This is a genomic window from Vibrio sp. 10N.261.54.E10 (assembly GCF_002877735.2).
Lineage (GTDB): Bacteria > Pseudomonadota > Gammaproteobacteria > Enterobacterales > Vibrionaceae > Vibrio > Vibrio crassostreae_C.
The window spans coordinates 864,505-922,175 of the sequence record NZ_MCXE02000001.1; the positions used below are offsets into that span (position 1 = coordinate 864,505).

The window sequence follows — 57,671 nt, forward strand, 5'->3', positions numbered from 1 at the left end:
CTAATTCACCGACAGGGAATAGGCTGCGTGCCACTTGATCTGAGCTTAGCGTGTATAGGAAATAACTTTGGTCTTTGTTGCTGTCTAGACCGCGTAGCATTTCTGGTTTTACGCCAGCATCAAGCTCTTCTTGAGTTGGGAAAGTACGACGAACGTAGTGACCCATCGCAATGTAGTCTGCGTCTAGCACTTCATCCGCAAACTCTAAGAATGCTTTAAATTTGATTTCTTTGTTACAAAGGATATCTGGGTTAGGTGTACGACCTGCCTTGTACTCTTCAAGGAAGTATTCGAATACGTTGTCCCAGTATTCTGCAGCAAAGTTGATAGTGTGAAGGTGGATACCTAGTTTGTCACATACCGCTTGAGCATCAGCAAGATCTTCAGCTGCCGTGCAGTATTCTTCGTTATCGTCTTCTTCCCAGTTTTTCATGAAAAGGCCTTCTACCTGATAGCCTTGTTGCTGAAGAAGATACGCCGATACTGACGAATCTACACCGCCGGACATACCGACAATTACTTTCTTTTCGCTGTTTCCAGAGCTGATATCTGACATGTCTAAACACCGTTACTATTACTTGGTCGCAGATTCTAACAGAAAGAGAAACGCCGTGACAGATCCGAGACCGGAATCACAGTTTCATTTGCACAAATAGTGCGCTGACTTTGTTAGAGAATCGCATGAGAGCGAGGTGAGTCGCTATGATGTCAGAAGTATATGTGGCATAGTCGCTCGAAATCCAAGACCTGAGATAAAAAAATGTCTGAACAAAATGAATTTATGCAAGAAGAAGAGCTGATTGAGATCATCGAGAACCAGCTTGAAGATGGCGAACCAGTGAAAGTGAAAGAGACGTTGATGCGTTTAATGATGACAGGCACTCCACGTGAAGAAGCAATTGCGGCTATGGCATGTGCACTGGCAATTGAAGTATTTGACGTTATGAAAAACGGCGCGGAGTTTAATCAAAAACGTTACGCAGAGCATTTGGGCATGCTGCCTGATTTAAGCTTTATGGAAGGCGAATAAAAAAAACCTTCAGCAAACGTTTGCTATAGTTTGAAAGATTGCCGCGTTAAATATAGCGCGGTAGAATCCGCCACCTATTTCCCCTTGACTTAGACTAGCCCTATGAAATTCCCTGGACAACGTAAATCAAAGCACTACTTTCCGGTTCACGCTCGTGATCCTCTAGTGAGCCAAGCTCAAAGCAGTAAAAGAATGTCACGCACTCATATTATCGGTATTGACCAAACATTGGTGGATATTGAAGCAAAGGTGAGTTCTGAACTTATTGAGAAGTATGGTTTGAGCAAGGGACATTCACTGGTTATTGGCGACGCAGCCGCTGAATCTTTGTATCAAGAATTAAAAGAGCAGTGCCTGATTACCAATGAATACGCTGGTGGCACAATTGGTAACACATTACACAACTATTCAGTGCTAGCGGATGACCGTTCTACACTGTTAGGTGTAATGAGCCAAGATATTAAGATTGGTAGTTACGGTTATCGCTATTTATGTAATACATCAAGCAGAATGGATCTGAACCATTTACAAGGGGTAGATGGCGCAATTGGTCGCTGCTTTGCATTAATTACAGAAGACGGTGAACGTACTTTCGCAATTAGCGAAGGACAAATGAACCAATTAAAACCAGAAAGCATTCCTGAAAAAATCTTCAAAAGTGCTTCTGCTTTAGTTTTAACGGCTTATTTAGTTCGCTGTAAGCCAGGCGACCCGATGCCTGAAGCAACAATGAAAGCGATCGAATACGCGAAGAAATACGATGTGCCAGTCGTTCTTACACTAGGTACTAAGTTCGTTATTCAAGATGATCCAGAATTCTGGAAAGATTTCCTTGAGCAACACGTAACGGTTGTTGCAATGAATGAAGACGAAGCTGAAGCGTTAACGGGTGAAAGCGATCCACTGGCTGCATCAGATAAAGCGCTAGACTGGGTAGACCTTGTTCTATGTACTGCGGGACCTGTTGGCCTATTTATGGCTGGTTATACAGAAGATGCAGCTAAGCGTGAAACGTCACTGCCTTTACTTCCAGGTTCAATTGCGGAATTCAACCGTTTTGAATTTAGCCGTCCTGCGCATAAAGATTTATGTGAAAACCCAACTAAAGTGTATTCGCACATTGCGCCATACATGGGTGGACCAGAAAAGATCAAAAATACCAATGGTGCAGGTGATGCTGCGTTATCAGCTTTATTACATGATATGGCTGCTAATAAGTACCACAAAGAAAACGTGCCAAACTCAAGTAAACACCAACATTCATTCTTGACGTACTCTTCGTTCTCACAAGTTTGTAAATATTCTAACCGTGCTAGCTATGAAGTGTTGGTTCAACACTCTCCACGTTTATCTCGTGGCCTTCCTGAAAGAGAAGATAGCCTAGAAGAAGCGTACTGGGAAAGATAAGTTACTTTCTTTAATCAGTAGTACTATCAGTATCAGTTGGTTTCTAATACTGATAGTACAAATATAAAAAAGGCTCCGAAAGGAGCCTTTTTTGTTTCTGAATATATTGAAGTCGTAAATAATACTTTGGTCGACTTAAATATTAATTCTATCGCTTAGCGTGTAATTGATTACTCACTAAGTAAACTAAATGTTTAGATAGCAAACTCTTCTAGAGATTTACCAGCATCTAGCTGTTCTTGGATAGCTGAAGGCGTACGGCCTTGACCTGTCCAAGTCTTCTCGTCGCCGTTTGCGTCTACGTATTTGTATTTCGCTGGGCGAGGAGCGCGTTTAGCTTTTGTTGTTTTAGATTTTGCTTCACCAGAAAGTGCAGCAATAAGATCGGCAACATCAATTCCGTCTTTTGCAATTTGTTCAGCAATAGCAGAAAGCTTAGCTTCTTGCTCTGCTTTAGCAGCACGCTCTTCAGCTTCAGACTCTTGACGCTCTTGTACAACAATAGTCAGCTTGTCTAGCGCTTCTTCAAGTTGCTCAAGAGTTAATTCACGTGAGAACGCACGAAGGCTGCGGATATTTAATAGAGTTTTTGTTAATTCAGACATGATATTTTCCATCAAGGTAAACTAAATAATCTTCCTAATAATAAACAGAGCCTAGGAATAAAACAAATAGTATTTCTTCTATTACATATTTAAATATAAAAGTGAGATGAATAGTTGAAAATTCAGAGCAGTATTTCTATTGAATTTATAATAATTATTAAGAATATCTTAAAAAATGATATGTGACAGGTGGAGTAGTCAACTTATGTAGACTATTCTTCTATTGATTAGTTCATTAACAAAAAGCTATTTTTCTCGGAATGATATGTTGCATTGTTGCTCTTGATGAGTACAATTGCGGCTACCTGATGCGAGGTGTTGGTTAATTTGTTGTTAAACTCTGGTTTACACGGTTAATAATGTTATCGCACGTAGAGGTGCAATTATAAAAAGTAACTTCCGTTGGGGTGATGCCAATGAACGGGAATGAAAGGTGTAATTGCCGAAGTAAATTGTATATCTAAGCAATTTGCTGGGGTTGTGCTCAATAGGTACAACACTGCCATAGTCTTAATTTTAAACTATGGAGCGCTACTGTAGGGTTGGGTGAAGTGTTCACTTCCCTTTCGCTTAGTTCAACATGAGCTTGGTCAGCCGTATCAAGTTTGTCTGCAGTAGATCTCTAGCCAAATAAAAAACTGGTTTTTGAAGATCATGAATTTAATAGATTTTGCAACATCACCTTTATCTTTGCTTCCGCCCCTTGTGGCTTTGAGCCTTGCTATTGTTACCCGCCGTGTATTGGTTTCTTTGGGTGTCGGTATCATCATGGGTGCGATTCTACTTGCTGATTACTCAGTAGGTAACGCAGCTAGCTACGTGTTTACTAAAGCATCTGGTGTTTTCATCGAAGATGGTGGCATCAACACTTGGAACATGAGCATCATTGCATTCCTAATTATTCTTGGAATGACAACGGCATTATTAACACTGTCTGGCGGTACTCGCGCATTCGCGGAGTGGGCACAGTCTCGCGTTAAGAGCAAACGTGGTTCAAAACTACTTGCTGCTTTCTTAGGTGTATTCATCTTTGTTGATGACTACTTTAACAGCCTAGCGGTTGGTGCTATCTCTCGTCCTGTAACAGACCGCTTCTATGTATCTCGCGCTAAGCTTGCTTATATCCTAGATTCAACTGCTGCTCCTATGTGTGTGATCATGCCTGCTTCTAGCTGGGGTGCTTACATCATCACGATCATTGGTGGCATCTTAGTGACACACGGTGTGACAGAGTATTCTGCACTGGGTGCTTACGTTCGTCTTATCCCAATGAACTTCTACGCTGTATTCGCACTACTAATGGTGTTCGCAGTAGCATGGTTCGGTCTAGACGTTGGTAAGATGCGTGAGCATGAGATCGAAGCATCTCAAGGCCGTGGCTTTGAAGGTGACAACGATCAAAAGCAAGCTCACGATCTAAACGAAGAGTTAGATATCGAAGAGAGCGAAAACGGTTCAGTTTCTGATCTTGTTATGCCAATCGTATCGCTAATTGTAGCGACAGTGGCTGCAATGCTTTACACAGGCGGCCAAGCGCTGGCTGCTGATGGCCAAGCATTCAACCTTCTAGGCGCATTCGAAAACACGGATGTAGGTAAGTCTCTTGTTTACGGTGGTGTTATTGGCTTACTAGTAGCACTAGCGACAGTATTCAAGCAAAAGCTATCTATGACTGATATCGCAAGAACAATGTGGATCGGTGCTAGCTCTATGTTTGGCGCGATTCTGATTCTTGTGTTTGCATGGACTATCGGTTCTGTTATCGGCGACATGAAAACGGGTTCTTACCTATCGTCTCTAGTAACAGGCAGCATTGATTACCACTGGTTACCGGTTATGTTGTTCCTTCTAGCGGGCGTTATGGCGTTCTCTACAGGTACATCTTGGGGTACGTTCGGTATCATGCTACCAATCGCGGGTGATATGGCTGCAGCATCGGATATCGCACTGATTCTTCCAATGCTAAGTGCGGTTCTAGCGGGTGCAGTATTTGGTGACCACTGTTCTCCAATCTCAGATACGACGATTCTGTCTTCTACTGGTGCTCGTTGTAACCACATCGACCACGTCTCGACTCAGCTTCCATACGCGTTGTCTGTAGCGTTCGTATCGTGCATTGGTTTCATCACTCTAGGTATGACATCTTCAATTGGCATCGCATTTGGCGCAGCGTCTCTAACGTTTGTTGCTGTATGTTTTGCATTGGCTTACTTCTCTCGCTGCAAAATGGCGACGTGCAAAAGCTAAAATTGAAAGTTAATCAGTAAACTATCAGGGAGGCGTTTGCCTCCCTTTTTTGTGCCTGTTAATTTAATTTTAAGTTTCGTGAAAAAAGTTCGAATAAATGGTTGAAAAAGGATGTCAGCTTAGTTAGTGTGGAGACAAGACAGCAAACAACCTAAGAGCTGATAAGTATGCGTAAATTAGTAATGAACATTCATCACCATCATCACCCTATCTAGTCTTTCGGGGAGATTTACGTATACCCGGGAGCAAGATTACTCCCGGAGGTTAAGTCAAAAGAATTTAGATTTAAACCCTCGGGATGACAAAGTCCCCGAGGGTTTTTTAGTTTTAGCGCTTTTAAATAATCAATAAATTCAAATATTTGCACAGGGATACAGCAATGCAGACACAACGCCTAAGAATCGCAATTCAAAAGAAAGGTCGCTTAAGTAAAGAGTGCCAAGACCTACTTAAAAAATGTGGTGTTAAATTTAATATCATGGGTGAGCGCCTAGTGGTTCACTCACTAAATATGCCAATCGACTTGTTACTCGTTCGTGATGACGACATCCCAGGTCTTATCATGGATGGTGTAGTTGACCTTGGTTTCATCGGTGAAAATGAACTAGAAGAAGTTCGTCTAGATCGTGTTGCTCTTAAAGAGCCTTCAGAGTTCCGCACACTACGTCGTTTAGACTTCGGTGGTTGCCGCCTTTCAATCGCTATTAATAAAGACGAAGAATACAACGGCCCACAAGACTTAGCGGGCAAACGTATTGCGACAACCTACCCACAACTACTTAAAGCCTACATGGACGAGCAGGGTGTTGAGTTCAGCACTTGTATGCTAACAGGTTCGGTTGAAGTCGCGCCTCGCGCTGGCCTTGCAGACGCTATCGCTGATTTAGTTTCTACAGGTGCAACGCTTGAAGCGAACGGCCTAAAAGAAGCAGAAGCTATCTTCCAATCGAAAGCAACACTGATTCAACGTGTTGGCGACTTCGACGCAGACAAGACCGCACTGATTGAAAAACTACTGACTCGTATGCAGGGTGTTCAACAAGCGAAAGAGTCGAAGTACATCATGCTTCACGCGCCAACCTCTCAACTAGAGCAAATCAAAGCACTACTGCCTGGTGCTGAAGATCCAACGGTTCTTCCTCTATCTACAGACAAAGACAAAGTTGCCGTGCACCTAGTAAGTACAGAGAACTTGTTCTGGGAAACAATGGAACAGCTGAAAGAGTTGGGTGCAAGCTCGATTCTAGTATTACCAATCGAAAAAATGATGGGGTAGTGACGATGAGAACCGTTGTTTGGCAATCTTTAAGTGAATCACAGCAAGACTCGGTATTAGAGCGTCCAGCTATTACTGAAGGTGCAAACATCACAGCGACTGTTTCTGATGTTATTGCAAAAGTACGAAATGAAGGCGATGCCGCGCTTAAAAAGCTGACTGCAAAGTTTGATGGTGTAACTCCAGAATCTATCCGAGTCAGTTCGGGTGAGATTGAAGAGGCGTGTGCTCGTCTAACACCAGAGATGAAGCAAGCGTTAGAGCAAGCTTATAGCAACATTGCTAAGTTTCACGAAGCTCAAAAGCCGCAGCCAATTAAGGTTGAGACACAGCCTGGTGTTGTGTGTGAGCAAGTGACGCGCGCGATTAATACTGTTGGCCTTTATATTCCCGGTGGCAGTGCGCCACTACCGTCAACGGTTCTTATGTTAGGTGTTCCTGCTCAAATCGCAGGTTGTCGTAAGGTTGTGCTTTGTTCACCTCCGCCAATCGCTGATGAAATCTTGTATGTCGCTAAGCTTTGTAAGATCGACGAAGTTTACAACGTTGGTGGTGGTCAAGCGGTTGCAGCAATGGCTTACGGTACCGAGAGTGTGGCTAAAGTCGATAAGATCTTCGGCCCAGGTAATGCCTACGTTACGGAAGCAAAGCGCCAAGTGAGTAATGACTTCCGCGGAGCAGCTATTGATATGCCAGCTGGCCCATCTGAAGTGTTAGTGATTGCTGATGAAACGGCTGATGCAGACTTCATTGCAGCGGATTTGTTGAGCCAAGCGGAACACGGGCCTGACTCTCAAGTAGTATTGGTAACTCCATCTCCAGTGGTTGCAGACCAAGTAACAGAAGCGGTTCAAAAGCAACTGAAAGAACTGTCTCGTGCGAACATCGCTCAGCAAGCATTGGCTTCAAGCTTAATCATCATTGCTGAATCGATCACTCAAGCGATTGCGATTTCGAATTTCTACGGTCCTGAGCACTTGATCGTTCAAACCAAGAACCCACGTGAATTGCTGCCATTGCTAGATAATGCAGGCTCAATTTTCCTTGGTGACTGGTCTCCAGAATCTGCAGGTGACTACGCATCCGGCACAAACCACGTTCTTCCGACTTACGGTTATACCAAGACGTATTCAAGCCTAGGTTTGGCTGATTTCTCTAAGCGAATGACGGTGCAGGAGCTAACAGCCGATGGGTTGAAAGGCCTAGCGCCAACGGTAGTCACAATGGCGGAAGCCGAAGGTTTGGATGCGCACAAACGTGCGGTGACCATCCGAGTTGAAAAATTAAATCGATTTGAACAGCTAAATAAAGCGAAATAAGGGTAGGGCATGGAAAAGTTAGCAAGAAAACAAGTTCAGGCTCTAACACCTTACTTGTCTGCAAGACGCATAGGCGGTACTGGTGATGTATGGCTAAACGCCAACGAATCTCCGTTTGATAACGAGTACAACCTGAACTTGTCTCGTCTTAACCGTTACAGCGAATGTCAGCCAAAAGAGCTGATTGATGCTTACGCTCAATACGCAGGCGTGAAATCAGAGCAAACTCTGACAACGCGTGGTGCTGACGAAGGTATTGAATTACTGATTCGTGCTTTCTGTGAGCCGAACGAAGACGCTATTCTTTACTGCCCACCCACTTACGGTATGTACGCAATCAGTGCAGAGACGATTGGTGTTGAGCGTAAGGTTGTGCCTCTGACTTCTGAATGGCAATTGGATCTTCCAGCTATCGAAGCTCAGCTCGACAACGTAAAAGTGGTGTTTGTTTGTAGCCCAAATAACCCAACCGGTAATTTGGTTGATCGCAAAGACATCATCAAGTTGCTTGAAATGACACAAGACAAAGCGATTGTGGTGATGGATGAAGCGTATATCGATTTTTGTCCAGAAGCGTCAACCGTTGATTTGCTTGAGCAATATCCAAACCTAGCGATTCTGCGCACCTTGTCGAAGGCCTTTGCTTTGGCGGGCTTACGTTGTGGCTTTACGCTAGCGAACAAAGAGCTTATCGATGTACTGTTGAAAGTGATTGCTCCTTATCCAGTGCCAATCCCTGTTGCTGACATTGCCGTTCAAGCACTTTCAGAGCAAGGACTCGCGCGAGCTAAGTTCCAAGTTCTGGATTTAAGTGCTAACCGAGCGTATTTGCAGGCGGGTCTATTAGGTATGCCTCAAGTGACGGTTTTTGATGGCTGGGGTAACTACTTACTGGTGAAATTCCCGAACGGCGATGAGTTATTTAAAGCGGCTTGGGATACGGGCATTATTTTGCGTAATTCACCTATTGAAGACTGTGTTCGTATTAGTATTGGTAACCGCGAAGAGTGCGAAAAGACACTTGGATTCATTCGTAACTTTTATCAGTAACGAAAGGCTTACCAGTAATAACATTTGCCAGTTTGAGTTGATTAATCGCAGATTGGCAAGTGAAACCAATATTTTGGGTTAGCGTTTGATTTTAGCTAGGCCACCAGATTTAAAATTAAAAGGAAGTTCAAGTGAGTAAACAACAGAAAATACTTTTTATAGACCGTGACGGCACCTTAATTGTAGAGCCGCCAGTTGACTTTCAAGTAGATCGTTTAGACAAGCTAAAATTCGAACCGCGAGTAATTCCTAGCCTACTTGCACTGCAAGACGCTGGTTACCGTCTAGTGATGGTGACTAACCAAGATGGTCTAGGTACCGATAGCTACCCACAAGAAGATTTCGATGCACCACACAATATGATGATGGAGTTCTTCGAATCTCAAGGCGTTAAGTTTGACGACGTGCTTATTTGCCCTCACTTTGACGAAGACAACTGCTCTTGCCGTAAGCCTAAACTGGGTATGGTTAAAGAGTACCTACAAGGCGGTAAAGTCGATTTCCAACACTCTGTTGTGATTGGCGACCGAATGACGGATCTTCAACTGGCAGAGAACATGGCTATCCGCGGTATTCAATATGGCCCGGATGCGGAAACTGAAGGCACGCTTAACTGGCCACAAATCGTTAAAGATCTGACGGTTAATGCGCGTATTGCTGAAGTAGTTCGTACTACTAAAGAAACCGATATCAAGGTTGCAGTAAACCTTGATGAAACCGGTGGCAACAAGATCGATACCGGCATGGGTTTCTTCGACCACATGCTTGATCAAATCGCGACACACGGTGGTTTCCAAATGAACCTGACTGTGAAGGGCGACCTGCACATTGATGATCACCACACAGTCGAAGATACCGCTCTGGCTTTAGGCCAAGCATTGAAAGATGCACTAGGCGACAAACGTGGTATTGGCCGTTTTGGTTTAAGCCTACCAATGGATGAGTGTTTGGCTCAGTGTGCGTTAGACCTTTCTGGTCGTCCATACCTGAAGTTCGATGCTAAGTTCAGCCGTGAGCAAGTGGGTGATCTTTCAACCGAGATGGTGGTTCACTTCTTCCGTTCTCTAACTGATACATTGGCTTGTACGCTACACCTTTCTTCTGATGGCAATAATGATCACCACATCATTGAGAGCCTGTTCAAAGCGTTTGGCCGTACTCTTCGCCAAGCAATCAAAGTTGAAGGTAACGAGTTACCAAGCAGCAAAGGCGTTCTGTAAGGGTTCGGTATGAAAGAGCAAAAAGTCGTTATTATTGATACTGGTTGTGCCAACGTTTCATCGGTGAAGTTTGCGATTGAACGTCTGGGCTACGCAGTTGAAATTTCAAAAGAACCAGAAGTTGTTCTTGCTGCCGACAAGCTATTCCTACCCGGTGTAGGTACAGCAAGTGAGGCAATGAAGAACCTGCAAGAGCGTGACCTTGTTACCCTTGTCAAGCAAGTTGAGAAGCCTCTGCTGGGTATCTGTTTAGGTATGCAGCTGTTAGGCAAACTGTCTCAAGAGAAAGGTCAAAAGGCTGATGAGTTAGTTGAATGCCTAGGTTTGTGTGATGGCGAAGTTCGTTTACTTGAAACGGGCGACTTACCATTACCACACATGGGTTGGAACACAGTAACAGCAACGCCTAATCACCCGCTATTTAAAGACATTGAAGAAGGCGAATACTTCTACTTTGTTCATAGCTTCGCAATGCCAGTGGGCGACTACACAATCGCACAATGTGATTACGGTAATCCGTTCACTGCGGCGGTTCAAAGTGGCAATTATTATGGTGTTCAGTTCCACCCAGAGCGATCTTCGAAAGCTGGCTCTAAGCTGATTCAGAACTTCTTGGAATTGTAATAAGGATTAGGCAGCGGCTAACGTTGCCATATAAGGAATGTAAATGATTATTCCCGCGTTAGATTTAATTGAAGGCCAAGTAGTTCGCTTATTCCAAGGAGACTACGGGCAAGTAACAGAATACAAAGTAGACCCAGCAGAGCAGTTTAATCTGTACCACCAAGCTGGCGCTGGCTGGCTGCACCTTGTTGACTTAACGGGCGCAAAAGACACAACGGCTCGTCAGTTAGACTTGATTGCTAAGCTCCTTGCTAGCACGCCTGCGAACATCCAGATTGGTGGTGGCGTGCGTAACGAACAAGATGTCGTTGATCTGCTAGAAGCTGGCGCACAGCGCGTTGTGGTTGGTTCTACAGCCGTTAAGCAACCTGAGTTGGTGAAAGGTTGGATGGAGAAGTATGGCGCGGAAAAAATCGTGCTGGCTCTAGACATCAACATTGATGAAAGCGGCACACGTAAAGTGGCGATTTCAGGTTGGCAAGAAGATTCAGGTGTGACTATTGAAGCGCTGATTGAAGACTACCTCACGGTTGGCCTTAAACACGTGCTGTGTACCGATATTTCACGTGACGGCACGCTAGAAGGATCAAACGTAGAGCTCTATGTTGATCTTTGTAAGCAGTACCCACAAGTGCAATTCCAATCATCGGGCGGCATTGGCAGCCTAGCTGATATCGAAGCGCTTAAAGGCAGCGGTGTTGCGGGTGTGATTGTGGGTCGTGCGCTACTTGATGGCAAGTTTACCGCAGAGGAGGCATTTGCATGTTGGCAAAGCGAATAATCCCTTGTTTGGATGTCCGTGACGGACAAGTGGTTAAGGGCGTTCAGTTCCGTAACCACGAAATTATTGGTGACATCGTTCCGCTAGCACAACGCTATGCAGAAGAGGGCGCCGATGAATTGGTATTTTATGACATCACCGCATCAAGTGATGGCCGTGTGGTCGATAAAAGCTGGGTGAAACGCGTAGCTGAAGTGATCGATATCCCTTTCTGTGTCGCTGGTGGTATTAAATCAGCAGAAGATGCAGCGCGCATTCTTGAGTTTGGTGCGGATAAAGTGTCAATCAACTCACCGGCATTGGCTAATCCACAGCTGATTACTGACCTTGCTGATAAGTTTGGCGTTCAGTGTATCGTTGTCGGTATCGATTCATACTTCGACAAAGAAACCGGTAAATATCAGGTTTACCAATTTACAGGCGATGAAGCGCGTACTAAAGCAACCAAATGGGAAACCAAAGATTGGGTGCAGGAAGTACAGAAGCGTGGCGCAGGTGAGATTGTGTTAAACATGATGAACCAAGATGGCGTTCGTAACGGCTATGATATCGATCAGTTAAACATGGTGCGTGAAGTGTGTAATGTGCCATTGATTGCCTCTGGTGGCGCTGGTGCAATGGAGCACTTTGCTGAAGCTTATAAAAAGACCAACGTGGATGGAGCACTTGCGGCTTCGGTATTCCACAAACAAGTCATCAATATTGGTGAACTTAAACAGTATTTAAAACAACAAGATGTAGAGGTGCGACTATGAGTTTTGAACCCGTAAGCTTATCAAAAACAGAAGTAGGCGCATTGTCAGAGCGTATTAACTGGGAAAAAGTAGATGGCTTAGTGCCAGCGATTGTTCAAGATTACCAGTCAAGCCAAGTGCTAATGATGGGATACATGAACCCAGCCGCACTTGAGAAAACGGGTGAAACTGGCAATGTGACGTTTTTCTCTCGCACAAAAGAGCGTCTTTGGACGAAAGGTGAAACGTCGGGCAATGTATTGCAACTGCAAAACATCGCCTTGGACTGTGACAGCGACACCTTACTGGTTAAAGTTAATCCCATTGGTCCAACGTGCCACACAGGTACAACAACGTGTTGGGATGGAGACAAGCAAGAAGAGTCTCAGATGGTGTGGCTTCATCAGCTTGAGCAGCTATTGGCTGCCCGCAAGGACGCCGATCCTGAATCTTCTTATACTGCCAGTCTATATGCCCGTGGCACCAAGCGTATTTCGCAAAAAGTGGGCGAAGAAGGCGTTGAAGTCGCGCTTGCGGCGACGTCGGGCGATAAGGCGGAGTTAGTGTGTGAATCAGCAGATTTGATTTACCACCTAATGGTTCTTCTTCAAGACCAAGGCTTATCGATGGATGATGTGGTAAACAAGCTGAAAGAGCGTCATAAGTAAGCTCTCTTTAGATTAATAGAACCGCGTAAAAGACAGACAAAAGCCCCGCAAACAAACATGTTTACGGGGCTTTTTAGTTTTTTAATTTTCAAGATTTCAAGATTTCAAGATTTCAAGATTTCAAGATTTCAAGATTTCAAGATTTCAAGATTTCTAAGCCTTACGTCACTTTTCTAACCTCTGACTTTGCGTCATTCCGAGGAGCCTAAGCGACATCAGGAATCTCTTCTCTTAATCTGACTTCTTAGTCGAACGAGTTACCCGCAGCACTTCTTGTATTTCTTACCACTGCCACAAATACACGGATCATTACGGCCGATTTTAAAGCTCTCAACGGTTTGATTCAAGCGTGGGTCAATTTCTGGTTGTGTAGTTTGTTCCTGCTCTGGGAAGGTACCATCAATGTAGTACCAAAGACCGTCTTCACGTATAAAGCGAGAGCGTTCTTGCATGCAGTATTGTGCGCCTTCTTCATTGAAGTAAGCTTTAAACTCAACAAAGCCTTCGTCTTGGTGCGAGCCTACCGCAGTATCGATGACTTCTAGTCCTGCCCAATCACTGTTGATAGATTCGGCAATACCTTCTCTTTGCGCTTCTGCGTTGCAGCTAGGGTGGTAAGTCGTAACAACATAGTCAACTAAACCCAACACGTGCGCTGAATAACGAGAGCGCATCAACTGTTCAGGCGTTTCAACAGCACTGTGGTGAAGGTGCGCTGATTCACAGCACTGTTGGTAAGTATTTTTGCTACCGCATGGGCATAAAGACATAGTCAGATCCTGTAAAAATGGCCTCTATTAAGAGACCATAAGTGAATGCGTGGGAGTTTACCAAGAAACGATCGCTCACCAAAGTTTGGTTTCTGTTGAAGTTATTGGAATTATCAAAGTGTTAGCGCGAAGTTTACTATTTCAAGGCTGGAGACAATAGCTCTTGTGCCCAAGTCGTTGCTTCATCGTAAGCTTGGCCTAGTTGAGCCTCACTGAGCTTGAGAAGTTTACGAATGCGCGTTGCTTCGTCCCATCGGGCTTGTTCATAAGCAATAACCATGGCCAAAATCGCACCTAACACGCCTTTACGTTGGATAAGGGCCTGTTTAATCTCATCGTCGATTGGCACTGAGTCCAGTACTTGCTTCAACGGTTGGTCAAACAGTGAATCCAGTAGCGAGAACATACCGGTCAAAAAGGCTTGTCCTGGCTCAACCTTCACATTCATCTTCTCGACTAAGAGCTCACATTGACGCGCGCGTAATACCGCTAAACCGTAGAGTGAGTCCGGCTTGTCTTCTTTCGCTGATGCGATCGCCACAAGTGAAACGAACTTACGCAGCTTTTGTTCACCAAGGTAAATAAGCGCTTGGCGGAATGAACGAATCGTTGTTGGTGAACCGCCAGCGGAGTTTACGTAGGTAAGTAGCTTATACGACATGGTCACATCGAGCGTAATCAAACGCTCTACTTCACCAAAGTCGATAGGGTCGTGCGCAATCTCTTTTAACAGCTGAACGGTCGTCAGGAATGCCGGGTTGAGCGCACGCGTTTGGATCATCTCTGGCTTGCTAAAGAAATAACCTTGAAAATAGGTGAAGCCTGCTTTTTTCGCTTCTTGGTATTCTTCGTACGTTTCTACTTTCTCAGCAAGGAACTTGATATCTAGCCCTTTGAGAGAGTTCATAAACATCGCTGCTTTGGCAATTGGCGTCAAACGGATATCGAACTTGATAATTGAAACGTAGGGTAAGAAGCGCTTCCAAGCTTTACTTGGCACAAAGTCGTCTAGCGCAATGGTATAACCCGCGTCAAAGATGGTTTTGATTGCTTCAAGTAATTCGTCTGTTGGTTCGCAGTCTTCAAGAACCTCAACAACGAGGCTTTCTTTGGGGAACAGAGTAGGGACTAAGTTGATTAGGCTTGCATATGGGAAGTTCACGAACCCAAGCTTATCACCCAACGTATTATAGTGGGTCGATAAGAAGTGATCGGAAAGCAAACGGCTAGTAGCGAGCTCCGGCTCTACTTCAGGGAAAGTGTTCTTAGGACCATCCCTGAATAGCAACTCGTAACCTATGGTTTTCTTGCCTGTGTCGAGTATTGGTTGACGCGCTACGTATGAATATTTCAACTTGGTACTGTGTTCGGTTTATTTCTGGTAGAGAGATAATAGCTAATTCACTAGAAATTACCATACACTTTCTAAGAAAGTCTGACCGACAATAATAATCAAAGTGAAAGTTTAAGCGTTATGTTAAAAGCTATTGCTAAACGCTCGATTCTGTAGTTCAAAACTTTGCGGCGTGAACACCAGCACTGAGCCTTGCGTATACCAATCGCCAAGTACGATACGGGTTTTAGTGCAATTGTTAGCATTAAATGTATGGATGTCTGGGCGGTGAGTATGGCCGTGGATCATCAGATCGACATTGTTTCGTTCCATCACATCTTCGACTTCTTGCTGTGTCACATCCATGATGTCGAGAGACTTGGTCTGCTTGTCATCTTTGATATCTGATTGAACCTTTGAAACAATTTTCTTCTTGATGAAAAATGGAATTCGGTTGAAGACCCATTGTAACCATGGCTGATGCACTTTTTCGCGAAAGGCGAGGTACTTTACATCTTCAGTACATAGAGTGTCTCCATGCAATACTACCGCTTTTTGCCCGTAGATATCGATCGTAGAAACTTCGTCGAGAAGTTGTACGCCCGTTTGCTTAGCAAATTTTTTGCCGACTAAGAAGTCGCGGTTCCCTTGAGTAAAGTAACAAGGCACGCCTGTTTTCACTAAGTCGATAAACGCTTGGCGGATAGAAGTCGCGAATTCACTCTTATCATCGTCACCAATCCAGAATTCGAAAAGGTCACCTAATACGTAAAGTGCATCCGCTTCTACGGCTTCTTTCTTCATAAAGGTTAAGAAGCAGTCTGTGATGTCTTCTCGTGACGGAGAAAGGTGCAGATCTGATATAAAATATGTTTTCATAGGTCTAAAAAAAGGGAGCGATTCGCTCCCTATATCCTGATTTTATCGGCTCATCAATACTAACCGAAAGCGATGAATTAAGCTTCGATTGTAGTACCAGTGATGATCACTTCTTCTAGAGGTACATCTTGGTGCATACCCATAGAACCAGTGCTAACACCTTTAATCTTGTTTACGATGTCCATGCCTTCAACAACTTCTGCGAATACACAGTAGCCCCAACCGTCTAGGCTTTCGCTACGGAAGTTTAGGAAAGAGTTGTCGTTAACGTTGATGAAGAACTGAGAGCTCGCTGAATGCGGTTCCATAGTACGAGCCATTGCTAGCGTACCAACTTTGTTCGCTAGACCGTTGTTTGCTTCGTTCTTGATCGTTGCACGAGTTGCCTTTTCTTTAAGGCCAGAAGTCATGCCGCCGCCTTGAATCATGAAACCATCGATAACACGGTGGAATAGTGTGTTGTCGTAGAAACCGTCACGGCAATACTGTAGAAAGTTTGCGCTTGTTTCTGGTGCTTTTTCTTCGTTAAGTTGAACTTTGATATCACCAAAATTTGTGTGAAGGATGATCATGATTGTTACCTTACTGTCTTTTTAATATGAAGTTCGAATTCTAGCGCATGTTGGCAGACTTTCAAATCACCAAATCATTAACTTAACTCGGATGTTTGAGGTAATACCAATCGTAGTAAATAACTGGCCATCCTAGCTTGTTAAAACACTTGATAACGTCGTTAGAAATTTTGAATGTAGAATAACTACTTATCGAAACTTTTTGTCGAAAAGAGCTTCCTTGTTCTCAAGCATTTTTTCTGCGCTATTTATGACCATCTACTTACCGTGATTGGTATAATTCCTGCTTTTAGGGATTACCTATTAAGGTATGACTTGTTATACTGCGAGCTTATTTTCATTAATCCATAAAATAGATAGAGATCATGCTGAAGATATATAACACGCTCACAAGACAGAAAGAGGAATTCAAACCAATTACAGCTGGCAAAGTCGGCATGTATGTCTGTGGGGTAACCATATACGATCTCTGTCATATTGGTCATGGTCGTACGTTCGTTTCTTTCGACGTAGTAACTCGTTACCTTCGTTACCTTGGTTACGATTTGAATTTCGTTCGTAACATCACAGATATCGATGACAAAATCATCAAACGCGCTAACGAAAACGGTGAGTCTTGTGACTCTCTGACTGAGCGTTTAATCGGTGAGATGCACGCTGACTTTGATGCATTGAACATGAAGCGTCCAGATGTTGAGCCTCGTGCGACAGAATACATCACTGAAATCATCGAGCTTGTTGAAAAGCTGATTGAACGTGGTTTCGCATACGTTGCAAGCAACGGCGACGTGATGTTTGAAGTAAAGAAATTCGACGAATACGGTAAGCTTTCAAAGCAAGACCTTGATCAGCTTCAAGCGGGTGCTCGCGTTGATGTTGAATCTGCAAAACGCAGCCCACTAGACTTCGTTCTTTGGAAGATGTCTAAGCCAGGTGAACCTACATGGGAATCGCCATGGGGCCCGGGTCGTCCAGGTTGGCACATCGAATGTTCAGCAATGAACTCGTCTATTCTTGGTAACCACTTCGATATCCACGGTGGTGGTTCAGATCTGCAGTTCCCTCACCACGAAAACGAAATCGCACAGTCTTGCTGCGCGCACGGCACTCAGTATGTAAATACTTGGATGCACAGTGGTATGGTGATGGTAGACAAAGAGAAGATGTCTAAATCACTGGGTAACTTCTTCACTATCCGTGACGTGCTAGCACATTACGATGCTGAAACGGTACGTTACTTCCTAATGTCTGGTCACTACCGTAGCCAGCTAAACTACAGCGAAGATAACCTAAACCAAGCTCGCGCATCACTAGAGCGTCTATACACGTCACTTCGTGGCCTAGACCTTACAGCCGCTCCTGCCGGTGGCGAAGAGTACGTGACTCGATTCTCTACAGCGATGAACGATGATTTCAACACACCTGAAGCTTATTCAGTACTGTTTGAAATGGCTCGTGAAATCAACCGTATCAAGCCTGAAAGCATTGAAAAAGCAAGCGGACTGGGTGCATTGATGCGTGAACTAGCAGACATCATCGGTATTCTTCACCAAGAGCCAGAAGCCTTCCTACAAGGTGATGCGGCAGGTAACGACGACGAAGTGGCTGAAATCGAAGCGTTGATCAAACTGCGTAACGACTCTCGTGCTTCAAAGGATTGGGCAAATGCCGACCTTGCACGTGATAAGCTAAACGAGTTGGGTATTGTTCTGGAAGATGGCCCAGAAGGTACGACTTGGCGTCGTAAGTAAATCTTATAAAAAGGGCTGATTTTCAGCCCTTTTTTCTAGCACGAATTCTCTATTTTCACCTTTTCTATCTTCAACTTTTAATTAACAGGAATATTTCTGTGGCTCAGATGTATTTTTATTACTCGGCAATGAATGCGGGTAAATCAACAACACTTCTTCAATCTTCATTCAACTACCAAGAGCGTGGCATGACGCCAGTGATCTTTACGGCAGCTTTGGACGATCGCTATGGTATCGGTAAAGTGAGCTCACGAATTGGTCTGCAATCTGAAGCTCAGCTGTTTAAAAATGACACCAACATGTTTGATGCGATCAAAAAGCTCAATGAGGAAGAAAAGCGTCATTGTGTTTTGATCGATGAGTGCCAATTTTTATCGAAGGAGCAGGTGTACCAATTAACAGAAGTGGTTGATAAGCTGCACATCCCTGTACTTTGTTACGGCCTACGTACCGATTTCCTGGGTGAACTGTTTGAAGGTAGCCGTTACTTACTGTCTTGGGCAGATAAACTTGTTGAGCTTAAAACAATTTGTCACTGTGGCCGTAAAGCGAACATGGTAATTCGTACCGACGAGCACGGTGTGGCGATTGCTGAGGGCGACCAAGTGGCTATTGGCGGTAACGACAAATACGTTTCTGTTTGCCGTCTGCACTACAAAGAAGCGTTAGGTAAATAAGCAGCTCTATTTGCTAACGCGAAAGAACGAAAAACGGTGACCAAGTGTCACCGTTTTTGTTTATTGGGCCAGTGTTTTGCTTTCTTCCAAGCCGAGCTTTTGTTTTATTTCCTGCCGAGCTTTTACTTTGTTCAAAGTCTAACTTTTGCTTATTCGAAACCGAGCTTCTTCAATGCTTGATAGGCGTGGTCAACGTCGTCGGGGATCGGCATCTCAATCTGAAAGCTTTTCTCTGGGTAGGATTTGATTCGCTCGTAATCAGCAATTAATGCGCCTAACACCATATCTAACGGCAACTCTTCGTTAAAGTAATCATCCCAAGTTTGCCATCGCGACGTCACGATAATCTCGGAAGTTTCGTCAGGCCATTGTTTACTGAAGGTTGCGTAGGTACGTTTCTCCATGAAGGGCTTCTGAACTAAGGTTAGCCTTTTCGGCGATAACCCTTTTTCTGTCAGCAACTCATGAGTGAATCGTACATTTTCCCCAGTATTTGTTGCGTGTTTCTCTATGATAATGTCAGAGTCAGGCACGCCACAATCTCGTGCGATAGAAGCGAATGTTTCTGCTTCTGAGCGTTCAAAGCTTCTTTCGGTAAAGCGTCCCACACCGCCAGAAAAAACGATGTAAGGCGCGATCTGTTGGTGATAAAGCTCGGCTGCATATTCAGCTACGCGAGTATCGTTGCTACACAATACAAAGATACAGTCGGAAGGCGTAACCTTGTGACCCATCGACATAAAGTTCCAAAGGGTGTCGACTGAGCGATGCAGTTTTATGTTGGGATTTTTGTTAGCAATAGATTGTTCAGTCATGAAGTGCGTCCAGTGTGGATTCGAATTTAAATGAATAACCTAAGTCGAGAATCTTCTTCGAAGAGATTAACTTGTCTGGTGTATCAACAAAAGCGGGCAGAGGCTCACTGCTGTTGGCGCTTTTCAGTGCCGCGGCATAAAACTCCGCCTTACTGACTGTATTTGGTGTGGTCACGTTAACTATTTCATTGTGCAGTTGACTGATAGCGAAATCGACAGCACCAATTGCATCATCAAGGTGCAGCATGTTGGCTGGAGCTTGAGTGCTGACTTGTTTTAACTTGCTTGCGAAGCGTGATGGGTGACGGCTTGGGCCGATTAAGCCACTAAAGCGAAGAATGGTGTAGTCGATACCGGAATCAATCACTGACTGTTCAGCTTGCAGCATGATTCGTGCGTTATCGGAAAATAAAGACGCGTGCTCGTTATCTGAGGTCGAAAGAGGGAGTGATGCATCCAGCTCGTTCAGCACACCCGGCTTAGTTGGGTATACCGTAGTTGAACTAACCATAATGAGCTTTTTAATGTTGGCCTTTTGGCATGAATTGGTGAGTTGCTGCCAGTAGTCGGCATACTCTTGTCCTGCTCCTTTTCTAAAGCCAGGAGGGAAGCTGCCAATCACAATTTCAGTGTTGTTTTCGAGTAACAATGAATAGAGTCGCCCGATAGTCTGTTGTGGGTCGGATGAATCAAAGCTAAACACTTCACATGGAATTTGTTCGCTACCAATGGCATCTGCTCCCGCTTGGGTCGTTTTCGTGACCACTACTCGGTTACCATGTTTTTCTAAATGTTCAGATAAAGGTACACCTACCCATCCTGCACCGACAATAAATATAGAAGCCATGTGTTCCTCACAACTGCAAATGACGAATTTACAATAAGCCTAACAAAGCTTTGCCCAAAAATGAAAAAACTCCACGGCCGAAGCAAGTGGAGTTTTTACTAGAACAATGGAGCTTTAGTTTAGTACGCGAAGAAGCTTGTCTGCGCGCTCTGCCATCTCGATACCTTCATCTGTTAGGTAACCGCCGTCTGGCTGAGTACAAAGGTTTTTTTCGAATAGGCGCTTAACAGCGTCTTGAGTTTCTTGAGCTGCCTCTTGATGGACTTTAATTCCAGTAGCTGCACTACTTACATCAAATTGAAGAAGGAGGTTTAAATCAGCAATATGTTCAGCGTTGTACTTCATAATTGACCTATATATTCATAACGTTCTCTACCTTCACCTTAGTGCGCATTCTCGGCTCAGGCAATAGCAAATAAAGAGAATTGATAAGTGATACCAAATTGATTGATTAATCATCGAGTGATGAGTTTATTTTGGTTATATTGGGTGATTTGCACCCACTTAAATCATCAGTGATGTTTATTGCTAAGTGGTTGTAATATATTGTGACTAGAAATAATTTGCATTGAGCGAATATTGTATAAAAAGGATATGCATAAGTGAGAGCGAACAAAGTAGCATTAACGATCAGTATGCTATTTGCTATCTCAGGTTGTCAAAGTACACCCTCAGAGCAGACAGACGCGAACCAAACCACAAACAACAATAATGAATCGACAATAGAGGTCCGTTCATTTCAGTCTGTCCAAAGCGTTTACTCCGAATGGGAAGTTAAGCTTGAAGACCATGCTCAATTGTCTCTCTATGCACCAGAGAATTACAATGAACTATTAGACGCATGGGATGATGCTGAAAGTATTTATGCGGACTTACTTAAAGACGAAACTCGGATAACCAAGAGTTACTCCATTTTTTCGAGCCTAACTTACGCTGAAGCCTTCGATGAAAAAATCGCTTTGATCAAATCAAACTATGACTCGATCTTAGTGTTAAAGAAGAAGGCTGATCGAGTACTCGCGGATTCGATTGTCCAAATGGATTACCTGAAGTTCTTGGGCGCAGATACCATGTTTACCTCGAGCTACAAACGCTTGTATTCAGAATACAGCGAGTTGTTCGAGTATGTGCTGGTCGATGAGCTTGAAGACGCTCAAGAAGCTCAGGTGGAATTTCTTAACAATGCTCGCTTACTAGAAGTTAAAGTGGCGCATAAGAAATACATCGAACCTTTGAAGAACGAATTAGAGTTCTTGGAAGATGAAGATTTCGATGACGTTGTTCCACTGACGTTTGCTAAAGCGGCATCTCAAATTGCTTTGGCAGAAAGCCAAGTGAAAGCCAGTCCCCGTGAAAAGTCTATCATTGAAGACGCAGTTCACGCTGCGGAGTTCGAATTAAACCACGTACGCAGTGTTGCTCATGAAGTCAAAGTGCTGGCGAGCGTAAAAGGCGACCAGTTCGAACAGTCGGTTTTGAATGCAGAGAACCAGTTATTGAGCATTTCACGAGTGGTTAATGATGAAGATCACCGTGATGTTGTATTGCGTCTTCAGTCTCAAAAAATTGTAGCGAGTGTTAAAGCGCTGAAAGGCTCAGACATGACGGCGTCATTAAAGTCAGAGATTAAAACTTTGACTGAACGACTCGCTAAGTTAGAAAGTGAGAATCAGAAACAAACACAGAAATTGGTTGAAGCGACCAAGCACAGTGAGTTGCTCGGTGAGCAGATTACCAAGAGTGATGCTCACATTAAAAGCTTAGAAGAGTTAGTGGATAGTTTGAAAAGCTTAGGTGGCAAAGTGGCCAACGAAAGTGACTCTGATGTGATGTCCCCAGCTGTTGAATCTACTCTAGAGGATTCAACCCTAGAACAATCATCAGAAGAAGTGATTGAACCTTCGGTTTAGCATCACTAATTTCTTTATTTGTGATTGAGTTAAAAGCGCCTTAGGGCGCTTTTTTACGTTCTGTTGATCTATGTCAAAATCTAGAAATAAAAGCGCTCTGTGAGCCATTTTAGTGTACGTTATTCTTTTATTTTTAACGTAACTTGTTGATATTTATAGATGTGTTATTTTCTATGCTGATAACTAATCATTCAGCATAGTTTTCTTTTTACTACTAAAGTCGTATGAATTTTGAATAACTTGGGCTATTTCCTTTCCACAAGGTTGTGGGAGGTATTTTGAGTCCCAAATAGCTCTTGAATTCAGAAATGAAAGAGAGGATTATCGCGCTCCCGACAACATGTTTCAAAATGTAAATCATCATGAATCTAAACCAATTTGACTCATTATTACCGCCACAAATGGCTGAGCGCGCTGCAGATATTGGCGTAGGTAAAGCAACCAAAGATCCAACCAAATCTTTTCTCCTAGCGATTTCAGCTGGCATACATATCGGTATTGCGTTTGTGTTCTACACAATTGTAACCACTGGCGCTGGTGATTTACCTTGGGGTATTACTCGCGTCCTAGGTGGCCTTGCATTTAGCTTGGGCCTAATCCTCGTTGTTGTTACTGGCGGTGAACTATTTACCAGTTCGGTGCTCACTCTTGTTGCTCGTGCAAGTGGCAAGATTAGCTGGGGAACCCTAGTAAAGAACTGGGCGACCGTTTATATCGGTAACCTTATTGGTGCTTTATTGCTAGTGGCATGCATGCTTCTGACTAAACAGTACATGTTCGACCATGGGCAAGTGGGTTTGAATGCCATGGCCATCTCTCAGCACAAAATGCACCATGGTTTTATCCAAGCTATCGCGCTTGGCATCATGTGTAACGTATTGGTTTGTATCGCGGTATGGATGACGTTTAGTGGACGAACACTGACTGACAAAATTGCAGTACTGATTTTACCTGTCGCGATGTTTGTATCATCGGGCTTTGAGCACTGTATTGCGAATATGTTCCAAGTTCCTTTAGCTATCGGTATCAAAACATTTGCTCCAACTGAATTCTGGACAATGACAGGGGCTAATCCAGCAGACTATGTTGACCTAAACATGATGGACTTTCTGATGAACAACTTGCTGCCCGTTACTATCGGTAACATCATCGGCGGCGGTATCTTTGTTGGCATGTGGTATTGGTTGATTTATTTACGCGATTAATAAAGATGGCGGATCAACAAAGCTTGTGTGACTAGCTCAGTGACAAGATTAGTTAAAGCTCAGAGTGGAAACATTGAACTGACTTATGACATTTACAAGACGGCCTGCATTGCAGGCCGTTTTTTATTTGTGGAAAACTTACTCGTTGAATTCTTAAATTATCATTTGAACGCTTAACAACGCAGTTCTGCACGTGTGTATATGTCTTTGAAATAACCCAAGGATCAATGGCAATGATCTTTGCGCGAGCCGAAATGGACAAAAAAGGATCTATATTGATTTGGTTATCCACAATTTCTGTGGATAACCTGTATCAAATTCAGTGAGTAACCAGATCTAAGATGAGTCGGGAGGTTATTTTGAAGGCTGTATTTGAGCGAGAACTCGCCCTTCTTTGGTCAGAGACGTCTTCAATGAGAGGTGAAGTACAAGGGCTAGAGAGCAGCTCATCATCACGAAAATCGCCAGCATGATCATCAGTTGATACTTAATCGCGATCATCGGTGAAGCACCACCTAAGATCTGTCCAGTCATCATTCCCGGCAGCGTTACTAAGCCTGTGGTTGCCATAGAGGCCATGATAGGGGACATCGCTTTCTGTATTGCATTACGTACAAAAGGCGCAGCAGCATAAGTAGGAGACGCGCCTAACGCGATTGCTGCTTCATATTCTGATTTCTGTGTTTCAAAGGCACCAAACAGGTTCTGCAATGCCACGATATTACTGCTTAAGCTATTACCCAATAACATCCCTGCGATTGGGATAAGGTACTGCGCGTTAAAAACCGGTGTCGGCTTAATGATGAAAAAGCAGATGAACAAGACAATAGGTACACAAGTTACCGCAAGGCTAACGGCGACAGGAGCCAAAAGTAGGTTTCTTGGCAGTCTAGATTTTTCAACAATCGAGCTTGCACCGACGATAATCATAGTAAATAACCACAGCAAATTGACCCACAAACTATTCAAAGTGAACAAGTATTCTAGGTAAAGTCCCACCAGAAATAGCTGAATAACCATACGAATGATGCTGATAGAAGCCTCTTTGCCAAGGCCGAGTTTTAACTTGTGGTTGATGGTAATGGGTAGCAAGAGAAGTGAGCTGAAGAACAATAACTGCCACCAAGAAATATCAATAACGTCTTGCATAATGTTTCCTTTTAAGTAGGTCCCCATCATATCTGAAAGTGCCAAATGATGTATTTCAGCTTCTCAGCCGTTGCTTTAAAAAATACTCAATAATTTAACAATCAAACCACAAAATATTGGTTTTTTGAGGCATTTTTGGCTACTACTTAGTAGGTAAAACGTTAAAATTGGTTACAATAAGGTTGCGCAGGTGTTGGAATTTAACATTTGTGAAATATACTTAATTCTTCACATTTGTTAATACTTTTTAATAACTTTGTTTAACTAAAAACAACTTTGGATGAGCTCAAAAAAGTATTGATTAGCAAGGGTTATAACGGGAGATTTGATTGAACCCTACTTTGAGTATGGTCTAAAATTTGTCGTTAGATACTTAAGAACTTTAGCCCCATAGAATGGGTTACTCGAAATTACTAAATACAAAATAGGCAAAATGTATGAGTGATGTTAATAAAATTGAAACTAGCGAAAAACATTCGCTGGAGTGGAAGTCTTTCCTCTTCATCGCGGTGGTTCTCTTCCCAATATTAAGTGTGGCTTTTGTAGGCGGTTACGGCTTCCTAGTTTGGGCACTGCAAGTGTTTGTATTCGGACCTCCAGGTGCTCACGGCGGCATGTAATGCCCTCTAAGTAACAACATTTTTTAAAATCAATATTTAAGAGAGCTAAACATGAAATCATTTTTAGTTAAATTATGGCGCACAATGACTCGCCCAGCAGTACACATCAGTCTTGGTGTACTAACTATGGGTGGCTTTATCGCCGGTGTTATTTTCTGGGGCGGTTTTAACACAGCTCTAGAGCACACAAATACAGAAGAATTCTGTGTAAGCTGTCACACCATGCGTGACAACGTATACGTAGAACTACAAGAAACGGTTCACTGGAAAAACACTTCTGGTGTACGTGCTACTTGTCCTGACTGTCACGTTCCACATGAATGGACAGCAAAAATCGCTCGTAAGATGCAAGCTTCTAAAGAAGTATTCGCTCAAGTATTTGGTGACCTAGATACGCCTGAGAAATTCGAAGCTCGTCGTATCGAACTGGCTAAACACGAATGGGATCGCTTCTCTTCGAACAAATCTCTAGAGTGTAAAAACTGCCACAACTACGATTCAATGGATTTCGAAAACATGCGCCCAACAGCGCGTATCCAGATGAAGAACGCGGCAGAGCGTGATCAAAGCTGTGTTGACTGTCACAAAGGTATTGCTCACAACCTTCCATTAGATATGGCATCAGCGAGCGGTATTGTTGGCGAGCTAGAAAACGTAGCAAGCAGCACATCTTACGCAAATGGTTCAGACGTGATCTCTATTCGTCACCTACCAATGTACACAGATGAAACAGCTGAAGTTGAAGCGGGTCTATTAAGCCCTGCAAGTAAAGTTGCTGTGATCGACGAAAAAGGCGACATGATCAAGATTCAAATCGACGGTTGGCGTAAAGCGAAAGGCTTCGGACGTGTAATCCAAGAAGACTTCGGTATGAACATCTCGACTGCAATCTTGACGAAAGAAGTATCTCAAAGTGACGTAATCACTGTTGGTGAGAAGAAAGAAGATGAGCTAACTGGCCTTCCTTGGGAAGAAGTTAACCTAGCACTTTGGATGAAGAAAGAGTCTATGGTTGATAACTTCGATGCAATCTGGAACGCAGCTGGTCAAGCGTACCAATCTAACTGTTCAACGTGTCACTCACAGCCAGATGAAGCTCACTTCAGCGCTAACGGTTGGGTAGGCATGCTAGATGGTATGATTGCATTCGTTAACTTCGATACAGATACAGAAGCACTTGTTCTTAAGTATCTACAGAAGCACTCATCAGATTTTTCTGAAGGCCATCACTAATAAGACGTCAATTGGAGTAACACAATGGCAATTACAAGAAGAAGTTTTCTGAAAGGTGTCGCGACGACAAGTGCGGCATCGGTTATCGGTCCAAGCTTATTGGCGTCGGCTTCAGCATCTGCTGCAGAAACAGACGGCGCGTGGAAAGTCTCTGGTTCTCACTGGGGTGCATTCCGAGCTCGCGTTTACGCGGGTAAAGTACAAGAAATTAAACCTCTAGAAATCGATCAGCACCCAACAGAGATGCTGAAAGGTATTAAAGGTATTATCTACAGCCCATCACGTGTGCGTTACCCAATGGTTCGCCTAGATTGGTTGAAGAAGCATAAGTACAGCGCAGACACGCGTGGTAACAACCGCTTTATTCGTGTGACTTGGGATGAGGCACTAGACCTTGTTTACCGCGAGCTAGAGCGCGTACAGAAAGATTACGGTCCATGGGCGCTTCACACAGGTCAAACTGGTTGGAGACAAACAGGTCAGTTCCATAGCTGTACTAACCACATGCAACGTGCAATGGCACTTCACGGTTACTCTGTGAAGAAAATCGGTGACTACTCAACAGGTGCTGGTCAAACGATCATGCCTTACGTGCTAGGTTCTACTGAAGTTTACGCACAAGGTACATCTTGGGAACTTATCCTAGAAAACAGTGACAACATTGTTCTTTGGGGTAACGATCCAGTTAAAAACCTTCAAGTAGGTTGGACATGTGAGACTCACGAGTCGTTCGCATACCTAGAACAGCTGAAAGAAAAAGTTGCTAAGAAAGAGATCAACGTTGTTTCTGTTGACCCTGTTAAAAACAAAACAGGTCGTTACCTAGAAAACGAGCAAATGTACATCAACCCACAAACTGATGTGGCGTTCATGCTTGGTGTTGCTCACGTTCTTTACAACGAAGGCCTATACGACAAGAAGTTCATCGAAACTTACTGTCTAGGTTTTGAAGATTTCATCAAGTACGTTCAAGGTGAAACGAAAGACAGAGTTGAGAAGACGCCAGAATGGGCTTCTGCTATCTGTGGCGCAAGCGCGGACTCTATTCGTGACTTCGCTAAGATGCTGGTTAACGGTCGTACACAGATTCTTGTTGGTTGGAGTATCCAACGTCAAGAGCACGGTGAGCAGCCTTACTGGATGTGTGCAGTTATCGCAGCAATGGTTGGCCAAATTGGTCTACCGGGCGGTGGTATCTCTTACGGTCACCACTACTCTGGTATCGGTGTATCTTCAACTGGCTTCGCTGCTCCGGGTTCTTTCCCGCTGAACATCGACCAAGGTCAATCACCTAAGTACACCAACACAGATTACAACGGCTACAGCCGCGTAATCCCAGTTGCTCGTTGGGTTGATAGCTTGCTAGAGCCTGGTAAGAAGATCAAAGCGAATGGTTCAACGGTAACACTACCTGATATCAAGATGATGGTATTTAGTGGTAACAACCCGTGGCACCACCACCAAGATCGCAACAAGATGCGTAAAGCATTCAAGAGCCTACAAACTGTAGTGGCTGTTGATTTTGCTTGGACTGCAACTTGTCGTCACTCTGACATCGTGCTTCCTGCATGTACTCAGTGGGAACGAAACGATATTGATGGTTATGGCGCATACTCTGGCCGTGGTTTGATCGCAATGCACAAGCTAGTGGATCCTCTGTTCCAGTCTAAGACTGACTTCGAGATCATGTCTAGCCTAACTAAGCGTTGGGGTCGTTACGACGATTACACGCGTGGTATGGACGAAATGCAGTGGGTTAAATCTCTGTACGACGAATGTCGCGCATCAAACGAAGGTAGCTTCGAAATGCCTGAGTTTGCTGAGTTCTGGGAGAAAGGTTTCCTAGACTTCGGCAAAGGTAAGCCATGGACTCGTCACGCTTCATTCCGTGAAGATCCAGAGATCAACGCACTAGGCACGCCTTCTGGTTTCATCGAAATCACAAGCCGTACTGTTGGCAACATGGGTTACGAGCACTGTCAAGAACACCCAATGTGGTTCGAGAAATCTGAACGTTCACACGGTGGTCCAGGCTCTGACAAGCACCCGTACTGGCTACAATCTTGTCACCCAGACAAGCGTCTTCACTCTCAGATGTGTGAATCTGAAGAGTGGCGTGCGACTTACGCGGTACAAGGCCGTGAGCCAATCTACATCAACCCAGTAGATGCTAAGAAGAAAGGCATCAAAGATGGCGATGTAGTACGTGTGTTTAACGACCGTGGTCAACTACTAGCAGGTGCTGTTCTAATGGATAGCTACGCTCCTGGTGTTGTTCGTATCGAAGAAGGTGCTTGGTACGGTCCGATCAACGAGAAAGTGGGCGCGCTAGATACATACGGCGATCCAAACACACTGACTCAAGATATCGGTACGTCTGAACTTGCTCAAGCAACGTCAGCAAACACATGTTTGGTTGATTTCGAGAAGTTCCAAGGCAAACTGCCTCCAGTAACTTCATTCGGTGGTCCAATCGAAGTTTCTTAAGTCTTGTCTTAAGAACCAAGATTAAAGCTTGAATTAAAGCCCCTGTAAGCACTCTTACAGGGGCTTTTTGTATTTTTGATATCAGTGTTGGTGTTTCTAAATAAGCATTATACAGGGCTAATAGAGGGCGTTTTTGAGACAGGCTGTAACGCGCTGTTTGAGAGAGGTGGTAGAAGCAGTGAAGCAGGAAGGGAATGTAAAAAGAACCTGTGGAAAGACTTAAGCAGACGGAAACAAAAAGGCCGATACAAAGTACCGACCTTACAGAAGCCTATGTAGTTAACTCTGATCAAGTTAGATCTCAAACATAAACCAATAGCCATAAGCACAGATTAAAGCGGGCACACTTGAATACAAGGTTGCGACCAGTGCTGCTTTCGGTGCCATTGCAATCGCAGGGAATAGCGCATCTCCATCATTTGAAATTGCGTTACCTACCTGAGCCGAAAGTGGCAGGGCGCCTGAAAGGTATAAGCTAGTGACCAATAATTGCGGTCCACAGCCCGGTAGCAAACCCATCAACACGCCAGCCAGGGGGAGCATGATGCCCCAGCTTGAGAATAGCGTCGCAAAATCAACATTTGCTATCACAGAGCCAAATTCAAAGAAAAGAAAGGCAACCACCACCCAAGCGGTGACAAAGTTTGTATCTTGAGCGGTCTTTTGCAATGGGTGAGAGCCTATACACTTTTCGTCCTCACTCACGGCTGATTTGTAATCCTCAATTTCACGGGTTAGCCCCCACAGAAACATCGAGCTGATCAGCAAAACTGTCCCCGCCCATTCCATCGACATTTCAGGCAAAGCGAGCAGCTCGTTCACATCGACTTGAAAAGAGCCAAGTAGGGCAACGGCAGCACCCGGAATAATCAGTACAGACCACAGGTAACCTTGCAGGTTTATCGCTTTTTTAGAGACCGATTCTTTGTCTTGAGATTGAGAAGCACAGCTGTTCACCACTTCATTTTTCTCTGCTTTTTTTGGGCGTAAGAAGTCGTCTGCGTGAAACAAGTTAATGATTCGGCCTGACGCAGTACCCACGATCACGCCCATCGCCATCATGGCTAAACCTGTCTTAGGCTCGCTCGCTATGAGCAGGAACGCCGCGTCACCCATGGTTGAGACGAGCACCGCAACTACCGCACCAAATCCGAGTTTTCCCGAGATAAATTGTGTGGTTACCACTATCGCACCGCCACAGCCGGGCAACGCGCCCATGAGAGCCGCGAATACCACTTGGTTTGAACGAGATTGATGGACGAGCTTATTGAAGACGTTATCTTTGTTTATGTACAGACTTAACCAGTGGTAAATAGCCAAGGTTAAAGCAACATAACAAGACACTGCCCAAAACGCGTCTGACAAAGTAGTCACCGTCAGCTCTCGTGTAGCTGGGGCTGCAACCAAAGCTGCAAATGAGACAGGCAAAAGCAGGCGCTTAAATGACAGTGAAAACTGAGTTGTTTTCGCAGCACTACTGCTTGGCAAAAAAGAGATTAGTCGATCCATAGGTGTTACTCAAAATTAGTGGCTTAAGATAAATATATACGAATGATAATAATTATCAATTGCATTTGTTGTTTTTTTATCTATTGTTACTATTGGCTAAACCCACGAAACATGACCAATCTAAAAAAATGAGGTAAAGTATGGCTAATAAAGAGAGGCTCTAAAGGTAGAGTCATAATTGTTAGTGTAATAGGAAGAAACATGATTTTAGTTGTTGGTCACAAAAACCCTGATAGTGACAGTATTTGTAGTGCGTTAGTTGCAACTGAGCTTCTTAAGGCTCGTGGCGAGGAAGCGACACCAATTCGCCAAGGCGAGATCAACCGCGAAACTCAACACATTCTAGAAGTCGCTGGTGCTGAAAAGCCAGAGCTTCGTACTTCTGTTGCTGGTGAGAAAATCTGGCTAGTAGACTACTCAGATCTAGCACAAGCACCAGATGATGTTGCTGATGCAGAGATCGTAGGTATTGTTGATCACCACCGTCTAGGCGACGTGATGACAGTAAACCCAATGGAAGCTTGGATCTGGCCCGTTGGTTGTACAAACACTGTACTTTTCAACATGTTCAAGATTGAAGGTCACGCAATCTCTCAACAAATCGCTAAACTAATGATGTCTGCAATTCTTTCAGACACAGTTGGTTTCGCTTCTCCAACATGTACTCAAAAAGACAAAGACGCGGTTGCTGAGCTTGCTGAAATTGCTGGCGTAACTGACGTTGATGCATTCATCAAAGCGCTTCTAATCGCAAAAACAAACATCGAAGGCCTATCTGCTGCACAGCTAGTAGAAAAAGATCTTAAAGGCTACCCATTCAACGGTCGTGATGTTGTTGTTGGTCAAGTTGAACTTGCGACTCTTGAGCAAGTAGACGGCATGATCGAAGCGCTAGAAGCTGATCTTGAAGAGCGTTGTGAGAAAGACGGTCTAGCGTTCGCTGCGGTAATGCTAACAGATATCACTACTGCTCAAACTCGTCTTCTATACAAAGGTGAGTGGGCTGAGAAATTGGTTAAGCACGAGAAAGGCGGCGTATTAATGATGGAAAATACACTAAGCCGTAAGAAGCAAGGCTGGCCTTGGCTACAAGGTGAGCTTGTTTAATCAAGTCGCTTAATATTAAACGCCTGCTTATTTAGCAGGCGTTTTTCTTTGAAGTAGACTTTCTTCTTCATCGATAATGTTTGAAGTTAACAACACTCGGCATAAAATAGCTTTAAGAGCAAAGTTACTGACTAAAGTAGGAAATTAAGATGACTACACAGCTAGACGATAAAAAAATCGCTGAAATCAACAAGTATACGGGCGAGCAACGCCTGAAATACTGTGTGAAAGAAATCGTAGCAAACCGTGAAGTATGGATCTTAACCGATGAACACGGTTGTGTAATGCTGAACACAGAAGATGAAGATTGTGTTCCAGTATGGCCAAACCAAGAGTTCGCAGAATCATGGGCAACGGGTGATTGGTCTGAGTGTAAAGCTGAGTCTATTTCGTTGAACAAATGGCACAGTCGCTGGACGAACGGTCTAGAAGACGACGAACTTGCTGTTGTAGTATTCCCGAACGAGCAAGAAGAAGGCGTTATCTTGTTCCCGGATGAGTTCGACTTCGAATTGAAAAAGCAGGCAGCTAAGCGCTAGTTCTTTCGTAATACAGTAACATCGTAAGTCAGCGTTGCCTTTCTTAGGCAGCGCTATCATTCAATTATCCCATCTAAGCTGCTTCCAACGTATATTCGTCAATACCCAATCAACTGATACAAAGGCGCTTGCTGTGCGGCTTTAGAAGCTTGCTGAAGCACACCTGTTTTGCTGTATCTCTTGAGTATCTTTCGAACGATAGGTTTTACTTCAGATTTTGTCATTCCAGCTTTCAATTCTGGTTCATACAGCAATTGCAGTAGCACTACGTCTAACGGCGATAATAAGTCTTCTGGCGTGTGGTCGTTGAAAATAGAAGGGTAGGCTTTATCTGAATCATTCGGCAGGCCTAGAACTTGTGTGATCTCTTCCACGATACAGGCGACCAGCTTACCTCGCGATCTTGCCTGATCAACTGGGATTACAATCCCAGCGTATACAATCTCGCCTTTAGAATTGGTTCTATAGCCCGCCGTGCAGATGGCGCTATTTAAATGTTGAGTTGATTTGAGCTTGAGCACCGATTTCGCCTCAGATACCCACTGGCTCTGCCTTGTGTATATCCATTTAACGTTCGCTTCGGACTCTTTACTGACGATTGTTATTGGATGTTGGGTGACTTCAGATAAGTGTTTGATATGAAGCTCTGTGAGCTCTTGATGCAGTTCCTCATCGCCCACTCGATGATCGATCCAAATCTTGATCGGTTGTTTCCACTTGGCGAGCGGTTTGTTGCCTTGGGAGTATTCGTGTTGAAGCGCGACGTTATAAAAGGCAGTTTCGACGAAGCTTCTATCTAGCCATGTGAGCGGTGTGCTTGTCGCGTTAAAGGACAACAGCACCAACAAGAGGGGAAGCATTGAAGCTGTTCGATACATACTTTTCCCCTCTGCTAAATGTAGCGTGATTCCAGGTTAGTGGTTCGGCGCTTTGGAGAAATGGCTCTCAACCAATCTTTGGGTGATTTGGTGAGTTGGATTGGTTAGCACTTGATCTGTTTCCCCACTCTCAACCACATTGCCTTCATGCATGACAATAATCTTGTCGGTAATGTGCTTAACAATACCGAGGTGTTGAGATACATAAACGAACGATACGCCCATCTCTTCTTGTAACTCTAAGAACAGATTGATGATTTGCGAGCGCATTGCCATGTCCAAACCATTTAAAGCTTCATCAGCAACAATGATGGATGGCTGAAGTATTAAGGCACGAGCCAAACAAACCCTTTGTTTCTGGCCTGCAGCAAGCATCTGAGGGTAGAAATACGCATGTTCCGGTAGAAGGCCTACGCGCAGTAGTGTGTCTTTCACACGACGCATACGAGCTTCTGGAGGCATGTTGGTGTTTCGCTTTAATGGACCTTCAAGAATTCGACCGATCTGAATGCGCGGGTTAAGTGACGTATTCGGATCTTGGAAGATCATTCGAATCAGCTTACAACGAGTCGAGTAGTCTTTGTGCTCTAGCTTTTCGCCATTCACGCGGATCTCGCCTGCGGTTGGCTCCACCATGCCTGCGAGCATTCTGGCTAATGTTGATTTGCCAGAACCATTCTGGCCGATAAAACCAATTGTCTGGCCTGCTTCAAGAGAAAAGCTAACTGGCTTCACCGCCTGATGAATCTTTTTACGGAAAAGACCAGAGCGAGTCGTAAAGTCTTTAGACAAATCACTGACTTCTAATAATGCACTCATGATTTCTTTTTCTTCTCCATATTCAGAGGGAAGTGACAGTTGAACTTATGGTTCTTGATACGTTTCGTATGTGGGATCTCGACACACTGCCTTTGTGCGTATGGGCAGCGAGGCCCTAATCGACAACCAATAGGAAGATGTTGCAGCGGTGGAATTGACCCCGGCAAAGACTGGAGCTTCTCCTTGTGGGGAATCCAGTCGTTAAAGTCTGGCATCGCTTTTAACAAAGCAACGGTGTACGGGTGCTTTGGTGCATCCAACAGCTTCGGTGTATCAGCGGATTCTACCGATTGACCACAGTACATCACGGTAATGCGAGTCGCCCATTGGGTAATGGTGGTTAAGTCATGGCCGATCAACACGATGGTGGTGTTATTGATCTGGTTCATACGACTCAAAAGACGCAATATTTGAGACTGTGTAATTGGGTCTAAATCGTTGGTTGGCTCGTCAGCAATCAAGACTTTTGGCTTGGCAGCGATCGCCATTGCGATCATGACTTTTTGACACTCACCATCTGTCAGCTCATAAGAGTAACTGTCCATTAGGCGAGAGTGGTCTTTGATGCCGACTTTGTGTAGTAATGCGATCGCTTGCTTCTTACGCCACTTAAATCGTTGCCACCAACGACCTTCAAACGAATGGGAAGGGATCGCTTCAACGAGCTGGTTACCTACTTTTTCAGAAGGGTCAAGACACGTTGATGGCTCTTGGAAGATCATTGCGATATCGCGGGCGATCACTCGGCGTCTTTCTTTCGGCGTCAGTTGCAGTAGGTCGATATTACCTAAGCGCATTCGGTCTGCAGAAACCTTCCAGTTTTCTTTACATACTCCGACGATCGCTTTTGCAACCAAACTCTTACCTGAGCCTGATTCACCTACTAAGCCACGAATTTCCCCTTCATTGAGGGTAATACTCATTCGATCTACGGCTTTAACCATCCCTTGAGGGGTCTCAATCTCGATGGTTAGATGTCGAATATCAAGTAACGGCATTATTCGATTCCTGCATTTAGCGCTTGGCGAACACCTTCACCGACGAGGTTAATCACGATAACTGTAAACATAATAGCTAAGCCGGGTAGGGTAACTGTCCATGGCGCAAGGTAAATCAACTCGACCGAATCACCCAAGATGGAGCCCCATTCGGTACTCGGTGCTTGAGCGCCAAGCCCTAGGAAACCTAAAGCCGTGATATCAAGAATTGCGACTGACAGTGCCAGCGTAACTTCAAGAGCGATCACGGTAAGGATGTTCGGAAGGATTGAGTTCCATAGCAGGTAAAAATCGTTCGCACCATCAAGGCGAGAAGCCAGAATATAGTCTTTTTCTACTTCAGCATGCACGGCAATGTACACCGAGCGTATAAAGCGCGGGATCAGTGCCAAGCACAAGGCGAGCAAGATATTAAACTCCCCAAAGCCAAGGAATGCCACGAAGATAATCGCCAGCAGAAGAGATGGAATCGACATAACAGTATCAAGCAGGTGGTTTAGCGTGCTTGATAGTAAACCGCGCGTCATACCAGCAAGTACGCCAATCAGACAACCAATGACGGCTGCGATAAAGGTAATCACCACCGCGGCGCCGAAGGTTAACTGAGAGCCAATTATTAGGCGAGAGAGAATATCTCTGCCTAAGTCATCCGTACCCAAAAAGTATTCTACCGTTCCCGCAGGATCCCAAGAGGGCGGCGTTAATAGGTGACCGGTTTGTTCTTGTGCATCATGCGGGGCTAGCCACGGTGAAGTGACGGTGACCAGAATGATAAGCACCAAACACCACAAGCCAAACATCGCTAGATTATTGCTGCGGAAGCTGCGCCAGAAACGTTCGAACTGGGTTGGAATCTGTTCTTCTTGGTAGACGTTATTTGTTAGCATACCATTCCTTCCTTACCAGTGGATTGATCATCGCGCCCAGTAGATCGGACAGAATATTAGCGGTCAAAACTAAGGTAGCCACCACAATTACACCAGCTTGAATTGAAACGTAATCTTGATTCGATAAGGCATCCAATAACCAGCGGCCAATGCCCGGCCAGTTAAAGATAGACTCGGTAACAATAGCAAGCGTTAACATACTCGATAGCTGAACACCGACCTTAGGAATAATCGGAGGTATCGCGTTTCTTAGCACGTGCTGCGTGATGATCTCTCTAGTGGAAAGACCTTTAATTCGCGCAGCGCGGATGTAGTTTTGCGTCATTACTTCAGCCACTGACGCTCTCATCAATCGGATGACCTGAGTCGTTGGCGCCAGTGCTAAAACAAGACAAGGCAACGCCATGTGCTCGATAACACTTTGTAGTGCGTGCGCACGGTAGCGACCCTCGGCAAAAAAGGCGTCAATCATCGCGAATCCAGTCACGTGTTCAATCTCGTAAAGTAGGTCGTATCGGCCACCAACTGGGAACATTTCAAAGTGCAGTGAAAACACCATGATCATCAGCAACGCGACCCAAAATATAGGCGCAGAGTAACCGGCCATTGAGGTGAACGATATGGTGGTATCAACAAATTTACCTTGTCTCATACCAGCAATGGTGCCGAAAGGGATACCGATGATGAGTGCCAACACAAAGGCAAAGAAGCACAGCTCTAGCGTTGCAGGGAACACCAGGACCAACTCATCGATGATAGGCACACCGTGTTTGCTTAGGCCAAAGTTTAGCGTCGATAATTCAGTGATATAGCTAATCCAACCGGGCCAAAAATCTTGAATTGCCCAAGGTGAGGTTTGGTCTAATCGAAGCAGGGAAAAACCTACCAAGGTCAGAATTCCTAGCGTAATAACGAATAAGTTTACACGTCTTAATGTATACCAAAACATTACTGCACCTCTCTTCTGACTTGATCAAAAGGTTGGGCATTGAAAGGACTTGCTTTAAAGCCTGTTAGCGAACGATCGTGCACGCGAAATTGCACGCCATGAGCTAAAGGAATCACAGGAACTTCTTCATTGAGAATGTTTTGGGCTTGTCGGTACAAGTTCACACGGTGCCTTTGTTGATTGATCTCTAATGCTAAGTCGAGAAGGAAATCAAAGTCTGAATTACACCACATCGAGACGTTTAACCCTGCACGCTCAGAGCTGCATGAGAGCAGCGGACGTAAGAAGTTGTCCGGGTCACCGGTATTGCCTATCCAGCCTGTAAGCAACAAGTCTGTTGAGGAAATAGAGGACAACTGTGTGCGGTCAAATCGGTCGTCGGTATAGAGTTTCAATTCAATACCAATATCGGCTAAGTTTGCTTGGATAAGTTCTGCCGTTTTTCTTGGACTTGGATTGTATGCGCGTGGCTCTAGTGGTACCCACATTGAAAGCTCTAACCCAGGTTCAACGCCAGCTTCTTTGAGAAGCGCAACCGCATAGTTTCGGTCGTAGCGAACTTGAACGCTGTCTTTTTGGTGAGCCCAAGAAGTCGGAGGAAGCAAGGTGTAGGCTTTGGTTCCTGTACCGTAATACACAGAATCAAGAATGTTCTGACGATTGATGGCTAAGTTGAGCGCTTTACGAACTCGAGAGTCACGCAGTGCAGGGTGCTCAGTATTCAGCGCGATGAAAGAGACATTAACCGCCGGAGTAGCAGAAATCTTCAACTCTTCATGAGCCTGAATAATAGGGATTTGGCTAGAAATTGGTGAGTTGAGCACGTCACACTCACTACGCAGAAGCTTGGCAAGTGTGCCTGTTCCACGTTGCGAAGTATCGAACACAACTTGGTCCATTTGTACTTCACCTTTCCAGTAGTGCTTGTTCTTTTTCAAGCGCACTAGGTCGTTGATTTGGTATTCATCTAAGTAGAAAGGACCAGTGCCGACTGGATTGGAATCGATTCGATTTTTCTCATCCGCTGCAATGAGCTGATTGGCATACTCCTTAGAGTGAATGACTGCATAGCTGGTGGCGATATTGTTGAGAAACGAATTGTCTGGGCGACTTAATTGGAATTTCACCGTTAGGTCATCAACTGCGGTGATATCGACAATCAGGTTTTTGAAGTCGATTCCGGCAAACCATGGGTATAGGCCGCCACCCACATAATGAAATGGGTTTGAACTATCAATGACACGTTCAAAGCTAAACACCACATCTTGTGCATTCATGCTACGAGTTGGGGTGAACCAGTCTGTGGTTTGGAACGCAACATTTGGGCGCAGTTTGAACGTGTATTCTGTACCTGATTTATCAACAGACCAACTTGTCGCTAAGTTCTGTTTTGGTCGGTACGTCATCGGATCAAGAGTGAGCAGTGTATCGAAGATTTGAGGACTCAGCGATTCTGCGGTAATGCCACTATCAACTAGCTGTGGATTGAAGGTACTAGGATTACCTTGGCCGCAATAAATGAAGCCTTTTTCACGGATTTGCTCGTGATTCACACTCTCACCACATCCAGCGAGAAAGCTCAACGTGCAGATGCTCAGTGATAGTCTTATTAGTGCTTTCATAAAAAGAAATACTTTTCGAAACGAGGCGTTAGAGGAGCCTCAAGATCCGGACAATTTAACATTTTATTTATTCGGCTCCAAATAATAATCAAGCGTGGACAGCTATTTATCGTTAGCTTGTCCGACAATCGCGTACTTCCTCACCATTCCACGTAATTGGTTGTAGGTTAACCCAAGTAATTCTGCGGCTTGTTTCTGGTTATATTTGCTCTGTTTGAGGGCTTGGTTGAGTAGCTTGATGTCTTGTTGTTCTTGCCATGCTTTGTAATCAAGCGGCAAAGAAAACAAGCTCTCTGATGAAGTATGGCTGTTGGACGGCGCATTGCCAATTTCATGCGTGGAATCTTGATCTATTTTCCATGCGGGTTTGAATGGGTTAAACACCAAAGATTCAATAGGATATGGGTCTTTACCGTGCTGGTAGACTGCGCGCTCAATAACGTTCTTGAGTTCTCGCACATTCCCCGGCCATGAATAATCCAGCAGCGCCTCAACGGCAGACGGAGCAAAGCCAACAAACAACTCCAATTCTAATTCACGGCACATCTTAATGGCGTAGTATTCTGCCAGCAGCGTGATGTCTTCTTTTCGCTCTCGAAGAGGGGGTATAGTAATCACGTCAAACGCGAGCCTGTCCAATAAGTCGGCTCTGAATTCGCCCCTTAATGCCATGTCTGGCAAGTCAGCGTTGGTCGCACACACCAGTCTGACGTTGGCACTTAAAGCTTTTTGTCCGCCGACACGTTCATACTGCCCGTATTCAATAACGCGCAGTAGTTTCTCTTGAACCGCAAGGGGAGTGGTCGCCAGCTCATCCAGAAACAGCGTTCCGCCTTCTGCTCTTTCAAAACGACCTTGATGACGCCCTTTCGAACCCGTAAAGGATCCCGATTCATGACCAAACAGTTCTGAATCAATCAAACCTTCACTTAAGGTTGAGCAGTTCAATGAGATCAAAGGTTGATCCCAACGTCTTGAAAGGTAATGCAGTCTTTGTGCGATCAACTCTTTACCTGTGCCACGTTCGCCAATGATCAGAATGGGTCTTTCTATTGGTGCGAGTTGGGAAACTTTATCTAACACAGAGAGAAAGCTAGGTGATTCACCAATGAGGTTCTGCTGCATAGCGGGTCCTTGTATGAATTAATCGCTGGAGAGGTCATGTAAGAGCCATAGTGGTGAAAAATACCAATACTTGGCTAAATTCATCATAGCATGGTTCGAGTTAATCACCATTTTATTGTAAGTAACTGATAATAAATGGCTTAAAAGTTGGCACGCTACTTGGATTATTTATGGTAGGTTTAACAACAAACGTAAATTTTTGAGCAAGTGGATTGATAAAGTCGCACAACGATTTGAAACGCATTTGCCATCATTGTAATTAAGGAGTTCCTCATGGGTATTTTTTCTCGCTTTGCAGACATTGTAAATTCGAACATCAGTGCACTTTTAGACAAGGCTGAAGATCCTGAAAAGATGATTCGCCTGATTATCCAAGAAATGGAAGATACGCTGGTTGAGGTTCGCACTAACTCCGCTAAAGCTATCGCAGATAAAAAAGAGTTAGCGCGTAAAGTTGAAGCTATCGAAACTCAGATTCTAGATTGGCAAAATAAAGCGACACTAGCACTAACTAAACAACGTGAAGACTTAGCTAGAGCGGCGCTAATAGAAAAGCAAAAACTTGAAGATATAATCAAAAGCCTTCACACAGAGCAAACCTTGGTTCACGAAACCATCGAAAAGCTGACCAGTGAGATTGGCAAGCTTGAAACCAAAATCGCAGAAACACGTGCGAAGCAGCAAGCATTAATGATTCGTAATAATGCGGCAAGCAATCGTCGTGATGTTCAAAAGCATCTGCATTCAAGCAAAACCCACGAAGCAATGGCGAAGTTTGAGCAATTCTCGCGTAAAGTGGATGAATTAGAAGCTGAAGCAGATGTTTACGCCAAAACAGGTAACGCAAAATCGTTAGACCAAGAATTTGCAGATCTACAAGCTCAAGATGAAATTGAAAAAGAGCTGGCGAAACTGAAGCAACAAGTTGAAAACCGCGATAAATAATTTTAGGAGTTGTCTATGTCAACATTTCTAATTGCAGGCCCACTGATTGTCTTTTTAATCTTCGTGGCACCGCTATGGTTGTTCTTACATTACCGCAGCAAGAAGAAATCCAGTAATGGTCTTTCAGAAACGGATCTTCAGCGTTTGCACAAGCTTTCTGCTCAAGCTGAATCGATGCAAGATCGAGTGAAAACGCTAGAAAAAATACTGGATGCGGAGTCACCTAACTGGAGACGAAACTATGAGTAGAGAACTGTATCGCGATCCTATTAACGGTAAGTTGTCTGGAGTGTGTGCAGGGTTAGCGAACTACTTTGGCCTTGAAGTGTGGTTGGTTCGCATCTTGGTTATCTCGGCGGCACTGCTTGGTGGTAGCTTTTTGGTGTTATTAGCGTATGTAGCTTTGACATTTATGCTTGAAAAACAACCACCTCAGTATGTCGATCAGATGAAGGCCAAACAAGAGCACACGCTCAAGCAAAAACCTTGGGAAAAAGGGCAAACCGCAGAGTCGTTACTGGGCACTTTAGAGGGTGATTTCCAGAAATTAGAGACCAGTGTCCGCAATATGGAAGCTTATGTGACTTCGGATACTTTCAAAGTCGACCGCGCATTTAAGAACATGTAGTGGTAAACCTGAAAAACATTAGATAACGGTTTAGGAAAATTTATTCCAAGCCGTTATTTTTTTTAATAATTTTGTCTAAATAAATCTTACGATAACTGGTAAGTTACATGTAATTAATCTATGTTATAAAAATATTTATAGTTATGGATGATCACTAATGTATAGAGCCTCCGTTGTCCTATTGACAGCCTTAGCTGGGTTGTCTGGGTGTGGTAAGGAGCTTCCTCCCGTACCTGAACCTGATTCTAGACCCGCCAAACTCTTCACTGTCTCCGTCGGTAGTAATGCTTTTGAACGTAGCTTTCCAGCCACCACAGAAGCTGGTGACAGAGCGGTACTCGCATTCCGTGTTCCTGGGTTATTGCAGAGCATCGATGTGACCGCTGGGCAGCACGTGTCTAAAGGCGACGAGCTTGCTAAGTTAAATCCCGATGAATATCAACTACTCGAGAAGCAAGCAAAAGCGAATTTTCAGCTAGCCGATGTTCAATATCAACGTGCGATCAAACTTCGTAAAGATCGTGTGGTATCAGAGCAAGATTTCGACCAAGCGAAAGCGAACCACAATTCAGCTCGCGCGGTGCTTAATCAAGCTAACGCGAATCTTCGCTACACCACTTTGGTTGCGCCGTATGACGGAACCATTTCCATCATTCCTGCTGAAAACCATGAATACATTGCGGCTAAACAAGGCGTGATGAATATTCAAACGAATCAAATCCTCAAAGTCGTATTCTTATTACCCGACCAACTTATCACGCGCTTTTCTTCAGGGTTTGAGACGGATGCAACCATGGTTTTTGATGCTTTCCCTGGTAGCTCCTACGCTTTAGCATTCCAAGAAGTTGATACTGAAGCGGATCCCAAAACCGGGTCGTACAAAGTCACCATGGTAATGGAAAGACCCACCGATGTTGGTATTTTGCCGGGTATGTCAGGCACAGTTCATTTAGTTTCAGCGTTAGCAGCCGCCACAAAAATTCCCACATCAGCAATGATGACTGATGGCGATGATGTCTCTGTGTGGCGCGTGAATAGCGACGGTATTGTTGAAAATGTCGCAATCATCATCGATGAAAAGCGCCATATTGTTTCAGGGTTGAACGATGGTGATCGCATCGTAACTTCTGGTGTTAATGGTCTTGAACCGGGCGTTAAAGTTCGAGAGTGGATCAAGGAAAGGGGGCTATAACATGAAAACACTTAAAGTGGCCGCTGGACTGTCGTGTTTGGCTTTACTTACGGCTTGTGAAGATAAACAAGTTGTAGAAGTGAATAACACGCCCTTGGTTAAAGCTATCGAGATTTCAGTCATCGACTTTAGCGACAAACTCTATTTCCCAGCGGTTGCAAACGCTGCCGAGAAGGCTCATCTCAGCTTTCGAGTCGCTGGTGAAATCAATAAGCTTGATGTGAAAGAAGGTGAGCGTGTTTCACAAGGAGACATCATTGCAGAGCTTGACCCTACCGATTATCAACTGGATGTCGACAATGCTCAGGCGCGTTACACGGTAATTAACAGCCAATACAGACGTTCAAGTCCGCTAGTGAAGAAAGGCTTATTGGCGAAGTCACAGTTTGATGAAATTGCTGCTCAACGCCAGATCGCTTATGCCGAGCTGGAACTCGCAAAACTGCGCTTGTCGTTCACTAAGCTTCGTGCTCCTGTTGATGGGATCATTTCTCGTGTCAGTGTCGATCAATATGAAAATATTCAGGTAGGCCAGCAGGTCGTGAACATTCACAGTGTCGAGGATGTTGAGGTTGTTATCCAACTGCCTGACCAGATTTACGTGAATCAGCCTAGCGAACAGCTGTTATCGAATGTTGAGGCTGTGGTAAGAGTACCCAGTGGCAATGAATACACGGCGGCTATTAAGGAGTTTACCACTGAACCTGACCCAAGCACGGGCACGTTCACGGTGACGCTTGCTCTACCTATGCCGGAAGATGATTTGATTCTGGATGGTATGGCCGTTGAGGTGACGTCAAATGGGCGAGATATCGGCTTGGAGTTAAAAGCTGGGGTACTTATCCCAATCGAAGCTGTGTTTAATGCGGATGGCGATGATTTAACGCGCCAGAACTCTTATGTATGGGTGCTTAATGACGACAGTACCGTCTCAAAACAGCAAGTCGTAATAGGAAAAGCCAATCAGAAAACATTGCAGATCATGAAAGGATTAGAAATGGGGCAGCATGTCGTTGTTGCAGGCGTATCGCGATTGCGAGATGGGATGACAGTGGAAGTATTGTCTCAGGAGACGAACAATGAGTGAAGTAAATAACAAGCCCCAAAATGACGATCAACAGGGTGATGATCAGATCACAGGTGTTGCTTCTTACTTTATACGTAACAAAGTCATTAGCTGGATGCTATCTCTGATCTTTCTTATTGGTGGTGTCTCTGCCTTTTTCGGCTTGGGTCGTTTAGAAGATCCTGCCTTTACCATCAAAGATGCGATGGTTGTGACCTCTTACCCAGGGGCCACACCTCAACAAGTTGAAGAAGAAGTTACTTACCCACTAGAAAAAGCGATTCAACAACTTACCTATGTGGACGAAGTGAACTCTATCTCTAGCCGCGGCCTATCACAGGTAACGGTGACGATGAAGAACAACTACGGCCCAGATGATCTTCCGCAAATATGGGATGAACTTCGCCGAAAAGTGAATGATCTCAAGGTTGAACTGCCACCCGGCGTCAATGATCCTCAAGTCATCGATGATTTCGGTGACGTTTACGGTATTTTGCTGGCGGTGACGGGGGATGGCTATAGCTACAAAGAGCTGCTGGATTACATTGATTACCTAAGGCGAGAGCTAGAGTTGGTTGATGGGGTCAGTAAAGTCTCCGTTTCCGGCCAACAACAAGAGCAAGTGTTCATTGAGATATCGATGAAACGGATAAGCTCTCTGGGTCTGTCTCCAAGCACGGTATTTAACCTTTTATCGACTCAAAATATTGTATCAAGTGCAGGAGCGGTAAGGATTGGTGATGAATATATTCGAATCCATCCAACGGGTGAGTTCCAAAACGTTGAACAGCTTGGAGATTTGATTCTTACGGAAGGTGGCGCTCAAGGGCTTATCTATCTAAAAGATGTGGCGAATGTAACCCGTGGTTACGTTGAGGTACCGAGTAACATCATTGGTTATAACGGCGAACTCGCGCTTAACCTGGGTGTCTCTTTTGCGCAAGGCGTGAACGTGGTCGCAGTGGGTGAAGACTTTGATCGAAGACTCGCCGAGCTTAAATATCAACAACCCGTCGGTATCGACATCTCCGAGGTTTATAACCAACCTAAAGAGGTGAACAAGTCGGTAAGCGGATTTGTGGTGAGTTTAGGGCAGGCGGTTGCGATCGTAATCGTGGTGTTACTGTTCTTCATGGGACTAAGATCGGGCCTATTGATTGGTTTGATACTGCTATTGACCGTATTCGGTACATTCATTTTCATGCAGTACTTCAAGATCGACCTACAACGTATTTCACTGGGCGCGTTGGTTATCGCCTTGGGGATGCTGGTGGATAATGCCATTGTGGTGGTGGAAGGGATATTGATCGGCACGCAGAAGGGGCGAACCCGGATGCAGGCCGCCACCGATATCGTAACCCAAACCAAATGGCCGCTGCTTGGTGCGACGGTTATTGCGGTGACTGCGTTTGCTCCAATTGGTTTATCTGAAGACTCAACAGGCGAATACTGTGGCACCTTGTTCACGGTGCTACTGATCTCCTTGATGCTGAGTTGGTTTACTGCCATCTCGCTCACGCCGTTCTTTGCCGACATGTTCTTTAAAGGTCAGAAGGTCGATCCAGATAACGAAGGTAAGGACCCATACAACGGGATGGTTTTTGTTATCTACAAAAACTTCCTTGAGTTCTGTATGAAGCGTGCTTGGTTAACCATGTTTGTTCTGATTATTGGTTTAGGCGCGAGTGTGTACGGTTTTGGTTTCGTTAAGCAAGCCTTCTTCCCGTCTTCAACCACACCTATGTTCCAAGTGGATGTGTGGATGCCAGAAGGTACCGATATTCGAGCGACCAATACCAAGCTTAAAGTGCTTGAGAGTTGGCTAGCTGAGCAGGACGAAGTTGAACATATCACGACAACCGCGGGTAAAGGCCTGCAACGTTTCATGCTGACTTATGCGCCAGAGAAAAGTTATAGCGCTTACGGCGAGATAACGGTTCGTGTGAAAAGTTATGAAGTACTTGAAGGGCTAATGAAACGCTTCCGTGAACATGTAAATGGTCAGTTCCCAGAGATTGACTACAAGCTTAAACAGATCGAATTAGGTCCTGGTGGCGGTGCGAAAATTGAAGCGCGAATTGTGGGTTCTGATCCAACGGTTTTACGTTCAATCGCTGCACAAGTGATGGACATCATGCGTGCTGATGAAGGCGCATTTAACGTTCGTCACGATTGGCGTGAAAGAACTAAGGTATTAGAGCCTCAGTTCAATGAAAGCCAAGCGCGTCGTTATGGTATTACTAAATCTGACGTTGATGATTTCCTAGCAATGTCTTTCTCTGGTAAGTCGATTGGTGTGTATCGTGATGGTACAACGTTAATGCCGATTGTGGCTCGTTTGCCTGAAGACGAGCGTGTCGATATTCGTAACATCGAAGGCATGAAGATCTGGAGCCCAGCATTAAGTGAGTACATCCCACTTCAACAAGTAACGTTAGGTTACGAGCTAGAATGGGAAGATCCACTGATCATCCGTAAGAACCGTAAGCGTATGCTAACGGTAATGGCGGATCCTGATCTATTGGGTGAAGAGACGGCCTCAACTCTACAGAAACGCTTACAACCACAGATTGAAGCGATTGAGATGCCTCCGGGTTACTCATTGGAATGGGGGGGTGAATATGAGTCGTCAGCAGATGCACAGGCGTCACTGTTCACAACCATGCCTCTGGGTTACTTGTTCATGTTCTTAATCACTGTGTTCTTGTTTAACTCGGTGAAAGAGCCTCTGATCGTTTGGTTAACGGTTCCATTGGCGTTGATAGGGGTGACGACAGGCTTGCTAGCCTTGAATACACCATTCGGCTTTATGGCGCTGTTGGGCTTCTTGAGTCTATCTGGGATGCTTCTGAAGAACGGTATCGTACTACTTGATCAAATTGAGATTGAGATGAAATCTGGTAAAGATCCGTATGTAGCGGTTGTTGATGCGGCTCTGAGTCGTGTTCGCCCGGTATGTATGGCGGCGATTACCACCATTCTAGGTATGATCCCTCTACTACCGGATATCTTCTTCAAACCAATGGCAGTAACCATCATGTTTGGTTTAGGCTTTGCGACTGTACTCACGCTAATCGTAGTGCCTGTGCTGTATCGTTTGTTCCATAAAATTGAAGTGGCTTAACGTCAACTGACCTTTGAAATAATGCCCCTAATTGGGGCATTATTTTTATGTATGATTACTAAAAGAGACCATCGAAATGGAAGCTAATACAGTGGATAGAACGTGTGCATGGGCGCTTAAACATGAGCTTGAAAGGGAGTACCACGATGCAGAGTGGGGCGTGCCTGTTTATGATGACCAAGTTCTGTTTGAGTTCATTACTTTAGAAGGTGCTCAAGCAGGTCTGAGTTGGATTACGATCCTTAAAAAGCGTGAAGGCTATCGTGCCGCGTTCGATAATTACGATCTAAACAAGCTAGCTGAGCTGAATGAAGACAACGTGCCGAATATTATCGAACACTTCGATGTGGTTAAGCATAAGGGCAAGATTGCTTCGGTATACAACAATGCACGAGCAACCCTTGAGCTTCAGAAAGAGTTTGGATCCCTATCCAATGCTTTATGGCAGTTTGTCGATAATAAGGTGATTGAAAATCAATGGACCGAGATGTCTCAAGTTCCCGCCTCTACAGAGCAATCTAAAGCGATGAGTAAGTTTTTAAAGAAGAGAGGGTTTAAATTTGTTGGTGAGACAATCTGTTACGCGTTTATGCAAGCAACAGGTATGGTCAATGATCATTTAGTCGGTTGCCCACACAAATAAAGTGTTATTTATTTCAGCGGAACAATCACTTAGAAATTGAAAAATTCATAGCCATTTTTTCATCGCTCTGAGATCTTTAAGTGGATGTGCTTTAAGGTTCAATATTGGCTTTGAAAGCTTCTGGACTATGAGCGGTTTGTATTATGAGCTGAAGTATCTGAATATGAGTATTTTGAGTTATGCTTTAAACAGAAAAAGGCAGGAATATCCTGCCTTTTTTGCATATTAGACCTATCGTCTCAGATTAAATCAGAGCGCTATAACGTTCTAATCCCGCCTCTAGATCAGCAATCAGGTCATCAACATCTTCTAACCCAATATGAACACGTATCAAGGTACCTTCGAAATTAGGATTGGCAACAGTTCTCAAGCTGTCAAAACTGCTTGGTTCGTTAGCTAGAATCAAACTTTCAAATCCACCCCAAGAGTAACCCATACTAAAATGTGTCATTCCATCAAGTAACGCTGTCGTCGCTTTGATATTAGAGTTGTTTAGTACAAAAGAGAACAAGCCATTACCGCCAGTAAAATCTCGTTTGAAGAATTCATGGCCTGGGCAAGACTCAAGAGCAGGGTGACGAACGTGGTTAACTTCAGGACGAGTCTCTAACCATTTTGCGACCTTCAAGCTGCTTTCTGCGTGTTGGCGTAGACGCACATCAAGAGTACGAATGCCGCGAAGCCCTAAATAAGCATCATCAGGTGAGACACATTGCCCCATCAAGTAACTTTGCTCTCTTAGTTGATCCCAGCATTTCTCATTGGCGACTGCCGTACCTAGCATCACATCAGAGTGACCCACGATGTATTTGGTCGCTGCTTGAATCGAGATATCAACACCAAAATCAAACGGTGAGAAGTTCACGCCAGCCGCCCAAGTATTGTCTAGCATAACGATGATGTCATGTTCATGAGCGATACGCGCTAGTGTTGGAATATCCTGCACTTCCATGGTGACAGAGCCTGGAGACTCAGTAAACAGCACCTTAGTGTTTGGCTTGATAAGGTCTTGGATACCTTCACCAATCGTTGGCTCGTAGTAAGTTGTCTCTACCCCCATCTTTTTCATGATGGTGTCACAGAAATCACGAGTAGGTTCGTAGCAGGTGTCAACCATTAAAATATGATCACCTGTTTCTACAAAAGAGAGAATGGCATTCGAAATTGCTGCTGTACCACACGGGTACAGTGCACAACCCGCGCCGCCTTCTACTTCAACCATCGCATCTTGGAAGGCAAAATGAGTGTTGGTTCCACGACGTCCGTAAAAAAGGGTCTTGTTAGCGCGGTTAATCGTAGCTTTACGCTTCTCTTCTACTGAGTTAAATACGACAGTTGAAGCGCGTTGTACTGGTGGGTTAACAACACCATTGGTCCACTTCTTATCACGACCGGCAGTGATAAGTTTAGTGGTTTTGTTCTCGGACATGCTGTGAATTCCTTATCAATCGGTTATGTCCTATTTAAAACATGCCAAGAGTGTTCAAAGCAAGAGCGGAGCGGGGATTTTTGCGCTTTTCTTACGATTTTTAACCTTTCACTCAGTTAACAGTGAAAGGTTAAAAATGATCGATGGGGAAACAACGAGCCATAATCGAACCATTGCTGGAATTATAGGAGTGGGTTGAACAAGTAGAACAGCCTCTCAAAGAAGCGATTACTAAGGTTTCTTTGCTCCCACTGTTCTAACTCTACAGAGTGGGATGAAGCGATATAAGATTTCTGCAGCTCAGACAGTTTTTGCGTGAAATGCACATCATCCACAGCCAGAGTCACTTCAAAGTTGAGCCACAAACTGCGCATGTCGATATTGACGGTTCCGATCAAGCAAAACTCTTCATCGATCACTACCGATTTGGTATGAAGAAGGCCACCGTAAAATTCATAGATCTTCACGCCAGCTTCAAGCAACTCGGTATAAAACGCACGAGAAGCCCATTTAACCATTAGTGAATCGTTATTGTGTGGAATGATCAGTTCTACAGTTACGCCGCGTTGAGCTGTCATCTTAAGTGTTTCGAGTAAGTCAGCACTTGGCACAAAATAAGGTGTAGTAATACGTACAGAATGATTCGCTTGATTGATGGCGATGGTCAGTACTTGTAAGATCAAATATTCCGGCATGCCAGGGCCAGACGGCACTACTTGAACCGGATGATGTGTCATGATTTCTTCAACTGGGCATTCAGGTATATCAGGGAGAATGCGTTCACCAGTCTCAACTTCCCAATCCCAGCCATGAATAGCGGATAACACATTAACGGTTGGCCCAGTCACTCTGACCATTACATCAATCCACTGACCAACGCCGGAACTTTGTTTGAAGTGAACAGGATCGACCATGTTCATTGAACCCGTATAGGCGATAGTCTCGTCAATCACAATGATTTTGCGGTGTTGTCTTAAATCTAGGCGACGTAAGAAAATACGCCATGGGCTCACTTCTAGTGCTTGTACGACTTGAACGCCTGCGTCCTTCATCATTGACTGCCAGTGGCTTTTGAAAAAGCGAGGGCTACCGGCTGAATCGAGCAAAACTTTAACATCTACGCCACGTTTTGCAGCGCGAATCAGCGCAGAGGCAACCGAATCGGTCAGGCCACCTGGATGCCAAATATAGAAAACCATCTTGATACTGGTTTGTGCATTTTCTATATCTTCGATAATTGCGTGTAGGATCTCGTTTGGTGAAGATTGCAGCGATAGAGTGTTTCCACTGAGTGCAGGGATGCCCATTCGATTGTTACAAAGCTCGTCAATCTTATGGATAGGGGAGCCGACTTTACCTGGTTGGTGAAGTTGGCAATCATTCAATTGACGGAACCAGTCGCCGAAAGGGGTAAACATACGATGAGCGCGTTCAGCCCTTTTTCTGCCTAGGTTTAGCTCACCAAAAAGGAAGTAACAAGCTACACCAACAATCGGGATAATGTAGATAACCATTAGCCAAGCAAGAGAAACGCTGACAGAGCGTCGTTTTAGTACAACACGAAACGTCACACCGGCTACGAGAACCCAGTACAAAACAACAGAGGCCAAAGTTAAAAAATGATAAAGCTTATCCACATTGAATACTCGAAAAAAGAGACACTTAGATAGTAATGCTATTTAACGGATATGGGAATTTAAGGATTCAACTATTTACAAAATAGAGCAAAAGATGTAAATAGGTTAAAGTTGTTAAGTTTTGGTCAACTTAAGAAGAAAACGATTGTTTTGTATGAAAAGTCGGCATTTAACCATAAAAATTTACATCTTTAACGAAATTTGTACGGTATGCTCTTCCAATTTTATTCTTAAACTGGTTTACTTGCTAGACAACGAGCGTCAATCAAATCTTTTAGGTGTGTAAATTTATTTATACACCTTCCTTTTAAAGACGCCACCCAAAGCAAAACACAACATCACATAACACAAAAGTTTGGAGTACACGTGGCTACTAGTAATACAACCACAACACCCCGCGATACCTGGGGTTCGAAGTTAGGATTCGTAATGGCTGCAGCCGGTTCTGCTGTTGGCTTAGGTAACATTTGGAAATTCCCATACACAGCAGGCGAAAGTGGCGGTGGTGCATTCGTTGCCATTTACCTGTTTTTTGTAATTTTTATTGGTTTCAGTGTCATGCTGACTGAATTTGCGATTGGCCGTCATACGCAAAAATCAGCAGTAGGTGCATTTAAAACAACTGACCGTCGTTGGACGTTCGCTGGCGTTATCGGCGTATTCAGTGGTCTACTTATCATGGGTTTCTACCCAGTAGTAGGCGGTTGGTCAATCGCATACATCGGTAAAATTGCAGGTGGTCTTCTAGACGCACCAGAAGCAATTGGTGATAGCTTTGGTGGCTTTATCTCAAACCCAGTTCAACCACTAATGTGGATGGGCTTATACCTACTACTTAACGTTGTTATCGTTATGAAAGGTATCTCTGGTGGTATTGAGAAAGCAGGTAAGATCCTGATGCCGCTTCTTTTCATTATCCTTATTGTAGTATCAATCAAAGGCATTATGCTTCCGGGCGCGATGGCTGGTCTTGAGTTCCTATTCAGTCCTGACTTCTCTAAAGTAGACAGCAATGTAATCCTAGCCGCTCTAGGTCAAGCATTCTTCTCTCTAAGTCTTGGTATGGGTTGTATGATGACATACGGTTCTTACCTTAAGAAGAAAGAGAACCTAGTTCAGACAACAGCAATGGTAACCGCAATGGATACTGGTGTTGCTATTCTAGCTGGTGTTGCAATGTTCCCTGCAATGTTCGCGTTCGGTATGGAACCTGCAGCGGGCCCTGGTTTAGTATTCGTTGTTGTTCCTCAGCTATTCGCTGAAATGGGCGGCGTAGTTGGTCTTCTATTTGCTCTTATGTTCTTCGTTGGTTTGAGTGTTGCGGCACTAACATCTTCAGTATCTCTACTTGAAGTTGTGGTTTCTTACCTAATCGATGAGAAAGGCATGAAGCGTGTAACAGCGGTACTGTCTGCAAGTGTTGTAATGGCGATTCTATGTATCTTCGCTTCTCTATCACTTGGCGGCTTCGGTCCAACACTGTTTGATACTGGCGCGTTCGACATTTTCGACCTACTAACGGATAAGATTTTCCTAGCGGTTGGCGGTATGTTGGTATGTATCTTCGCTGGTTGGAGACTAAACCGTGCTGACCTAGAGAAAGAAATCACTAACGATGGTGAAGTATCTTTCCCACTATTCGGTCTATGGTACACGCTAGTTAAGTACATCATCCCAGTAGCTATCGCAATCGTTGCATTCATGGGTATCTCTTCTGGCTTCGACAGCGGTAAAGGTGCAATCATGCTACTAGGTATTGGTATTATTGCTGGCTCTGCGCTTATCTCTAAGAAGCTATAGTTTTAAGAAGCTACAATCGCGAGCTAAAGTAAGTTAAGAAACGGGAGCCAATGGCTCCCGTTTTTTTATTCAAATACTTAATTCTTATCAAAAAATAAAACATTACATTCACTAAAGTTATCCGTCACCTAGCCGATATATTGAATATCAAGAATTTTTGATCGGTATTTAATTTAGGTAGGTGTTGTGTGAAATTGTCAGTGAGAAAGAAACTGTATGCCGGTTTTGGCTCTATATTGGCGGTGCTTGTTACGTTAGTCAGTATTGTATGGATAGAAGTTATCGGCGCGCACCAGAGCGCAGATGAAATTAGAATGGACGATGTTCCGGGTACTGTTACCTACCTGGTACTGATTGATGAAGCGGGTGATGTATACCGAGATGCGCTTGGTGCAATTACACTGGTTGATAACGCACTCAATGATTATCGAACCAGCAAGAACGAATTTGCTCAAGCTATCGAGCAGGCTAAGCGTTTGGAGAGTAGAGGTTCGGAAGACCACCGCCGTATTCAGCGAATTGAAGACCTGATGGGGCGTTTCACTCAAGAGTTTGAATCAAAGCTTGTGCCGAAGATCAATGATGAAGCTGCGCTACTAGCCAATATTCAACAGCTACGATCTTTGTATGAGAGCAATCTTATCCCTATTGAGAACTTACTGGATCAAGCGTCAGCAAGTGAGCGTGCAGATACAGAACAGTCACTACTGACACTAACCGACACGTTTACTACCATCGAGCGCACTATCATGGTGTTGTCTGCTATTGCGATTGTCTTTGGTTGTGTGATTGCGTATCTATTGTCTAGCTCTATTACCAATCGTCTTACTCGTGTAGAACAAGTAGCACGACGTGTAGCAAATGGTGACCTAACGGCAGGCGACATTATTGATGATTCTGGTGATGAATTGGCTGAACTGGCTAAGTCGATTAACCAGATGCAGAAATCACTAGTAGACCTATTAGGTTCTATCTCTTCTGTGACCCATGAAGTTCAATCTGTTACGGGCGAACTATCTTCTATTAGTCAAGACATCGTAACGGGCGCTTCTGCTCAAGCTGATAAGGCCAACTTAATTGCAACGGCTGCTGAAGAGTTAAGCTTGACCATTTCAGAAGTGGCGCAGCAGGGCACGTCTACTTATGAAGAAGCACGTCGCTCAGAAACCTCTGCAGAAGATGGCCGCAACGTGATTGTTGAGATGGTGGCGAGTATTCAACAAGTGTCGACTCAAATGAGCGATATGTCGTTGCAAATGAATACTCTAGGTTCTCACGGTGAGCAGATTGGTAGCGTTATCAAGGTAATCGAAGACATTGCTGAGCAAACTAACCTGTTAGCTCTTAACGCTGCAATTGAAGCGGCACGTGCAGGCGAATTTGGTCGTGGTTTTGCTGTGGTAGCCGATGAAGTGCGAGCGCTAGCAGAAAGAACAACCAAAGCGACACGAGAAGTCTCGGGCATCATTCAATCGATTCAATCGGGCACTCAAGAAGCGGTGACTTACACTCAAGATAACTGTCGTTTAGTTGAGATTGGTGTTGAGCAAAGCTCAGGTGCTGTTTCGGCTCTAGAAGCGATTGTGAGCGGTGCGGGCAATGTACAAAGCATGGTTAACTCTATTGCGACTGCGGCAGAAGAACAGACGGCTGTGACCAAAGAAATTGCAGCGGACATTACCGCGATTAGCGATATCTCTGAGCAATCTCTGCAGCTAGCAACTCGTAGCTCCGAAAATACATCAGGCTTGAACGCTAAGGTTGCTGAGCTAGAAGCATTAGTTGGTAAGTTTAAACTGGCGTAAAGCGGTAGCTTGGTTCTATTTACCTATTGGTAATCGAGTAAAGACCACGCACTGATCGCTAGTTGCTGAAAAGAAGCCCAACGATTCAATATTTATTGAGTGAGTTGGGCTTTTTCGTAGCTGGAATCTGGGTTCAGACGAGGTATACTCTACGTTCTACAATGGAGCTAGCCTTTAATGTTCGATATTCTTCTGAACCACTCTGATTTTTTACTTATCAATAAGCACCCTGGAGTCAGCGTCCACAAAGACGATGGCGATACCATGTTGCTTCAAGAAGTTGCTAAGGCAATTAATGAGCCTAAGCTGTATCTCGTTCATCGACTAGATAAAATGACTTCGGGCATTCTGCTGCTGGCAAAAAATGCGTCGGCGGCGAGCGAGCTTTCACAGCTATTTGCAAAGCGTGAAGTAGAGAAATACTACCTTGCGATCGGTTCTAAGAAGCCAAAGAAAAAGCAAGGTTTGATCTCAGGAGACATGGAGCGCTCACGACGCTCAAGTTGGAAACTTCTGACATCCAAAGAGAACCCTGCGATTACTCAGTTTTTATCAGCAACGGCTGAACCCGGTGAGCGTCTGCTGTTATGCAAACCCTATACGGGGCGAACTCACCAGATCCGTGTCGCGATGAAGTCGATCGGCTCAGCCATTGTTGGTGACCCTATTTATAATCCATCGAGTGAGGCTGACAGAGGTTATCTGCATGCCTTCGCGATTCGATTTGCCTATCAATCACAAGCCTACGAATATGTCTGCGATCCAAGAAGCCTAAACTCCTTGGGTGAGAAGTGGCATCAAGAAACCGTGTCGAACGGTTTGGACAGTTGGCTTGAACCTTGGTCATTAACTTGGCCAAAGCTAAACACTAAGTGAGTGAAATAATGGAAGCATCAGCTTTACCTCTGTTTTTTAGTCATATTGAACAGCAACTTAATGAAGTACCAAACGAACTACGCCGTATTTTCCACGGGCGCGGTAAGTTTTGGCCTGGTCTAGAGCAACTGACATGTGACTGGGTTGATGGACAGCTACTGGTTAACGTGTTTAAAGAAGTCGACGATGAATTCTTGTCATCTCTTAAAGCTGGATTGGTTGAACTCACCAACAAAGATATCTGGCAATCAAAGCAGGGCACAAGCATTGTTCTGCAACACCGTTATGCCGATGGTGCGCCTTCAGAGGTTCTATGGGGTGAGTTGAATGACTCTCCGGTTGTGGTTGAGCATGGCCTTAAGTACCAATTAGACATTGGCCGTAATCAGAACTTCGGTTTGTTCCTAGACATGCGTAATGGTCGTCAGTGGGTACAAGATAATGCCAAGGATAAGAACGTTCTTAACCTGTTTGCATACACTTGTGGTTTCTCTGTCGCGGCTATCGCTGGTGGCGCTCGTCAGTGCATGAATGTGGATATGTCACGTGGCTCGTTGAATAAAGGCCGCGATAACCACCGTCTGAATGATCACGATATGCGCTCGGTTAACTTCCTTGGCTACGATATCTTTAAGTCGTGGGGCAAAATCAAGAAGGGCGGTCCTTATGAGTTGGTGATTATCGATCCACCTTCGTTCCAAAAAGGCAGCTTCGCCCTAACTAAAGACTACAAAAAGATCTTACGCCGTTTGCCGGAGCTTCTAACGGAAGGCGGTGAAGTGATTGCGTGTGTGAACTCACCAGCAGTCTCACCAAACTTCCTGATTGAGACGATGGCAGAAGAAGCGCCAAGCGTTGAGTTTATTGAACGCCTAGACAACCCGCCTGAGTTTGTCGATGTCGACCTTGATTCAAGCCTAAAGGTATTGAGGTTTAAAATCACGGCTTCAGCTGAAGCTTGATGTCATGATTTAGCGGGCATTATCCATACTAATATAGAAAACGCCGCTCACAATGAGCGGCGTTTTTATAGGTGCAAGAAACTAACTCATTTATTAACTAGCTTGGTTTTTTAGTGTCTGAAAACCAAAATAAATACGCATGAACGTGGTTAGCCAACAAGCTGCACCAAAGGTGTAAGCGATAACCGCAAAGTGTTGAGGCCAAATACAAAACGCGATGAAACAAGCGATGGTTTCAGTGCCTTCGGTTAGCCCTGACATGTAGTACAGAGACTTATGCTTATAGACTGGGTTTTCAATGCCTCGCTTGCCTGCCATAACCGCAAACGCTAAAAAGCTGCTGCCTGTGCCGATAAAAGAGAAGATCAAAAATGCACCGGCAATGGCGTTGTGTTCTGGGTTGGCAATGACAAATCCAAAAGGGATCAGCGAGTAGAATAGGAAATCTAGGCTGATATCGAGGAAACCGCCCGCATCACTAATGCCTTGGATTCGAGCCAAGGCTCCATCAAGCCCATCACATACTCTATTAAACACAATGAAGCCTAACGCCCACTCATATTGTTGAAATGCCAACGCTGGAAACGCTAAACACCCAATCAGAAATCCGAATAACGTGGTTTGATTGGCCGTGATACCCAATTGGTTTAGTAACTTAGCAGACTGATTTAATGGCCACTTAATGACCTTAATGGAGTACTTATCCAGCATGGTTACTTCTCCATGGCCAAGACAGTACTTCTGCCCCTTGAGGTACATCGGCTTCGTCGTGCGTGACCATTAATGTAGGGATATTCGCTTTGGTCAGCTGTTCGAAGACCCAATCGCGAAATTGTGCTCTGAGCTCTTGGTCTAACTTACTGAACGGTTCGTCAAGCAGGGCGAGTTTAGGCTTGGCTAACAACATACGAGTCAAGCTTATTCTTGCGCGTTGACCGCCGGATATTTGATCCGGGAAAGATTCAGCTAAGTGAGTTAGCTCTATGTCTTTTAGTGCAGCCATTGCTTGTTTTTGGCGAGCGGAACCTTTAACAGAGTTCGGTAACGAAAAGGCCAAGTTTTCCCATACTTTGAGGTGCGGAAACAACAAGTCATCTTGAAACAAAATACCGACTTCACGCTGATGTGGTGGAAGCTCGTCGAGCTGAATATTGTTCAACACAACGGTGCCAGAGTACGAAAAATCTTCACTTAAGTGACCAGCAATCGCATCCAGTAAGGTCGACTTTCCGCAGCCACTCGGCCCCATCAAAGCCAGTATTTGGCCAGATTCTAATGTGACGTTTAGCGCTGAGAACAGCGAATCTCCATCGGTTTTACGGATGGCGAGGTCGTTGAGGTACAGACTCATTACTTAGGAAACCTTTAAAAGTAAGACGGCGATATCTCAGTTGAAGTCGGCTGACTAATATCGCTAAAGAGAAAAAGAACAGAGGCAATAGGGCCTGCCAAATGGCATAGATTGCTGTCACCCTGCGGTCGAAACCACTGGTAAGTGCAACGGCTTCTGTGGTGATCGTGCTAATACGGCCCGCGCCGAGCATTAATGTTGGAAGGTATTGGGCCAAACTCACGCTGATCCCGACCGCCCAAGCAAAGGCAATCGCAGGAAGCAAGATTGGTAGTTTGATCGAATACCAACTCTGAAATGGCGATTTACCTAGGCTCAGCGAGGCTTTAATCAACCCATCATTGAAGCTTTGCCACGGGCCATCCAAAGACAGGTACACAAACGGGAAAGCAAAGAAAACATGCGCCCAAATCACCCAGAACTCATAGGCACTACTGCCGATGTAGAGGGTCGTGACTTGCATACCAAACAACACTGAAAGCTGTGGTATTAGCATTGGAATAGCGATAATGAAGCCCGGAACTTGCCACTTGTATTTGATTCTGTATTCGTGAGCAACCAGCGCAAGCAA

54 protein-coding genes, 1 riboswitch and 1 other annotated feature (2 of these 56 only partly in view) are annotated in these 57,671 nt (G+C 44.5%); of the genes, 31 read left to right on the top strand and 23 right to left on the bottom strand.

What is annotated here, in order from left to right; genetic code table 11:
• Positions 1-556 carry the start of a tRNA 2-thiouridine(34) synthase MnmA gene (gene mnmA, locus BCU07_RS03825; protein WP_017060260.1) on the bottom strand. The gene continues 581 nt to the left of window position 1, outside the view, so the window shows 556 of its 1,137 coding nt (coding positions 1-556); its start codon is at positions 554-556; the stop codon falls past the left edge of the window.
• 204 nt (positions 557-760) lie between these two features.
• On the opposite strand from mnmA, the gene BCU07_RS03830 reads away from it, so the two are divergent.
• Together BCU07_RS03830 and BCU07_RS03835 are read left to right on the top strand one after the other, a co-directional pair.
• Complete coding sequence (locus tag BCU07_RS03830) at positions 761-1,030, top strand: hypothetical protein (RefSeq protein ID WP_010439986.1); 270 nt, start codon at positions 761-763, stop codon at positions 1,028-1,030.
• A 102-nt stretch (positions 1,031-1,132) separates the two neighbouring features.
• Positions 1,133-2,437: an inosine/guanosine kinase gene (locus BCU07_RS03835; protein ID WP_017060261.1), complete on the top strand. Its 1,305-nt coding sequence runs from the start codon at positions 1,133-1,135 to the stop codon at positions 2,435-2,437.
• Between the two features lie 194 nt (positions 2,438-2,631).
• On the opposite strand, the gene BCU07_RS03840 is transcribed toward BCU07_RS03835, so the two are convergent.
• Positions 2,632-3,042: an H-NS family nucleoid-associated regulatory protein gene (locus BCU07_RS03840; protein WP_017060262.1), complete on the bottom strand. Its 411-nt coding sequence runs from the start codon at positions 3,040-3,042 to the stop codon at positions 2,632-2,634.
• 364 nt (positions 3,043-3,406) lie between these two features.
• Positions 3,407-3,584: riboswitch (Lysine riboswitch) on the top strand.
• 112 nt (positions 3,585-3,696) lie between these two features.
• Between BCU07_RS03840 and BCU07_RS03845 the strand changes: the two genes are divergently transcribed.
• The 9 genes from BCU07_RS03845 (at position 3,697) to hisIE (ending at position 12,961) form a co-directional block, all read left to right on the top strand.
• The gene (locus BCU07_RS03845; protein WP_017060263.1) at positions 3,697-5,289 is read left to right on the top strand and encodes a Na+/H+ antiporter NhaC family protein; all 1,593 of its coding nucleotides are present in this window, start codon (positions 3,697-3,699) and stop codon (positions 5,287-5,289) included.
• 190 nt (positions 5,290-5,479) lie between these two features.
• Positions 5,480-5,615 (top strand) — a sequence feature (His leader region).
• A 53-nt stretch (positions 5,616-5,668) separates the two neighbouring features.
• A complete protein-coding gene (gene hisG, locus BCU07_RS03850; protein ID WP_017060264.1) occupies positions 5,669-6,565 on the top strand; it encodes an ATP phosphoribosyltransferase in 897 nt (298 codons plus the stop codon).
• Entirely contained in the window at positions 6,565-7,884 is a 1,320-nt protein-coding gene (gene hisD / locus BCU07_RS03855; protein WP_102429165.1) for a histidinol dehydrogenase, read from the top strand. The genes hisG and hisD overlap by 1 nt, the downstream gene beginning before the upstream one ends.
• Positions 7,885-7,893: 9 nt before the next feature.
• On the top strand, positions 7,894-8,934 hold the full coding sequence (gene hisC / locus BCU07_RS03860; RefSeq protein WP_017060266.1) for a histidinol-phosphate transaminase: 1,041 nt from the start codon (positions 7,894-7,896) through the stop codon (positions 8,932-8,934).
• A gap of 131 nt (positions 8,935-9,065) precedes the next feature.
• A complete protein-coding gene (gene hisB / locus BCU07_RS03865) occupies positions 9,066-10,154 on the top strand; it encodes a bifunctional histidinol-phosphatase/imidazoleglycerol-phosphate dehydratase HisB (protein WP_102429166.1) in 1,089 nt (362 codons plus the stop codon).
• Between the two features lie 9 nt (positions 10,155-10,163).
• Complete coding sequence (hisH, locus tag BCU07_RS03870) at positions 10,164-10,778, top strand: imidazole glycerol phosphate synthase subunit HisH (RefSeq protein WP_017060268.1); 615 nt, start codon at positions 10,164-10,166, stop codon at positions 10,776-10,778.
• A 43-nt stretch (positions 10,779-10,821) separates the two neighbouring features.
• Complete coding sequence (gene hisA, locus BCU07_RS03875) at positions 10,822-11,559, top strand: 1-(5-phosphoribosyl)-5-[(5-phosphoribosylamino)methylideneamino]imidazole-4-carboxamide isomerase (protein ID WP_012604374.1); 738 nt, start codon at positions 10,822-10,824, stop codon at positions 11,557-11,559.
• Positions 11,541-12,314 carry an imidazole glycerol phosphate synthase subunit HisF gene (hisF, locus tag BCU07_RS03880; RefSeq protein WP_017060270.1) on the top strand — a complete coding sequence of 258 codons (774 nt, stop codon included), beginning with the start codon at positions 11,541-11,543 and terminating at the stop codon, positions 12,312-12,314. Before hisA ends, hisF begins: the two co-directional genes overlap by 19 nt.
• Positions 12,311-12,961, top strand: coding sequence for a bifunctional phosphoribosyl-AMP cyclohydrolase/phosphoribosyl-ATP diphosphatase HisIE (gene hisIE / locus BCU07_RS03885; RefSeq protein WP_017060271.1), 651 nt, complete (start codon positions 12,311-12,313; stop codon positions 12,959-12,961). Before hisF ends, hisIE begins: the two co-directional genes overlap by 4 nt.
• 257 nt (positions 12,962-13,218) lie before the next feature.
• On the opposite strand, the gene BCU07_RS03890 is transcribed toward hisIE, so the two are convergent.
• The 4 genes from BCU07_RS03890 to BCU07_RS03905 all read right to left on the bottom strand — a co-directional run bounded on the left by BCU07_RS03890 (position 13,219) and on the right by BCU07_RS03905 (position 16,515).
• On the bottom strand, positions 13,219-13,731 hold the full coding sequence (locus tag BCU07_RS03890) for a YchJ family protein (RefSeq protein WP_102429167.1): 513 nt from the start codon (positions 13,729-13,731) through the stop codon (positions 13,219-13,221).
• 136 nt (positions 13,732-13,867) lie between these two features.
• Positions 13,868-15,085 carry an EAL and HDOD domain-containing protein gene (locus tag BCU07_RS03895; protein ID WP_029235300.1) on the bottom strand — a complete coding sequence of 406 codons (1,218 nt, stop codon included), beginning with the start codon at positions 15,083-15,085 and terminating at the stop codon, positions 13,868-13,870.
• A gap of 123 nt (positions 15,086-15,208) precedes the next feature.
• Positions 15,209-15,943, bottom strand: coding sequence for a UDP-2,3-diacylglucosamine diphosphatase (gene lpxH, locus BCU07_RS03900; RefSeq protein ID WP_017060274.1), 735 nt, complete (start codon positions 15,941-15,943; stop codon positions 15,209-15,211).
• A gap of 77 nt (positions 15,944-16,020) precedes the next feature.
• Positions 16,021-16,515 (bottom strand): peptidylprolyl isomerase, encoded by a 495-nt coding sequence (locus BCU07_RS03905; protein WP_017060275.1) that lies wholly within the window; start codon positions 16,513-16,515, stop codon positions 16,021-16,023.
• Between the two features lie 365 nt (positions 16,516-16,880).
• Here BCU07_RS03905 and cysS point away from each other — a divergent pair, with 365 nt between their 5' ends.
• Positions 16,881-18,266 (top strand): cysteine--tRNA ligase, encoded by a 1,386-nt coding sequence (cysS, locus tag BCU07_RS03910; protein ID WP_017060276.1) that lies wholly within the window; start codon positions 16,881-16,883, stop codon positions 18,264-18,266.
• A 98-nt stretch (positions 18,267-18,364) separates the two neighbouring features.
• Positions 18,365-18,943: a thymidine kinase gene (locus BCU07_RS03915; protein WP_017060277.1), complete on the top strand. Its 579-nt coding sequence runs from the start codon at positions 18,365-18,367 to the stop codon at positions 18,941-18,943.
• A gap of 149 nt (positions 18,944-19,092) precedes the next feature.
• On the opposite strand, the gene BCU07_RS03920 is transcribed toward BCU07_RS03915, so the two are convergent.
• The 3 genes from BCU07_RS03920 to BCU07_RS03930 all read right to left on the bottom strand — a co-directional run bounded on the left by BCU07_RS03920 (position 19,093) and on the right by BCU07_RS03930 (position 20,950).
• Positions 19,093-19,758, bottom strand: a complete 666-nt coding sequence (locus BCU07_RS03920; protein ID WP_102429168.1) for a YdcF family protein — start codon at positions 19,756-19,758, stop codon at positions 19,093-19,095.
• Positions 19,751-20,605 (bottom strand): NAD(P)H-binding protein, encoded by an 855-nt coding sequence (locus BCU07_RS03925; RefSeq protein WP_102429169.1) that lies wholly within the window; start codon positions 20,603-20,605, stop codon positions 19,751-19,753. The genes BCU07_RS03920 and BCU07_RS03925 overlap by 8 nt, the downstream gene beginning before the upstream one ends.
• Before the next feature lie 114 nt (positions 20,606-20,719).
• Entirely contained in the window at positions 20,720-20,950 is a 231-nt protein-coding gene (locus BCU07_RS03930) for a TIGR02647 family protein (RefSeq protein WP_017060280.1), read from the bottom strand.
• Positions 20,951-21,207: 257 nt separating this feature from the next.
• Between BCU07_RS03930 and BCU07_RS03935 the strand changes: the two genes are divergently transcribed.
• Positions 21,208-22,515, top strand: a complete 1,308-nt coding sequence (locus tag BCU07_RS03935) for an ATPase (protein WP_102429170.1) — start codon at positions 21,208-21,210, stop codon at positions 22,513-22,515.
• 362 nt (positions 22,516-22,877) lie between these two features.
• On the top strand, positions 22,878-23,720 hold the full coding sequence (gene focA / locus BCU07_RS03940; protein WP_065583873.1) for a formate transporter FocA: 843 nt from the start codon (positions 22,878-22,880) through the stop codon (positions 23,718-23,720).
• 354 nt (positions 23,721-24,074) lie between these two features.
• On the opposite strand, the gene BCU07_RS03945 is transcribed toward focA, so the two are convergent.
• Entirely contained in the window at positions 24,075-24,869 is a 795-nt protein-coding gene (locus BCU07_RS03945) for an ABC transporter permease (protein ID WP_017067668.1), read from the bottom strand.
• A gap of 437 nt (positions 24,870-25,306) precedes the next feature.
• On the opposite strand from BCU07_RS03945, the gene torE reads away from it, so the two are divergent.
• Genes torE through torA form a run of 3 tightly spaced genes read left to right on the top strand, consistent with a single transcriptional unit; the run spans position 25,307 to position 29,209 of the window.
• Entirely contained in the window at positions 25,307-25,489 is a 183-nt protein-coding gene (gene torE / locus BCU07_RS03950; RefSeq protein ID WP_017060298.1) for a trimethylamine N-oxide reductase system protein TorE, read from the top strand.
• A 51-nt stretch (positions 25,490-25,540) separates the two neighbouring features.
• The gene (gene torC / locus BCU07_RS03955) at positions 25,541-26,722 is read left to right on the top strand and encodes a pentaheme c-type cytochrome TorC (protein WP_102332941.1); all 1,182 of its coding nucleotides are present in this window, start codon (positions 25,541-25,543) and stop codon (positions 26,720-26,722) included.
• 24 nt (positions 26,723-26,746) lie between these two features.
• Positions 26,747-29,209, top strand: coding sequence for a trimethylamine-N-oxide reductase TorA (torA, locus tag BCU07_RS03960; protein WP_102320260.1), 2,463 nt, complete (start codon positions 26,747-26,749; stop codon positions 29,207-29,209).
• A 294-nt stretch (positions 29,210-29,503) separates the two neighbouring features.
• Here torA and BCU07_RS03965 read toward each other — a convergent pair whose 3' ends face one another.
• Complete coding sequence (locus BCU07_RS03965) at positions 29,504-30,718, bottom strand: putative manganese transporter (protein WP_102429171.1); 1,215 nt, start codon at positions 30,716-30,718, stop codon at positions 29,504-29,506.
• Positions 30,719-30,919: 201 nt separating this feature from the next.
• On the opposite strand from BCU07_RS03965, the gene BCU07_RS03970 reads away from it, so the two are divergent.
• Together BCU07_RS03970 and BCU07_RS03975 are read left to right on the top strand one after the other, a co-directional pair.
• The gene (locus BCU07_RS03970; protein WP_017065328.1) at positions 30,920-31,825 is read left to right on the top strand and encodes a manganese-dependent inorganic pyrophosphatase; all 906 of its coding nucleotides are present in this window, start codon (positions 30,920-30,922) and stop codon (positions 31,823-31,825) included.
• 149 nt (positions 31,826-31,974) lie between these two features.
• The gene (locus tag BCU07_RS03975; RefSeq protein WP_004734596.1) at positions 31,975-32,364 is read left to right on the top strand and encodes a DUF2750 domain-containing protein; all 390 of its coding nucleotides are present in this window, start codon (positions 31,975-31,977) and stop codon (positions 32,362-32,364) included.
• A gap of 98 nt (positions 32,365-32,462) precedes the next feature.
• Here BCU07_RS03975 and BCU07_RS03980 read toward each other — a convergent pair whose 3' ends face one another.
• The 7 genes from BCU07_RS03980 to pspF all read right to left on the bottom strand — a co-directional run bounded on the left by BCU07_RS03980 (position 32,463) and on the right by pspF (position 39,642).
• Positions 32,463-33,242, bottom strand: coding sequence for a DUF2927 domain-containing protein (locus BCU07_RS03980; protein WP_029235301.1), 780 nt, complete (start codon positions 33,240-33,242; stop codon positions 32,463-32,465).
• Between the two features lie 36 nt (positions 33,243-33,278).
• Positions 33,279-34,061, bottom strand: a complete 783-nt coding sequence (locus BCU07_RS03985) for an ATP-binding cassette domain-containing protein (RefSeq protein WP_017060304.1) — start codon at positions 34,059-34,061, stop codon at positions 33,279-33,281.
• Entirely contained in the window at positions 34,058-35,059 is a 1,002-nt protein-coding gene (locus BCU07_RS03990; protein ID WP_017060305.1) for an oligopeptide/dipeptide ABC transporter ATP-binding protein, read from the bottom strand. Before BCU07_RS03990 ends, BCU07_RS03985 begins: the two co-directional genes overlap by 4 nt.
• Positions 35,059-35,946, bottom strand: coding sequence for a putrescine export ABC transporter permease SapC (sapC, locus tag BCU07_RS03995; RefSeq protein ID WP_017065331.1), 888 nt, complete (start codon positions 35,944-35,946; stop codon positions 35,059-35,061). Before sapC ends, BCU07_RS03990 begins: the two co-directional genes overlap by 1 nt.
• Positions 35,933-36,895: an ABC transporter permease gene (locus tag BCU07_RS04000; RefSeq protein WP_017060307.1), complete on the bottom strand. Its 963-nt coding sequence runs from the start codon at positions 36,893-36,895 to the stop codon at positions 35,933-35,935. Before BCU07_RS04000 ends, sapC begins: the two co-directional genes overlap by 14 nt.
• Positions 36,895-38,517: an ABC transporter substrate-binding protein SapA gene (sapA, locus tag BCU07_RS04005; RefSeq protein WP_017065332.1), complete on the bottom strand. Its 1,623-nt coding sequence runs from the start codon at positions 38,515-38,517 to the stop codon at positions 36,895-36,897. Before sapA ends, BCU07_RS04000 begins: the two co-directional genes overlap by 1 nt.
• Positions 38,518-38,619: 102 nt before the next feature.
• Entirely contained in the window at positions 38,620-39,642 is a 1,023-nt protein-coding gene (gene pspF, locus BCU07_RS04010) for a phage shock protein operon transcriptional activator (protein WP_065583878.1), read from the bottom strand.
• Between the two features lie 273 nt (positions 39,643-39,915).
• Here pspF and pspA point away from each other — a divergent pair, with 273 nt between their 5' ends.
• From pspA to BCU07_RS04045, 7 genes are all read left to right on the top strand, one after another.
• Positions 39,916-40,587, top strand: coding sequence for a phage shock protein PspA (gene pspA / locus BCU07_RS04015; RefSeq protein ID WP_004734604.1), 672 nt, complete (start codon positions 39,916-39,918; stop codon positions 40,585-40,587).
• A 15-nt stretch (positions 40,588-40,602) separates the two neighbouring features.
• Entirely contained in the window at positions 40,603-40,836 is a 234-nt protein-coding gene (gene pspB / locus BCU07_RS04020; protein WP_004734605.1) for an envelope stress response membrane protein PspB, read from the top strand.
• Entirely contained in the window at positions 40,829-41,215 is a 387-nt protein-coding gene (gene pspC / locus BCU07_RS04025) for an envelope stress response membrane protein PspC (protein ID WP_029222097.1), read from the top strand. The genes pspB and pspC overlap by 8 nt, the downstream gene beginning before the upstream one ends.
• A 157-nt stretch (positions 41,216-41,372) precedes the next feature.
• Positions 41,373-42,407 carry an efflux RND transporter periplasmic adaptor subunit gene (locus BCU07_RS04030; protein ID WP_102429172.1) on the top strand — a complete coding sequence of 345 codons (1,035 nt, stop codon included), beginning with the start codon at positions 41,373-41,375 and terminating at the stop codon, positions 42,405-42,407.
• A gap of 1 nt (position 42,408) precedes the next feature.
• Positions 42,409-43,494: an efflux RND transporter periplasmic adaptor subunit gene (locus BCU07_RS04035; RefSeq protein ID WP_029222096.1), complete on the top strand. Its 1,086-nt coding sequence runs from the start codon at positions 42,409-42,411 to the stop codon at positions 43,492-43,494.
• On the top strand, positions 43,487-46,597 hold the full coding sequence (locus BCU07_RS04040; protein WP_017060313.1) for an efflux RND transporter permease subunit: 3,111 nt from the start codon (positions 43,487-43,489) through the stop codon (positions 46,595-46,597). Before BCU07_RS04035 ends, BCU07_RS04040 begins: the two co-directional genes overlap by 8 nt.
• A 76-nt stretch (positions 46,598-46,673) precedes the next feature.
• Positions 46,674-47,240 carry a DNA-3-methyladenine glycosylase I gene (locus BCU07_RS04045; RefSeq protein ID WP_102429173.1) on the top strand — a complete coding sequence of 189 codons (567 nt, stop codon included), beginning with the start codon at positions 46,674-46,676 and terminating at the stop codon, positions 47,238-47,240.
• A gap of 244 nt (positions 47,241-47,484) precedes the next feature.
• On the opposite strand, the gene BCU07_RS04050 is transcribed toward BCU07_RS04045, so the two are convergent.
• Positions 47,485-48,669 (bottom strand): cystathionine beta-lyase, encoded by a 1,185-nt coding sequence (locus BCU07_RS04050; protein ID WP_017065338.1) that lies wholly within the window; start codon positions 48,667-48,669, stop codon positions 47,485-47,487.
• Between the two features lie 182 nt (positions 48,670-48,851).
• On the bottom strand, positions 48,852-50,306 hold the full coding sequence (cls, locus tag BCU07_RS04055; protein ID WP_102429174.1) for a cardiolipin synthase: 1,455 nt from the start codon (positions 50,304-50,306) through the stop codon (positions 48,852-48,854).
• Between the two features lie 366 nt (positions 50,307-50,672).
• On the opposite strand from cls, the gene BCU07_RS04060 reads away from it, so the two are divergent.
• The 4 genes from BCU07_RS04060 (at position 50,673) to BCU07_RS04075 (ending at position 55,749) form a co-directional block, all read left to right on the top strand.
• Positions 50,673-52,106 carry a sodium-dependent transporter gene (locus BCU07_RS04060; RefSeq protein WP_050546918.1) on the top strand — a complete coding sequence of 478 codons (1,434 nt, stop codon included), beginning with the start codon at positions 50,673-50,675 and terminating at the stop codon, positions 52,104-52,106.
• A 188-nt stretch (positions 52,107-52,294) separates the two neighbouring features.
• A complete protein-coding gene (locus BCU07_RS04065) occupies positions 52,295-53,911 on the top strand; it encodes a methyl-accepting chemotaxis protein (protein ID WP_102429175.1) in 1,617 nt (538 codons plus the stop codon).
• A gap of 177 nt (positions 53,912-54,088) precedes the next feature.
• Complete coding sequence (locus BCU07_RS04070; RefSeq protein WP_017060318.1) at positions 54,089-54,787, top strand: TIGR01621 family pseudouridine synthase; 699 nt, start codon at positions 54,089-54,091, stop codon at positions 54,785-54,787.
• A gap of 8 nt (positions 54,788-54,795) precedes the next feature.
• Positions 54,796-55,749, top strand: a complete 954-nt coding sequence (locus tag BCU07_RS04075; protein WP_065583884.1) for a class I SAM-dependent methyltransferase — start codon at positions 54,796-54,798, stop codon at positions 55,747-55,749.
• A 93-nt stretch (positions 55,750-55,842) separates the two neighbouring features.
• On the opposite strand, the gene BCU07_RS04080 is transcribed toward BCU07_RS04075, so the two are convergent.
• The 3 genes in view from BCU07_RS04080 to BCU07_RS04090 are tightly spaced (each overlapping or abutting the next) and all read right to left on the bottom strand, a layout consistent with a single transcriptional unit that may run on beyond the window.
• Complete coding sequence (locus tag BCU07_RS04080) at positions 55,843-56,460, bottom strand: CDP-alcohol phosphatidyltransferase family protein (RefSeq protein ID WP_017060320.1); 618 nt, start codon at positions 56,458-56,460, stop codon at positions 55,843-55,845.
• Positions 56,450-57,100 (bottom strand): ATP-binding cassette domain-containing protein, encoded by a 651-nt coding sequence (locus BCU07_RS04085; RefSeq protein ID WP_102429176.1) that lies wholly within the window; start codon positions 57,098-57,100, stop codon positions 56,450-56,452. Before BCU07_RS04085 ends, BCU07_RS04080 begins: the two co-directional genes overlap by 11 nt.
• Positions 57,066-57,671, bottom strand: the 3' end of a protein-coding gene (locus BCU07_RS04090) for an ABC transporter permease (protein WP_102429177.1). It continues 1,095 nt past the right edge of the window; the window shows 606 of its 1,701 coding nt (coding positions 1,096-1,701); its start codon lies off the right edge, out of view; the stop codon is at positions 57,066-57,068. Before BCU07_RS04090 ends, BCU07_RS04085 begins: the two co-directional genes overlap by 35 nt.

Coding starts and splice junctions, on each gene's coding strand:
- hisA (WP_012604374.1), top strand. CDS start 10,822: ATGATTATTCCCGCGTTAGATTTAATTGAAGGCCAAGTAGTTCGCTTA.
- BCU07_RS04085 (WP_102429176.1), bottom strand. CDS start 57,100: ATGAGTCTGTACCTCAACGACCTCGCCATCCGTAAAACCGATGGAGAT.
- BCU07_RS04035 (WP_029222096.1), top strand. CDS start 42,409: ATGAAAACACTTAAAGTGGCCGCTGGACTGTCGTGTTTGGCTTTACTT.
- BCU07_RS04070 (WP_017060318.1), top strand. CDS start 54,089: ATGTTCGATATTCTTCTGAACCACTCTGATTTTTTACTTATCAATAAG.
- pspB (WP_004734605.1), top strand. CDS start 40,603: ATGTCAACATTTCTAATTGCAGGCCCACTGATTGTCTTTTTAATCTTC.
- BCU07_RS03930 (WP_017060280.1), bottom strand. CDS start 20,950: ATGAAGTACAACGCTGAACATATTGCTGATTTAAACCTCCTTCTTCAA.
- BCU07_RS03975 (WP_004734596.1), top strand. CDS start 31,975: ATGACTACACAGCTAGACGATAAAAAAATCGCTGAAATCAACAAGTAT.
- sapA (WP_017065332.1), bottom strand. CDS start 38,517: ATGAAAGCACTAATAAGACTATCACTGAGCATCTGCACGTTGAGCTTT.
- pspF (WP_065583878.1), bottom strand. CDS start 39,642: ATGCAGCAGAACCTCATTGGTGAATCACCTAGCTTTCTCTCTGTGTTA.
- hisC (WP_017060266.1), top strand. CDS start 7,894: ATGGAAAAGTTAGCAAGAAAACAAGTTCAGGCTCTAACACCTTACTTG.
- BCU07_RS03925 (WP_102429169.1), bottom strand. CDS start 20,605: ATGGCTTCTATATTTATTGTCGGTGCAGGATGGGTAGGTGTACCTTTA.
- lpxH (WP_017060274.1), bottom strand. CDS start 15,943: ATGAAAACATATTTTATATCAGATCTGCACCTTTCTCCGTCACGAGAA.
- pspA (WP_004734604.1), top strand. CDS start 39,916: ATGGGTATTTTTTCTCGCTTTGCAGACATTGTAAATTCGAACATCAGT.
- torC (WP_102332941.1), top strand. CDS start 25,541: ATGAAATCATTTTTAGTTAAATTATGGCGCACAATGACTCGCCCAGCA.
- BCU07_RS04040 (WP_017060313.1), top strand. CDS start 43,487: ATGAGTGAAGTAAATAACAAGCCCCAAAATGACGATCAACAGGGTGAT.
- BCU07_RS04000 (WP_017060307.1), bottom strand. CDS start 36,895: ATGTTTTGGTATACATTAAGACGTGTAAACTTATTCGTTATTACGCTA.
- BCU07_RS03985 (WP_017060304.1), bottom strand. CDS start 34,061: ATGAGTGCATTATTAGAAGTCAGTGATTTGTCTAAAGACTTTACGACT.
- BCU07_RS03830 (WP_010439986.1), top strand. CDS start 761: ATGTCTGAACAAAATGAATTTATGCAAGAAGAAGAGCTGATTGAGATC.
- BCU07_RS04075 (WP_065583884.1), top strand. CDS start 54,796: ATGGAAGCATCAGCTTTACCTCTGTTTTTTAGTCATATTGAACAGCAA.
- BCU07_RS03965 (WP_102429171.1), bottom strand. CDS start 30,718: ATGGATCGACTAATCTCTTTTTTGCCAAGCAGTAGTGCTGCGAAAACA.
- hisH (WP_017060268.1), top strand. CDS start 10,164: ATGAAAGAGCAAAAAGTCGTTATTATTGATACTGGTTGTGCCAACGTT.
- focA (WP_065583873.1), top strand. CDS start 22,878: ATGAATCTAAACCAATTTGACTCATTATTACCGCCACAAATGGCTGAG.
- BCU07_RS03945 (WP_017067668.1), bottom strand. CDS start 24,869: ATGCAAGACGTTATTGATATTTCTTGGTGGCAGTTATTGTTCTTCAGC.
- torE (WP_017060298.1), top strand. CDS start 25,307: ATGAGTGATGTTAATAAAATTGAAACTAGCGAAAAACATTCGCTGGAG.
- torA (WP_102320260.1), top strand. CDS start 26,747: ATGGCAATTACAAGAAGAAGTTTTCTGAAAGGTGTCGCGACGACAAGT.
- cysS (WP_017060276.1), top strand. CDS start 16,881: ATGCTGAAGATATATAACACGCTCACAAGACAGAAAGAGGAATTCAAA.
- hisG (WP_017060264.1), top strand. CDS start 5,669: ATGCAGACACAACGCCTAAGAATCGCAATTCAAAAGAAAGGTCGCTTA.
- hisIE (WP_017060271.1), top strand. CDS start 12,311: ATGAGTTTTGAACCCGTAAGCTTATCAAAAACAGAAGTAGGCGCATTG.
- BCU07_RS03970 (WP_017065328.1), top strand. CDS start 30,920: ATGATTTTAGTTGTTGGTCACAAAAACCCTGATAGTGACAGTATTTGT.
- BCU07_RS03840 (WP_017060262.1), bottom strand. CDS start 3,042: ATGTCTGAATTAACAAAAACTCTATTAAATATCCGCAGCCTTCGTGCG.
- BCU07_RS03835 (WP_017060261.1), top strand. CDS start 1,133: ATGAAATTCCCTGGACAACGTAAATCAAAGCACTACTTTCCGGTTCAC.
- BCU07_RS03990 (WP_017060305.1), bottom strand. CDS start 35,059: ATGCCGTTACTTGATATTCGACATCTAACCATCGAGATTGAGACCCCT.
- sapC (WP_017065331.1), bottom strand. CDS start 35,946: ATGCTAACAAATAACGTCTACCAAGAAGAACAGATTCCAACCCAGTTC.
- BCU07_RS03845 (WP_017060263.1), top strand. CDS start 3,697: ATGAATTTAATAGATTTTGCAACATCACCTTTATCTTTGCTTCCGCCC.
- BCU07_RS03905 (WP_017060275.1), bottom strand. CDS start 16,515: ATGATCATCCTTCACACAAATTTTGGTGATATCAAAGTTCAACTTAAC.
- BCU07_RS04045 (WP_102429173.1), top strand. CDS start 46,674: ATGGAAGCTAATACAGTGGATAGAACGTGTGCATGGGCGCTTAAACAT.
- BCU07_RS04050 (WP_017065338.1), bottom strand. CDS start 48,669: ATGTCCGAGAACAAAACCACTAAACTTATCACTGCCGGTCGTGATAAG.
- BCU07_RS04080 (WP_017060320.1), bottom strand. CDS start 56,460: ATGCTGGATAAGTACTCCATTAAGGTCATTAAGTGGCCATTAAATCAG.
- pspC (WP_029222097.1), top strand. CDS start 40,829: ATGAGTAGAGAACTGTATCGCGATCCTATTAACGGTAAGTTGTCTGGA.
- BCU07_RS04030 (WP_102429172.1), top strand. CDS start 41,373: ATGTATAGAGCCTCCGTTGTCCTATTGACAGCCTTAGCTGGGTTGTCT.
- hisF (WP_017060270.1), top strand. CDS start 11,541: ATGTTGGCAAAGCGAATAATCCCTTGTTTGGATGTCCGTGACGGACAA.
- BCU07_RS03980 (WP_029235301.1), bottom strand. CDS start 33,242: ATGTATCGAACAGCTTCAATGCTTCCCCTCTTGTTGGTGCTGTTGTCC.
- BCU07_RS03890 (WP_102429167.1), bottom strand. CDS start 13,731: ATGTCTTTATGCCCATGCGGTAGCAAAAATACTTACCAACAGTGCTGT.
- BCU07_RS03920 (WP_102429168.1), bottom strand. CDS start 19,758: ATGACTGAACAATCTATTGCTAACAAAAATCCCAACATAAAACTGCAT.